Source organism: Flavobacterium gelidilacus DSM 15343 (assembly GCF_000422685.1).
GTDB classification, from domain to species: Bacteria; Bacteroidota; Bacteroidia; order Flavobacteriales; family Flavobacteriaceae; genus Flavobacterium; species Flavobacterium gelidilacus.
In genome coordinates this window covers 115,343-156,761 of record NZ_AUGN01000011.1, presented here as the reverse complement: position 1 = coordinate 156,761, position 41,419 = coordinate 115,343, and the positions used below count along the sequence as shown (strand labels likewise).

Genomic DNA, 41,419 nt, shown 5'->3' with positions numbered 1-41,419 from the left:
AATTGTATCTCCAGTGATAGAAGCCGTTGGTAAAGGAATTACTGTAATAGTAACACAATCCGTAAAAGCTTGAGTACAAACTGGTGTCGAATTTGAAGCAGCACCCACTAAACAATACGTTGATGTTGCAGTAGAACTTACCGAAGCATTTCCTGATCCATCTAATACAATCGTACTAGAAACTCCATCAATCGTGTAAGTAATCGTAGCATTTGCCGTTCCTGCAAAATCTATAGTAGCAGAGGTACCTGAACATATAGAAGGTGTAGTAGTCGAAATTGAAACCGTTGGTAATGGATTAATTGTTACGGTGGCTGTTCCGTTTACAGCTCGTGTACAATTTTCAACTGAAGTTACGTCAACTAAAGAGTAAGTAGCATTTGAAGTTAAAACAGGTGTAGTAACTGTTGCCGAACCTGAACTGTTTAAAACAACAGTTTGTGTAGCTCCTAAATAATCTAAATAACTAACAGTAGCCCCAGGTGTTCCACTAATTGTTACAGTAGCAGTTTGACCAGAGCAAATTGTACTTGCACCAATAGCTGCTGTCGGTAATGCATTTACTATTAAATTAAATGAAGTAGTGCTATATTGGGCAGGATTTGCATTGCTTTCCATGCGGACATAAATCACTTGATTTGGTCCTCCTACGTAGGCTGTAGCTGGCAAAGCTAAATTATTATTTGCATCAGCTCCAGCTTGATCTAAATGATAAGTTATTGTAAAATCAGACGCAGTTAAACCTCCCAAAACTGCTGCATTTTGAGTTGTCAAATTAAACGTTTCAGTTCCATTATTAGTAATATCGTCACAGACAATCATGTCTGGTGGTGAACTAGCTTGACATGGAGAAACTACAGCATCAAATTGAGTAATTTGAGCACAAGTATTTCCAAAGGTCTCAACTCTTACATAAAAAGTTGTTACTGTTGCTGTAGTAGTTTGGAGTGCTGGAATTTGGCTTATATTATCGATGGCATTTTGCATAGTTGCATAAAACAAAACATCATAAGTAAAAGGATCTAAACCATTTAAAATAGTTACAGAATTTTCGCTTAAATCAAAATTGTTGTCACAACTAAACAAATTGTTTGGATTGTTATTAATTACAAAGCCAGGTTGATACTCAACTGTAATACAATCTATTTGAGAACAATTCCCGCCACTTCCAACATTACTAGCATTAACACAATAAACACCTGGGCTGCTAACTGAAAGTGTTGGACCTGTTTCTGAAGTAAGGACATTTCCATCAAGAGTCCATTCAAAGTTATAACTAGCTGGATTTAAACCTGTATCTAACACTCTTATATCTCCAGGACAAGGAGCTAAACCATTGGCAATAGTCATGTCAGAAGTTTCAATGCCAACTCCAACAGGATAAGATAAATTTGCAGTACCAACATTAAAACTACCCGCTTCTATAAAAACAGCTGAATCCCAACCACTATCAGGAAACGTTGGACCATAATCTCCGATTGCTAATTTAATACTATATGAATTATTTGGAATTACATTTGCAAAAGCTGTCATTTCAACAGTATAACCTTTCATATTCATAACTGTCGAAGCTGCAGGAAGACCTACGTTGTAAGTGTCAAAAAAAGTTGGATTAACAGACGGACAAGTTGTATTAAAAGCTGTATCACACACATTAGTAACAGACACAGGTGTAGTAGTACCAGGTATTAATGCAAGATTTGTTGAAATTCCAGTTGTTAAATCTGTAAGTATAAAAGCAAATACATCAGAATAATCGCATTGATATGTACCATATTCATTTGAAGCAAAAATAAAATTAAAACTAAAACTATCTGTTAATGGAGTAAAATTAAATTTAATAAAAGAAACATCCGTAAGGACACCTGTATTACCATTTGCTTGACTAATTGCTAACAATTCTGCATCACCTAAGTTTGAACAGACAGATGAAATATTGTTGCCTGAATATTGACCTGATGAGAAATTAACATTTCCGTTTCTCAAAATCATTCCACCGGCAAAACCAAAGTTTGACCCTGTGTAACCAAAGCTACCAACACCACAAAGACCTTGTGTTTGAAAATTAGATACTTGAGCACAAGGAGAGTTAATTAATATATTTTGAACTATATCTTGAACTGAACCTGCACCACTACCAGCAGCAGCAGGATTTACAGTTATAGCTTGTGAAAAACCAACAAAAGCAGAAAATAATATAAATAATAACGTAATTTTTTTCATCATAAAATGGAATTATACCAGAAAAATTGTTTGTTTTAAAAATCAAATATAAACAAAGAATGCAAATAAGTTTAGTAAATTTGCAAAAAAAACAACTTAATCATGTTAAACATAACTATAAAAGCAACCTCTAATAAAGAAATAATCAAATTTGAATTTGAAGATTTTATTACTAAAAATAAAAGTTTTGAATACAAAAATATTGATGAAACAAAAGACTCTCCTTTAGCTAAACAATTGTTTTATCTGCCTTTTGTAAAGACAATTTACATTTCTGGCAATTTTATTGCTATTGAAAAATACTCTATTGTAGAATGGAAAGATGTGCAAGATGAAGTAGCTGAACAAATACAAACCTATATCACAAATGGTGGGGAAATTGTTATAATTAATCCAGATGACAACAAGAAAATTCCTGTTAGCATTTATGCAGAAACAACTCCAAACCCAAATGTATTAAAATTTGTCAGCAATACCATGTTAACAAAAACTGCATTAGAGTGTAAAAACATTGACGAAACTAAAGCATCTCCATTAGCTAAAGAATTATTTAATTTTCCATTTGTAAAGGAAGTTTTCTTTGACGAAAATTACATTTCTATTTCTAAATATGGCGTAAAAGAATGGGAAGAAATTACTTTAGAAATTCGAACCTTTATAAAAGAATATATTGAATCTGGCAAAACAGTTATTGACGAAAGTTTAATTACAAAAACAGAAACACATCAAAAAAGTCAAGAAGCATATTTTGACAAACTTGATATCACTTCACAACAGATAATTAATATTCTTGAAGAATATGTAAAACCAGCCGTTCAAGCAGATGGAGGAAACATTATGTTTGATTCTTATGATGAAAATGAGAAACGCGTAAAAGTGATTTTACAAGGTGCTTGTAGTGGATGTCCTTCTTCAACATTTACTTTGAAAAATGGAATTGAGAATATGTTGAAAGATATGCTAAAAGATGAAGCTATAATTGTTGAAGCTATAAACGCATAAATCTAAATTAAATTCAAAAAAAAGAGCCAATTTTCATTGGCTCTTTTTTTTATTTAGGTTTATTTGCATGCTCATTAAATTCTTTAAATAGCTCTAATAAATTCATAGTCGCTTTTACTAAGTCATTTGTTTCTAAAAGCAATCCGAAATACAATTTACTATTTTTAGGACTATTTTCTGTAGTTCTAATTCTAGCTATTTGTTTCTGGATAAGTAAAGAAATAGCGTCTAATAGTGTATTTTTTTCGTTTAAAATAGCATCTAAACTTGTAAAATCTTCTTTGCTAAAACTTATTTCTAATCTTTCAAATAAGTTCTTCAAGTCAATATCAATAGATTTTAAATCTCTAACTTGATTAAACTTCAAACTCTTATGGTTATTGTTTATATGCGAATAACTATTCGAAGTGATGTATCCAATTGATTGAACCATATCTTGTAAATATCCCAAAATAAGAATATAGAATTTACTAGCTTCAACTGAAGTTTCATCTAGATTTTTAATAAAATAATAAACGTTGTTCTTTAATTCGTCAACTTCTTTTTCTAGTTTTTTAAGTTTCTTTTTATTCTCTTTCAACTTAGCTAAATCTTGAAGTCCAAGATTATCAACAACATCAGAATAAAGACCATTAGTTTTCTTTATTACTCTAGCAATTTGAGATGAACTTTCAGAAATAATTTCTTGAATAGTTACAATATCCTCTTTATTTAATTGCGTTTCATCTTCTTCTTTTTCTTTTGATTTTTTTGAATGATTTCTAGCACTCTTATACATCAAAATAGTAACCAAAATCATTAAAGCAAAAAAGGCAAAAACTTTACCAAATTGCAAAACAATTGTAATTAAACCAGCTGTTAAAAATGCAGCAAAAGCAGTTATAAACCAACCTCCTATAACGTTAATCACTCCCGCTACTCTAAATACTGCACTTTCTCTATCCCAAGCTCTATCGGCAAAAGACGTACCCATTGCTACCATAAAAGTAACATACGTAGTAGATAAAGGTAGTTTTAATGAAGTACCAATAGCAATAAGAATACTTGCAACCATTAAATTAACAGATGCACGAACCATATCAAATGCAGGAGCATCATTCTTATTGATTTTTACATTTGGTTTTTCAAAACGCTTGTCAATATTTAATTGTATTGTTTTAGGCAAAACATAATTTAATCCTTGACCAACATACATAACACCTCTAACAACGACTCTTGATAAATTATTGGCATCGAATTTCTCAGTTCCCTCACTTTGTCTCGACAAATCCACTCCAGTTGCAATAACATCTTTCGCTTTTTTAGATGTCCAAATAGTGTAAACCATAATTAAGCCTCCTAATAAAAGAAGCCAAAAATTAGCTTTTATTTCGCTTGACGCTAAAGCTCCCATCATCATATTTGCATCACTACCGTTGGCAACATAAATGTGATATGATTCTAAGGCAGCCATTGGCACACCTATAAAGTTAACTAAATCATTTCCTGCAAAAGCTAAAGCCAAAGCAAACGTACCAATAATAATTATAATTTTAAAAATATTGACTTTAAGTGTGATTAAGACTTGAGATAGAATAGTCCAAAAAACGAAACTAACTGCAATAATCATTAATTGGTGATCTGTCATGAATTCTTTCAAGTCTTTTGTCATAAAAGAAGAACTCTTAAGTCCTTTGAAAAGAATAAAAAAAGTAATTGCTGTAATTCCAATTCCTCCAAAAATAGCTCCAAAATATTTAACTTTCTTCTCATATTCAAATGAAAATAATATTCTAGATATATATTGTACAAATCCTCCAATAGAAAAAGATAGCACTACAGATAACAAAATACTTGTAATAATCTCTGTTGCTTTTTCTTGATTAATAAATTGCAATAAAGAACCATCAGCATCACCTGAAACTAGTTTATAAGTACCTAAACAAACTGCTCCTCCAAGTAAAGAGAAAACAATAGAAACGGTTGTAGAAGTTGGCAATCCTAATGAATTGAATATATCAAGTAATAATACATCAGTAACCATAACGGCCAAAAATATTATCATTACATCGTTAAATGTAAACATGGATGGTGTGAATATTCCACTTCTAGCAATCTCCATCATTCCACTAGAGAACAAAGCTCCTAACGCTATTCCAATACTTGCAACAATCATTAATGTTTTAAAAGAAACTGCTTTAGAACCAATACCTGAATTCAAAAAATTTACGGCATCATTTGCAACTCCGACCATTAAATCTACTGAAGCCAAAATTGCTAAAGCAACCAACATTACAATATAAATTTGTTCCATTTAATCTTTAATTTTTAATGTTGCAAAATTCCCCTAACTATTCTGGATTAATGTTAAGCCAATGTTATCAATTTGAAAAAATGCAAAATAATAATTTGTGAATTTAGTTATAAATTGTTATATTTAACCTTCAAGTTTATTTTTTAATTTAAATAAAAAGCAAAATGGCAGTATTAAAAGTAATAGAAATTTTATCAAGCTCAGAAAAAAGCTGGGAAGATGCTACTAAAAAAGCAGTTGCACATGCAGGAAAATCTTTAAAACATATCCGCTCGGTTTATGTTCAAGATCAAAGTGCAGCCGTTAAAAATAATGAAGTTACTGAATTTAGAGTAAACTTGAAAATAACATTTGAAATTGAATAACAATCACTTTCAAATTTAAAAAATGCTCTTATTACTGTAAGGGCATTTTTTTTGTAAAATGTTAAACTATTATTAATATAATCACATTCAACACTTCTTAATTTGACAATTTTATCTTAAAGTATATCTTTGTTAAAATTAAAAAATATTATGCCAGAAAAAGAAATTACCACCTATTTTGATTACATTAAAAATTACGTATTAGAATATTCCCCAAAATTAATTTCCGCTTTAATTATTTTATTTGTTGGACTATGGGCAACGAGTATGATAACAAAACTTATTAAGAAATTAATGAGAAAAAGAGAAATTGAACCTACTCTAGTATTATTTATTGGAAACCTTGTGTTTTGGATATTGAGAATTTTAGTTTTAATTACAGTAATTACTCAATTAGGAATAGGGACAAGTTCATTTGTTGCCATACTTGGTGCTGCTGGTTTAGCTGTTGGTTTAGCCTTGCAAGGTTCATTATCTAATTTTGCTGGTGGTGTTCTAATTATTTTACTAAAACCATTTAGAGTTGGCGATGTAATTGAAGCACAAGGCATAATAGGTACCGTAAAAGAAATTAAAATGTTTTCTACATATATAACTTTACCAGAAAACAAACTAGCTATTATTCCTAATGCAAATTTATCTAACGATAAGATTGTTAACTTTACAGTGAACGGAAATTTACGTGTAGATCTTGAGATTGGTGTTGATTATGGTTCAAACTTCAAACAGGTAAAAGAAGTCGTCTTTAATATATTAGAATCTCATCCATTAATATTAAAAGATCCAAAACCTGCTGTTTTTGTAAAAACACTAAACAATAGTTCAGTCGATTTCGCAATTAGACCTTGGTCAAAATCGGAAGATTATTGGACGGTTCGTGCTGAAGTTTTAGAGGCCTGTAAATTAGCCTTTGATGACGCAGGAATTGAAATTCCATATCCACATCAAGTTGAAATTAAGAAAATTGTAAAATAGATTATTTATTTATTAAAAAATCTTTTAAATAATAAGGTTCAAAATAAGCGACATCTACAAAGTCGCTTTTTTTGTACTTTTCAAACGACAAGAAACTCATTTCATTTGCTGATGGATAAACTTTATCATTATGGTAAACAAATTTATTATCTGTTAGTACATCTTTAAACTTTGCAATTCCATCACCAACCAAATGAATTGTTTCATTTATTTCTGAATATGAATACTCATCAATAATTTCCGCTTCTACTGCTCTTGTTTTTATATAATCTACATTGAAAATAGCCGAATATACTTCCATTCGTCTTGCATCTATCATTGGAATAATTAATCCATTTGTAATAGAAATTTTTCTTGCTAATAACTCAAGTGTGTCAATTGCAATCATTGGAATACTTAAAGCATAACACAATCCTTTAGCAGACGAAACTCCGATTCGCAAACCTGTATAGGACCCTGGCCCTTGACTAACAGCGACTGCTTTTAAAACATTAAATTTTAAATTATTCTCTTTTAATAATTCCTCTATAAAAACATGTAATTTTTCCGCATGAGAAAAGTTTTGCTCTGCAATTTCTTTACATGCAATCGTTTTTCCATCTTTTGCAATGGAAACCGAACAGTTTTTTGTAGCTGTTTCTATATTTAAAATTAAGGCCATAGTTGTTTGTTTCGGTACAAAAATACAACCTTTATATTTAGTTCTAAAAATTTCTAAAAACAAAAAAGCATTTCAAGTTAATGAAATGCTTTTTTGTTTTTTATTGAAATTAGAATTTTTTATTTATCCTTTGCTTTCGCTTTTTTATCATCTGCGTTTTCCAATCGAACTTTATCATTAGATGTTAATTCTTTTGAAACTGTTGTATAAGGACCAACGATAATTTCTTCTCCTGGTTTTAATCCTGAAATAATTTCGATATTTGTATCGTCTTGGATTCCTGTTTTAATAACTCTCAGTTTAGCTACATCTCCAACTTTTACAAAAACACATTCAAATTTTTGATCCGATTTTGGAGCTGTTCCTTTTTTCTCTTGATCTTCTTTTTCTAATTCAGCTAAAATATCTTTTTTAACAGAAGTTGTATCGTCTTTTATAACAACTGCACTAATTGGAACAGCAACAATATCAACTTTAGTTTTTGTTATAATATCAACTGTTGCGGTCATTCCTGGTCTAAAAGGAGAATAATTTACAGCTTTTCCTTCCAATAAATCTTGATATGAATCTTTTTCGATTCTAATTTTAACTTTAAAGTTAGTTACCTGATCAGCTGTTAAAGCTGTACTTGCAGAGTTTGAAATACTTGTAACTGTACCTTTGAATTTTCTTTTCAAATAAGCATCAACTTCAATATCTGCTTCATCACCAATACTTACTTTAACAATATCATTTTCATTTACATCAACTTCCACTTCCATATTGTTTAAATTAGCAATACGAAGAATTTCTGTACCAGCCATTTGTTGTGTTCCTAGAACTCGCTCTCCTAATTCTACAGAAAGTAAAGAAACTGTTCCGTCAGCTGGAGCATAAATTGTTGTTCTCCCTAGGTTATCTCTAGCTTCTGTTAAAGTAGCACTTGCACTTTGTACGTTATAATAGGCAGATTGTTTACCGGCAACAGCCACTTCATAGGCAGAAACAATTCTATCCCATTCTGATTTAGAAATCACTCCTTTATCGAATAACGTTTTATTTCTGTCATAATTAGCTTTAGCTTCTTTAACTTGAGCTTCGGCTTGAGTCAAACCAGCTCTTGTATTAGATACAGAAGCAGCTGTTCTGTTTACTCCAGAAACATATATGTCTGGATTAATTTTTACCAACAAATCTCCTTTTTTAACTTGTTGACCTTCTTTTATTGGCAAAGCAATTACTTCTCCAGAAACTTCAGACGAAATTTTAACTTCAACTTCTGGTTGAATTTTTCCTGTAGCGGAAACAGTTTCAACTATTGTCATCTTATTTGCTTTTGCAACTTCAACAATTTTAGTATCATCGTTTCCTCCTTTTCCAAAGATCATAATTCCTGCAACAACGGCTACAATTATTCCTAATACTATAAAAATGGTTTTTTTTGACATGATTTATTGTTTATTTATTAATGGTATTCCAAAATAGAACTCTAAAATTTTAGTTCTAAAAATGTAATCGTATTTTGTTCTTAATAATTCTGATTGCGCATTGTCAAATGCTATTGATGATTGAGAAAAATCAAAAGTATTTAACAATCCTACTTCATATCTTTCTTTTGAGAATTTAAAAGCCTGACTACGTGCGTTTAATGTCTTTTGAGCAGCTTCGTAACTCTTTTTGGCATTAATTACATCATTATAAGCTTGATAAACGCTAGTTTCTAGATCTAATTCTGCTTGTTGTAACAGATATTCTGAACGTTCTTGATTTATTTTTGCTCTTTGAACTCTTCCTCTTGTGGCTAACCCATTAAGAATTGGAACATTTAACTGTAATCCAATCGCTGTTCCATCAAACAATGATAACTGATCGGCAAAATTAAACGGAGTGCTTTCAGACCAACGTGTGTTATAACCAACAAATGCTGACAATGTAGGCAAATAAGAAGATCTTGAAATAGAAACATCTTTTTTAGCAATATCTACATTTGAAAGGGCAATTTTAATATCATTTACAGATTCTTTTGCTTTGGTTAAAATAGTTTGCTGTGTTTCATTACTCAAATCTGTAATAGGTAAATCTATCTCTTCATCAGAAACATCAAAAGTTGCATAATTCTCAATTAATAACATTTGACTTAGGGCAATTTTAGAAATCAAAAGGGTGTTTTCTGCACTAATAATTTGTTGTAGTTGAGTCGCGTCTGTTGCCTGAAGTTCAAAAATATCTCCAGCTGGTAATGAACCTGCATCAATTAATTGTTGTGTTCTAATTAAATTATCTTTAGTGATAGAATTTTGATTAATTAAAACTTTTAATTGCTCTTTATTAAATAAAATTTGCAGATAAGAATTTGCAACAGAAAGTGCAATATCATCTTTCATTTTATCTAAACGATAAGTATTTGCTATTTGATTTAACTTTGAACGCTGTAGTGTTTTCCAGTTAGCTAAACCATTAAACAAAACAACTCCTGAATTAGCTGAAGCTGAAAATGATTTGAAGGTTTGATTTTGAAACTGGTTTGTCACAGGGTTAATACTTGCTCCAGTATTCATACTGTAAGAAGCATTTGCATTCAAAGTTGGCAAAAATCCTCCAATAGCTTCCATTTTTTCAACATCTGAAGTTTTTAAATCCAACTCCGATTGTTTGATGGAAATATTGTTTTTAATGGCATAATCCACACATTCTTCAAGTGTCCATTTTTTATCTTGAGCGGAAACTTGGATTCCAACCAACAAGAGAAAAAGTATAATTTTTTTTGTTATCATTTTGTATTAATTACATTCTGAATTCTCTTATAAGACCAAATTTTCAATAAAATGTTACAGGAAACAATTAAAATTTTAATTTTACATCAAATTATTCTTTTAATATGAAACATTTCGTGTGCTTATTAGCTGTGTTTTTTGTAATTACATTATTTAATTCTTGTGCAACCACTAAGAAGATTGAAGCTTTAAAACCTTTACCTTCAGACGACAGTCCAATGGTTTACAAAAACAAGACTTCTTTTATTGCTATGCCTGTTGAGATTTCTGTAAATGAAATTGAAAATCAACTTAACAAAAATTTATCGGGTTTAATTTATGAAGACGATAATTTAGAAGACGACAATACGCAAATGAAAATTTGGAAGACAGGAAAAATCAAGTTAACTGAGAAAAATGGAGTTATCACTTCTGAAATTCCTTTAAAAATTTGGTCACAATTTAAATATGGAACAGAGTATTTTGGATTGAATGACACGCGTCAAATTAGTTTAGACGGAACAATCACTTTAGAAAGCAAAGCTCATTTAAACAATTGGAAACTAACCACAACATCAAAACTTAAAGATTTTAACTGGAATGAAAGCCCTAGTATTTTAGTAGCTGGAAAGAAAATTCCGATAACATATATCATTAATCCAACCTTATCGATTTTTAAATCAAAAGTTTCTAAAATGATCGATGATGCTATTGATAAATCTTGCGACTTTAAACCCCAAGTTTTGGAAACTTTAGGAGTTATTAGCAAACCTTTTTTGAGTAGTGATGCTTATGAAACTTGGTTTAAGTTAATTCCGATTGAACTTTACGTAACAGATGCAGCATTAAAAAACGGAAAAATAACCATGGATATGGGTTTAAAATGCGACATGCAAACCATGGTTGGAATGGAACCAAGAAATAATTATGACGCAAGCAAAATAATTTTAAAGCCCGTTGCAAAAATGCCAGATAAAGTTACAGTTTCTGTTGCTGCAGTTTCAACTTATCAAAGTGCTTCAAAGATTATTACTAAGAATTTTAAAGGTCAAGAATTTGCTTCGGGAAGTCGAAAAGTAACCGTTCAACATGTTGAAATTTGGCAAAAAGACAAAAAAATAATTATTGCTTTAGACTTAACAGGAAGTTTGAATGGAACTATTTATTTATCGGGTTATCCTAACTTCAATGCATTATCAAAAGAAATTTATTTTGATGAGTTAAATTATGTTTTAAATACAAAAAGCGTTTTGTTAAAATCTGCAAATTGGTTGTTACAAGGCACCATATTAAATAAGATAAAAGAAAGTTGTCGTTATTCTATTCAAGAAAACTTAGACGAAGGAAAAAAGAACATGGAACCTTATTTGAATAATTATTCCCCAATGAAAGGTGTTTTTGTAAATGGTTCTTTGGATGATTTTAATTTTGAAAAAGTAGAATTAACCAATAAAGCCATCATTGCATTCATTACAACTTCTGGTAAAATGAATATTAAAATTGATGGATTGGAATAAATTCAATGTGGTATAAATTACTTCTTAGCATACTTTAACTTATAAACTGCAAAACCAACTAATGCTACTAAAATATAGGGTATCACCATTAAAAAGACAATTCCGTCATTGACTGCTTCTGCTTGTACTGTGTTTTCGTTATTTTGTAGAGCTGCTCTGCACATGGCACATTGAGCTTGAGAAGCTAGAGGCAATAAGAAAGATGCAAGAAGCAAGAAGATTGGTGTTTTAAACCTAATTTCTTTTCTCTTTTCTCTTTTCTCTTTTCTCTTTTTTATTTTTTCTTTAACTAGCATAATATGGAGCAATCATTAAATAAACTACAACACCTGTTACAGCAACATATAACCAAATTGGAAACGTAATTTTTGCTATTTTTTTGTGTCTATCAAATCTTTGGGCTAAAGCTCTAACATAAGTTATCAAAACCAAAGGAATTATAATGACTGATAAAATAATATGAGATATTAATATTGGATAATATATAAAGCCTAAATCACCACCATATTTTGTAGAGTCTGATGTCATGTGATAAGCAACATACATTACTAAAAACAAAACTGAACAAAGTATGGCTAGCTTCATTAATCTTTCATGTAAAACCCTATTTCCATTTTTGATGGCAATTACTGCCGAAACCAGCAAAATTGCCGTAAATCCATTTATAGATGCATAAATTGGAGGCAAAAACGACAATGGCTCCACATCAAAACCCATTTTACGTAAGTTTACACCAAATAAAATAGCTACAGCTATTGGAATTATAATGGATAAAGCAATTATTAACTTGTTATATTTTGTCTCAATGTTATTTTTTTCCATTCGAAATTTGTTATTGTTATTGAGCTTGGAAATTTATTCTTCCAATAGTTTTTTAATATCTTCTTTTATTGCTTTAATTCCAGCTGGTTCTAATCCGTCATAAAAATAAATTGGATTATTAAAACTGTCTTTTCTACTTCTGATCATTCCTTTTTTGTCGATTAAGGCAAACATACCTGAATGATATAATCCTCCTGGTTCTTTTTCATCTTCACCAGCATTTAATTTGAATCTTTTTTCGGCTAAATCAAAAACATATTTTTTATCACCTCTTAATAAATGCCAATTGTAATGTTTAACACCTAATTCTTTGGCATGTTCTTTCAAAACTTCAACAGTATCGTTATCTGGATCGATGGTAATTGACGCTATTCCGAAATCAGGTTTACCATAAAACTCTTTTTGTAGCTCAAGCATGTTTTGATTCATTATAGGGCAAATTGTTGGACAGGTTGTAAAGAAAAATTCCACAACGTATACTTTACCTAAATAATCTTTGTTAGTAATTGTCTTATTATCTTGATCGGTAAGAGAAAAATCGGGAACTGGTCCCATTTCCATTAAATCTGATTTTTGAAATTTAGCTATTATTTTTGGCACAGCCCAAATTCCGAAAATTAAAATAATGAATGAAATTCCGATATATGATTTATTCTTCATTAGATTTTGCGTTTATTGTTACGTTTTAAAGCCAAACGATATTCCGCAAGTATAACTTTTACATCGTCGCTCATGTTGTTATGCAAATCAGCAGCAGAAATTGTATTATACCCTTCTTTATATTCTTCCTCTCCTTTAAGATCTTTACCTTTTCTTCCTCTAAGATTTAAATCTTTATCAATGATATAGACATTTGAAGTTCCAATAGCTGGATTTAAAGTTTCGGTAAGTTTTAAACTCTTGTGAAAGTTAGCAATAGAATCGTGTGTAGTAAAAACAAAATTCCAACCTGACAAATCAGAAATAGAGCCAAGTTCTGCAATTATAGACTTTATATCATCTTGTGTTCCATCTGGAGCAATCATCACAATTTGAAAATCAGTAAACTCTTTGTTTTTATTATAAATTTTTTGATTTAAGTTGAATAGATTTCCTTTTTCAGTAAGGACATCGTCTCCCAAAAAACCGAGAATTGTAATTTTTTCTTTAAGTTGTACTTTTTGATTTGAAAGAGAATTCCAATTCGGAATTTCATTAACGTTTTTTGTTAATGTTGGAAGATTAACAAATTTGTTTACACCCGTTGCGAAAAACATATAAACAACTAAAGGCAATATGAAAAGGATGATTAATATTATTTTCTTTCCCATTTTAAATACTTATTTTTTGTATAGTACAAAGATAAAAAAATCCCGATGTTTATCGGGATTTAATTTTTATATTAAAATGTTAAAAATTCCATTTTATTGTTCCAGTTTTAAAGATATCGTAAATATAATCTCCTTCTATAAGCAGTATGAAACATAAATATAATATCAAAAAAACCAATGGAGCAACAATTGAAGTTCTTAAGCTTTTTTTCTCACCTTCTAAGTGCATAAATGCCCAAACGATGTAATATGCTTTTACAATTGTAAGAATTATGAACAACCAGTTCAATAAATTCATTTTTAAAAAGTCTGTTTTGAAAAGAAAATCTGGTCTTACAATACCAAATGCAACTTCTATAATTGTTATTACAGAAAGAAGTCCAAATACAAACCAAATTCTTTTAGTGTTAGATTCGTGTGCGTGTGCCATAATTACTATGCTTTATTTTTATTATACTAAATAGAAGAATGTGAATACAAATACCCAAACTAAATCTACAAAGTGCCAATATAATCCTACTTTTTCAACCATTTCATAACTTCCTCTTTTTTCATATGTTCCTAATAAAACATTGAAGAAGATTATAATATTGATTAATACTCCAGTAAATACGTGGAAACCGTGAAAACCTGTAATAAAGAAAAAGAAATTTGCGAATAATTTTTGACCGTATTCATTTCTAATCAAATTAGCTCCTTCGACAACATAATGAGCAGAAGCCATTCTTTTTAGAGACTCTTCTCTCGAAAGCACTACTTTATGCTTATCCACAATTTGTTCTGTTCTAACTAAGATATCTGGATGATTTTTAAAACCTTCCATAACCTCTTCTACAGAATAAGTAGGCAAAGGATCTTCAGAAATAAACCAGAAAGCTTTACTTTTTGTTAATTGCTCTCTTTCCTTAGGTAGATGTGCAGCGAAATCTGCCAATGCAACTCTTTCACCTTCCTTATCCACAAATTGAAGTATTGATCCTCCTTTTGTTTCTATTGCTCCAAATTCACCTTTGATAAAGTTTTTCCATTCCCAAGCTTGAGAACCCAAGAATATTAAACCACCAACAATTGTTAAAAGCATGTAAAATGCGACTTTACCTTTATTTAACTGATGACCTGCATCAACAGCTAATACCATTGTTACAGAAGAAAATATAAGAATAAAAGTCATTAAAGCCACGTAATACATTGGTGCTTCTACACCGTGCAAAAATGGAAAGTGAGTAAAAACCTCATCAGCAATAGGCCAAGTTTCTACAAATTTAAATCTTGAAAACCCGTAAGCAGCAAGAAATGCTGAAAATGTAAGTGCATCAGACACGATGAAAAACCACATCATCAATTTACCATAGGTTCCTCCCATTGGTCCTGGTCCTCCGTCTAAAGCGTGTTCATGTGAAGTAACTGTTGCTTCCATAAATTAATTTATTGTTAAAAAGTGCTCAAATTTATTGTTTTTTTTCTATTTGTAAAAGTAGAAAAATAAAAACAGATAAATCCATATAAAATCCATAAAGTGCCAATACATCGCACTAAGCTCAATACCAAGGGTTTGAGAGGGATTGTATTTTTGTTTAAAATGATTATAAATTACTATTAATAGTGAAATGATTCCTCCTAAAAGATGTGCGATGTGCACAATGACTGCAATATACAAAAATGAAGTGGTAACATTACTTTCACTTCCAGTAAAAAAATACCCATTTGCAACAACCTGTGAAAAACCTTCAAGTTGTAATAAAATGAATGCAATACCTAAAGACAACGTCGTTAACAAAAGAATTGTTGTTAGTTTTCGGTTATCTGATTTCATTGCTTTGTAAGCTCCATAAAAAGTAAAACTACTAATAAATATTACAATTGTACTGTAAATAAATGCACTTGGTAGTTGAAAATCATTTAACCAATCTGGTCTAGATTTGCTAACTACGTATGCACTAGATAATCCAGCAAAAATCATAAAAATACTAATCATTCCAAAAAGGAGTAGCATTTTGTACGTTTTTCCTTTTCTAGCTTCTTGTTCTTCTAATGTCATCATAATTTATTATTTTAAATAAACTTATCTATTACGTAAATAATTTGAAGCAATGTTATATAAGACACACTTACCAACATTAACTTTCTTGCCGCAGTTGCATCCATTTTGTTGTATAATTTGAAAGCGTAAAACAACATCCAAAGTCCTAACAAAAATATGATAACTGCTGCACCTATTGAAATACGAAATTTACCCGTAAATCCTAAAACCGGAATTAAAGACGCAATAATGGTCCAAATTGTGTATAATATAACCTGTAAAGCTGTTTTCTTATCCCTTTTACCTGTTGGTAACATAAAAAAACCTGCTTTTTTATAATCATCGAATAAAAACCAACCAATAGCCCAAAAATGTGGAAATTGCCAAAAGAATTGAATAATAAAAAGAGCTCCCGCTTCAATTCCAAAAGTCCCAGTAGCTGCAACCCATCCTAACATATAAGGAATTGCACCTGGAAAAGCTCCAACAAAAACAGACAAAGGAGTTATTGTTTTTAAAGGTGTGTATAAACTCACATACATGAATATAGAAATAGCTCCAAAAAGTGCTGTTTTTTGATTAACTGAATATAAAATTGCTAATCCTAAAACGGTCAAGATACAACCAAGTATAAAAGCATTGTTTTTTGAAATTGTTCCTGAAGGTAACGGTCGATTTTTAGTCCTATCCATTAAGGCATCTAAATCTTTTTCAATAATTTGGTTGAAAACATTTGAAGCTCCAACCATACAATAACCACCAATTGAAAGCAACAACAAAACTTTTAATGCACTACTATTCCAATGATCAACTCCAAGAGCATATCCTGCTAAGGTTGAAAACATTACACTAATGGTTAAACGGGCTTTTGTAATTGCCGTAAAAACACTGAATAGTGAAGGGTTAGTAAGTGGTTGATTTGATGAACTCAAAATAAAATAATTGTCTTTTTTTATCGAGTGCAAAGATAGTGATAAGATTTTTTATTTATAGCACAAAACACATTGATTTAACATCTGTTTTAATTGAAATAATAATTTCCTAAAAAAAATCGATTAATAATCAAAATACCAATTAAACAAATCTGTTTTTAATCCCGCAGAAAACCAAGTCGTTGTTGAGGATTTTGTAATTAAATCTTCTGTTGTTGGATTAAAATCTCTAAACATTAAATTGGCAAAAACTTTCATGTTTGAAGATGGATTTAGAATATATCCTGCTTGAAAATCTGCAATGATTAAGGTAGTTTTATTTCCTTGCCCTACTATTACTCCTCTATCAAAAGGTCTGTTGTCATCATAATTCAAATAAATATTTCCACCATAGTTGTTATTATTTATACCATCTGTATAATCTAAACCTTGAAAACCATAATTAATTTTAGCTTGCAAAAAATACCTCCCTTTATTATATCTAGCAATTGCGACCAACTCACTTGCATTTGCTCCCCAGTTATGGCCCATACTTTGATTATTGTGACCATAGTTGGTTATCACGTTACTGTGCGCATAAACATAAGGTCTAATTCTATTATATTCTAACTGTAAAGTAAGATTGTCAATTCCAAAAGCGTTATAGTACTTTGCTCCTATTTGATAGGCAAATTTGTTTTTCCAACTCTTATCTCTAGCTTTTACATCACCAATTGAAAATTCATCTAACAAAAATTGCGCGTAAAAATTAATACTGTTGTTAAACTTATATTTAGTTGTTAATCCTAATAAAGCATTTCCAGATCTTGAAGATGATGAAAATTCAACGGCTCTATAAAATATAATAGGATTGACAAAGTTGACGTCAAACCCTCTATCATTGTCATTTCCCCAAACTACACTTTCAAAGAAACCAATATTCATTCGTTTAGAAACATTCCAACTTAAATAATGATTCGCCATGAATTTGGTAGTGTACGTTCTATCAATTGTAGCTTCCGGACGAACATCTTTTAACCACATGTAAGTATTTGTATATTTAATTTTCCAGAACGAAGTATTGATTTTAAAAAATGGATAAGGACTTGTTCCATCACCTTGAAGTAATGAGCGATAACCATCCCCTATAAAATTTCTTCCATAGCCCAATTGCAAATCAACAAATTTACTTGGTGTATATTTTATATTTGCTTCGGCCAACGGAAAATCATATGCATTGTCTTTAAATTGTTTTGCAATTCCAATTCCAGGAATTATGGCAGGATTTCCACCTGAAGGCTTTATGTTATTAGCGTATTCATTATAATAATCTGCAAATAAACCTTGTGATTCATAAATCTGTGTAGAAAAACTTAATTGTTCCCCTAATTGCCCGTTTACAGAAACTCCTCTTGTATTTACGTATGTATAATTGTTATCGCTACCAAAATCTTTCCCTACGTTTAGGTTTAGAATTGGATTTATTGTAAACCAATAACCATCTCCTTGAATAGCTACAAGGTTTTCATTCCATAGCTTTCTACCCCACCATGATTTTTTATCTTTTTTGATTTTTTCGTACTCAGCATCAAAATCATAATATTTAGCAACTTCGGCATAAGAATAAGGTTTTGAAGCTGTATGATTATTACTGCCTACAAGATTTAAATTTTGATCGAAATAAGCGTAATTAGCATGTGTAAAAGGCAAATTATTGTTTCCTTTATAAATACTGTTTTTATATTCTTGAAGTTTTATATCTTCATATTCTGTTAATTCGGCAAACTTCTCCGTTTTTTTATTTTTTTCAATTACCTTATTTTGATTAGCCATACTTACAAAAGTAGAATCTAGTGGAATTGGGATAGTTATAGTATATTTTGCATAAGTTTTTCTTCCTTGATATGTTGCTGGTTTAACCTTTTCTAACAAATCAAAAACACGTTTTGTTTCATTTTTTAAATCTTCAGAATAGGCTTCTGTATAAAGAATTTTAAATTTCCCAATGGTATCGACTTCAAAAAGCGCATAAACCTTGCCATTGTAAGAATTAGCAGATTCAGGAATTTTAAAATTGGATAAGATATGTTTTTGAAGATTTTCGTAAAAACAATCTTTATTGCTTAAGACTTGATTGTCTTCACAACTTTTAAATTGCGGAAAAACTTCATTGTTGTTTTCTTGTGCTAATACAATTTGGCCAACCAACACTAGAAAAAATATAATTCTATATTTCATTTTAATTATTTTAATAACCATTTTTTGAATCTAAACCTTCTACAATTGCTTTTGCTGAAGATGTCCCAATACGTTTCACTCCTAATTTTATCATCTCAATTGCTTCTTCATAATTTCTAACTCCACCAGCAGCTTTTACCGGCAAAGGAAATGAGTTTTCAAGCATTATTTTGATGGCATGGATTGTTGCTCCGTTTGGCAGATTGTTTTGCGTTTGAAAAAATCCCGTAGAAGATTTTACAAAAACATTATCGTATTGATTTTCTTTGAAGTTTGAAATCACCGTATTTTTTATAAGCGTACATAATCCAATAATTTGTGAATCGTTTAAAGCAGCAACTTCAATAATCCACTTTACATTTTTATTGTTTTGCAAACCTAAGGCTGTGCATTTTGCAACTTGTTCTTTTACTAAGTCAATTTTACCTTTTTTGTAAGCTTCATAATTCACTACAAAATCTAAATCATCAGCACCATTATCAATTGCTTTTTGAGCTTCTTTGAGTTTGTACTCTAATGCATTTTGACCTAAAGGAAAATCAATAACCGTTCCGATGGTTACTTTTGAATTTGCTTCATAAATCATTTTTTTTGCCATAGAAACAATTTCGGGACGAATCATAATTAGTTTGAAATTATAATCTATTGCCTCTTGAATACTCTTTTTGTTAATTTCAATGGTTTCAGTTTCTGAAACCGAAGCTTGTTGTGCAGTTTTTAAATAGGTAGAGTCGAGAAATTGCTTAATATTCATGGTTGAAATTCTAATTGGCTATAAAAATAAAAAAATCCCTTTTAAAAAAGGGACTTTATAATCATTATTTACCAATCTTAAACGAGATAGGTATAGTGTAAATAACTTTTACATCTTTTTTACCTTGTTTAGCAGGAATAATCTTTGGTAATTTTTTTACTGCATTTTCTACAGCTATTCTCATGTCATTTGTTGCTCTGTTATTTTCTGCAGATTTTATTGAAGTAAAATTACCATTTTCATCTACAACAAACTGAACAAAAACAGTACCTTCTTTTTTATTATTTAAATCTCTTTCAGGATATTTCAGGTGTTTGAAAATCTCTTTTTTCAACTGTGCATCAAAACAAGATTTTTGATCTGCTTTAGAAACATTTTCACAACTTGGAAATCTTGGCAAAAACTCTACAACAACAAAGGCTTTTTCTTCTTTATTACCAACTCCTGAGTTTTCGTCTATTGGTTCTTCGTTTTTACCAACATCAGTTGAAACAGATGTATTTGAATCTTGATGAGAAGCATCTTTAATTACATCATCGTTAACATCATCTTTTGTTTTTACAAATTGATTGATAACTTTTGGCGGAGCAACAGGTTTTATAATTGTTTTTACGACAGTTTTTTTAACTGTCTCTACAGCCTTTGCTTCTTTTGCTGGACTATATATAAAAGGTTTTTCAAAATCTATTATTCTTTCTTTTTTAAGAGCAAAATTATTCTCTATTGTTTCAAAATTATATTCTAAAACAAATAACACGGATACCATCACAGCAATTAATCCTAATTGAAAATAAATAAAGCTGTTTTTAGATTTGTCTATCATTTTAACATTTGGTTTCATAATAATTTGTTTTAAAAGTTAATTACATAACAATAATCAAATTATGTGCCAAAAAAAATCCCAATCTAACAAGATTGGGATTAAATTAAAAATATATAAATTTTATCTATTTTCTAATTTAAATAAAATAGGTTGTGCATAACTTACACCAACTGCTTTACCTCTTTGTTTACCTGGAGTAAACTTTGGTAACTTTTTGATAATTCTTTCAGCTTCAGCCTCTAATAATTCACTATCTTTTTTACCTGTTCCTTTTAATCTAAGGTTAGTAACATTACCTGATTTATCAATTACGAACAAAACAGTAATACGACCTTGAACACTATTTTCTTTTGCTCTTGAAGGGTATTCAAAATATTTTTTAATATGCTTGTTCATTTGCTCCATAAAACATTCTTTTTGCTGACTTCTAGGCACTTTCTCACAACCTGGAAACAAAGGAACATCTTCTAAAACTGCAAAAGGCACATCAACATCTATATCCTCTACAGTACCAGTAACTTCACCAACATTTGATGCTTTTACGACAACAACTTCTTGTTTTTCGTTTGTTTCTGTAGTTTCAATTTTTTTATCTTCAATAACCACTTTGTCATCAACAATTTGAATTACTTCTGGTGCTGGTGGTGGTGGTGGTGGTGCTTTTTGCACTTGCATTGTTAATGGAATAATTTCATCATCGATAAAATTATCTACCATTTTTGGTTTTTCAACTATAATAACTGGATCTGGAGTTTTAACTTCTATAGCGATATATGTTAAAATAGTAATGGCTGCCAATCCAATTTGGAAATACAACAAACTATTTCGTTTCGCGTCAACGTTAGGATTCTTTTTAGGTTGCATGGTTATTTAATTTAGAGTACGAATATAAATAATAATTTAAACTTTTTAAACTTTAGTAGAAGAAAACTTTTCTAGGATGAAATAATTTAACAAAGCGGCACAAATTATACCTGTTAAATTTGCAATTGCATCATAAATATCACCACTTCTACTTACAGTAAAATACTTCTGAATAACTTCAATAATTATGCCATAAAAAAAAGATAAAGCAATAACTATCAAATATTTAAACCTCATATTTCTTTTAACACTTCTTAATAAAAGAAATGTTAACATAAAATAAAATGAGAAATGAACTAACTTATCAGTATTTTGAATGGTTGTAATTGTATTTTTTTCAAAACTAACTAGACTAAGAATTGTTATCATTACAATCCAAATTAAGGTTAGCCAAATATAATACTTACGCTCCAACTAATACTTTGTATGCATTACTATCTAATAATTGGTCTAATTGAGAAGCATCAGATATCTTAATCTTCACCATCCAACCGTCTCCATAAGGATCACTATTTACTTTTTCTGGTTCACTTTCTAGAGAATCATTAAATTCTATAATTTCACCTGAAACTGGTAAAAACAAGTCAGAAACCGTTTTAACAGCTTCAACTGTACCAAACACTTCATCTTTATCTAAAGTTTGATCTAAAGTTTCAACTTCAACATAAACGATATCACCTAATTCTTTTTGTGCAAATTCTGTAATACCAACTGTTACTACATCACCATCAACACTAACCCATTCGTGGTCTTTTGTGTATTTTAAATTTTCTGGAAAGTTCATTTGTTTTAAATTTTAAGCAAAATTAAATTTTTATAAGTAATAATGTCAATTTTTTTTAATTAATTTCCAAAATTATATCTCAAAGTAAATCCTGCTCTAACTGTTGTGAGTGGAAATGCTGTAGAAATAACTGCTTTTGAAAACTGGTGATCATAATAAAATATGGCTGTAAAGTTTCTAGAGAATGAATAATCCGCAGTGAATTTAATTGACATTAAGTTTTGTCCACCTGATAATTGATTGTTATCATAATCTAAATACCTTACTATTGTTTCATTTCTTCTGATAGAGAAATCGGCCTTTAAGTTTACATCACTTTTAATTACTCCTGTTGGTGTATCGGCTAAAGTTGAACTTATTGTAACATCTTTTATTCTATATCCAACCCCAAAAGTATATTCATTTCCTTTTACTTCAGTTAAAAGGTTATTATCAAAACTCATATTTAAAGTCCTGTCTTTTTTCATTTCAGCCAAGAACTTTAAAGAACCTTTAGTTTCAAAATCAAAACGAACTAAAGGATTAAATTGTTCCGCTAAATTTACATTTGAAATAATTCTTTTAGCATAAATATTTCCATTTTGGTCATTTACTTCTGGATTCAAATTAGATCTAAATTGGTTAATACCATAACTAGCTCTATAACCATGTTGAATTGAGAAACGTTTGAATTTATCCTTAAAGAACTTATAATTCATTAAACCAGTATACTTTACATTCCAATTTGGCAATGGTATTGATTTAAAATCATTAGTTGAAACCTTACTAGCACTTTGACCAGAATAAGCGGCCAAGAAAGAAGGTAATAATACTTGTTGACTATTTTTACCAAATCCTGTTGGATAACCTTCAGCATCATAACTCGGAATTCCGCCTGCTCCATAGTACGCTTCTGCTAAACGTGTTGCAACAACTAAACGGTTGTCTCTAAAGTCTTGAAAAGCTTGAGAAAAAACATCTGTACTTTCACTAAAAGCTGTTTTTATTAAAATAGTTGAAATGTTGTAATTACCAAAGTCATAAGGTGATCTTGGATTATATGTTCCATCAGCTGAAACATCATATTGTTCAGAGAAATTTTCTGCTAAAGTTCTATCAGCGTTTAAATCTATTTTAAAGTCTTTGAATACTTCCATTTGAGCGGTAAGATTCAATTGTTTGTTTTTTACTTGCGTAAAGTTTTGATTGAAATCAGGAAAATTAGTCAAATATCCATTTTTTGCTGCTTCATATCTAATATCTGATTGGCTTCCTAAAACAAATCCAACCGTTGGTCTAGTTGTTCCAAAGAATCCAACTCCAGGTAAAAATCCTGGTAAAACTGTTCCGTTATTTTCAGTATAGTTAACTTGAATGTTTTTTACACTTGTTAAAACCCCAATTAACCCTTTAACAAAGATATTTTGATCATTTGACGCACCAACTTTAGGTTTAGCTACAATTTTTTCACCTGGTTTTGGTGGTGCGGCAGCTTTAGTTTTAGGTGCTTTTTTAACTCCAATTCCAAGCATTTTATAGAAAGAAGCCATGTCAAAAGTTGTATTTAACTTATGAGAATTAGCATTTTGAATTGTATTACCTAATTGATAAATATCTCCTGCCTGAGTTTCGATACTTGCAAAAGCACTAGATGAACGTGTCCAGTTATAATCAGAAGTATATGAATAATTTGATTTAACAAATCCTAAAAATGGTAGTTTATTAATTGGTAATTCATAATTAACTACTAATTGTTGATTGTGTTGATTTGGTGTTCCAGGATTCCAAAAATCATCCCAAATTGAGAATGAATCAATTGGTGCATTATTAGAATCTAAATAATTTTTTACAATGTTATTTGAGTTAGCATTATAAACAAATGAAAGCGATTTTGTCAATTTGTAATTAAACCCGTAGTTGTAATTAAAGAAGAAGTTTCTTCTATACAAAGGGTCTAATTCAATTCCTTGTACATCAACCTGTCTAAATTGTTGCTTATTGTATTGTCTTAAAATGTTTGAACTAAATGCAATACTTGTTGGTAAGAAATTAAAGTTAAAATCTTGTAATGCTTTATAATAATTTCCCTTAGAAAACACTTTTGATTTCTTGAAAGGTTCAATTGCTGAAGGTTTAAATGCATAAGCATAATCAACCGTTGTTTTAACTTGCTTATCGGTTAAACTTTCAATTTCAAAATCATGATGTTGAGTTTCATTATAAGAATAAGAAAGTGTTAAGTTTTCAGGATCATATATGCGTTGTTTTTGATCTGGAGCTCTATCTTTTCTTACACCAATAAAGTTAATACTCTGTCTTTTGGTATAATCAATTGCTCTTTCTTCAATATTATCTCTTTCCGCTTTATCTGGAGTTATATCAAGTAATTGTTGCAATTCAATATCTTGATAAAATGGATCGTATTTTGGTGTGATTTTTTCTTCACCAACCGCATAATTAAATGGCAAATTAATCCCCCATTTGTTAGGCAATAATTTTCCTAAATTGAAATTGGTTACTAAATCATATTGTTTTACATCTTCTCTACTTCTTTCATTTGGACCTTGTTCTAGAGAACCAAAACCAATTGTGCTTAATCTACCTGTAGCAGAAACAGTTGCAAAGTCTGCCATATTTGTATCTAAATTTGCTACAGCAGCATATCCACCTTTATTGTCCATTTCAGACATACGCAATTCATTGAACCAAACTTCACCTCTAATTGGTTGCGAACCATTTTTATTTTTAACACCAATCATTAAGGTTCTTACTAAACCAAAATTAGGATTTCCTTTTATACCTAAAGTTAATTTACTATCAGAAGAACCAATTGCTTCTTCTTCTACATATCCTATTCCGTTGACGTCATAAATAATTGTAGGATCATTTGACAAAGCCAATATTTTTAACTTGGTTAATAATGATAATGGAATATTAATCTCATTATCTGACAACCATACATCTTCTGCAGACCTTGCACTTTGAGAAGACACTTTTAGAGGCATCTCAACTTGATAGAAATTTTGTGTAAAGTCATTTCCAAAACGGATAAACGCTACCATTTCATCATCCTGTAAAGGAGTAGATTCTGGATTTGGCAAAGCTTCAGCGTGTAAAAACATACGCATTTTCTTAAACTGACGCATATCCACATTTACATTTTTGAAAACTGCTCTTGAATCATTTGGTTGTAATCCGTCAACATAATTACCCGAATTAGGATCATAAACTCTTAAGGAAAGAGATTGTTCGTTTTGATTAATGATAGTGTTATTGTTGTACAATTGCTCTCTTTCAACACCTGGAGGAGCCACATAAGGAATAGGTGAACGATTTGCATTTTCTTGTATGTTAATAGCAACAACGTCAAATCCTGTATTATCATCCGTTGGATCAGGATCTGTTTCATCTAAAGTATTTGTATATCTTCTCCATTCGCCTCTTACTAGGTCTAGAGCTCCAAAACGCAAAGTCACATCATCGTTAAATCCAGTTAAGAACATTCTCATAAATCGAATAGAGCGAAAATCTGAAATTGAACCCACAGCATTTGCAGCAGCAGCTTCTAAAATAGGAATTTTATACTGAATCCATCTTGATTTTGCTTGCGTTCCGTCAGGTAATTCGATGTTATCAACTAAACGAGTATCAACTACATAATTTTGTCCTACTTGAGGATTAGAATTAATATCTATTTCAAATTTATAATACGCATTTATGGTATTCATGGTATTATCTCTATTAATATCTTCTACATCAGGAAAAGTTGTGCTTCCTCTATTTGTATCTGTTACATTAACAGGTGAATTACCTTGTGTTCCATTGTAATTTTTATATCTTTCTAAAACACTACCAGTCGCATTTAAATAAAATTGATAATTATCTGCAGCTGGGTCAGGATTTCCTGCAAAAGCTGAAAACTGTGCCGCTTCTTCAGCATCTGATAATCCGTTTAGACCTACATCTTGTACTTGTCTATTACCATCATTTGTATCAAAAGCATAAATTAAAGATTGTGAGGCTGGAGTTTTTCCCCAAGCTGAAGCATTTGTTGCGGTTACTACACCGGCTTCTGGCAATCCGTTTTCATATAATTTTCTTCCGTCTTTTAGAACATCTTCTGATATTTCTCCTAAATTGAATACCAGTTTTCCTTCATTAGTACCTGAATTATCAATTACACCTTGCTCATTATAATATGGATCTAATATCCAAAACTGAATATATTCTACATTCGATTGCTCAAAGTTTGTAGAATTTATGCTTCTCATAATTCCACCCCAATTGTCTTGCTCTGTTCCTCCTGGAAAAGTATTACTTGTAGCCGTAGGATTAAAATTATAAGGACCACGTTCTTTTGGAAAATAGGTTAAATCTAAAGTAGAAACAACTTGTGTTTGACCTTGAGCAATATCAGTTTGAGGATATAATTCTCGACTAAAAATCCTTCTAGTTCTGTTTGTTGATAAATCTTGATTTGAAATTCCTGCTGGTGCTTGTGTATAAAAAACAGGATCAATAGAATACCAAGACATTTTTGCTCTTTTGTATCCATAGGCTAAATCACCTTCGGTTAATTCTCCTCCAAAATCTATTGGTGTACTGGCTAAACTCCAAGCAGAAGCAGAACGCATATCTATTGTTGTTTGTGATCCTTCAAAATCATCTATATATACAGTAGATTCACCATTAAAATTTGAGGTTTTTGAAGCTCCAGGTTTTAAATAGGCTATTTCACCTCTAAAGGATAAATTAGAAGGTACATCTGTATCAATATTTGGTAATTTATTTGCCAATCTTGTTAAGAAAGGCACTTCTGTAGAGAAATTACCGTTTAATCCAAAAATTGTATTATTTACCGAATCTTGATTGTAATCTGTTTTTTGTGTGAAAGGTCTTTCAGACATGTGTAAGATTGTACCTCCAAGTAAGAAGTTTTCATTGAATTTATGCTCTACATTCATTCCCCAAAAACGTCTAGTTTGTTGACCAAAAACAGCGTTGTTTTCTAATGATACTTGAATAGGTGTATTTGAAGCTAGCAAAGAAGTATCTGTAATATAAACTCTTCCTAATTGATAGTTTACTGTGTAATCTATTCCTTCCACAAGAACTCTTCCACCAGCTGTAACTACTACAGAACCTTGAGGCACATTGAATGCTCCAATTGGAATTCCATCTCCAGAAGTTGATTTATATCTACCTCTTAATTGAAATTTATTTTTTTCGCTTTCTTGCAAAGCAGCCGCTTGTGTTTGCTTATATAAATTTCTAAAAACGTATTTATCTTGGTTTTCATTATAAGTCAAATCAACATCATAATCTTCCGTACCTACTTTTAATTTATCAAAAAGTAATTTTCCAAAAGGTTCCACATTGGTGAAAATAATTCTACCATATTGAGCGTCTATTGTTATTCCCGGAATAAAATCGAAGAAACCATCACCTCCTTGTTGAGGGTCATTTGTGTAATTTAATTTATCTAAATTAAGAACTTTTATTAAAGGAGTTTCAGCTACACCAGCAGGCAAAGCTGTTGTACCTACTTGAGTTATATAATTTAAAGGAGAAGGATCTGTATATAAGATGTTGAATTTAAAATCTTCACTTTCTAATTGATAACCACCTGGAATTTGATAAATATTTTTCATCATCAAGTCCCATACTGGTTTATTTACATTCACTAAAGTTCCTTTTAACATTTTTAAAATCAAACTTTGCGTTGAAGGAGTTGCAACACCTGAAGTATTATCTACTTGAGTTGCATCAACACCGTCTGTTCCAAATTCTCCTACTTGATATACATCATCACCAATTGTATATTGATACGAAACGGCCAAAACTTCATCATTTGAAAGTCTTTGGTTTAAAGAAACATATCCTAGTTGAGGGTGAAACGTAAATTCATTAGCACTTAATTTTCTAGCATTTTCTAGTTTGACATAATCTTGTCCTTCAAGCACACCAGACACATTAAAACCAGTTCCTGCAGTAGCAATATCTCTAATTCCGTTATTTAATAAAGAACCAGGTTGTCCGATTTGATTAGGGTTAAATTTATTGTTTTTATTGTCTGTTGGGGTTTGAATAGCTACATTAAAAAAACCAGCAGGAATAGGATTTAATCCTATAATATCAGCATCTGCAATATTATTTAACTGAGCCTCTCCTAAATCTTGAAGTCCAATAATATTTCTTAAATTATTATCTTGCGTATTAACTCTGTTTTGTCTGTTTGTTATCCAAACTTCAATACGAGTAATTTGAATTCTACTATCTACATATGGGTAATTTCTTAATGCATTATCATAGTTGTTTCTAAAATATTGTGATAAGAAATAATGTCTATCATTGTCATATTCTTGAGCAAATAAACTAAAATCTTGGATAGTTGCTCCACCTTCAGCATTTACAGTTTTTGTTTGTGATTTTTGTTCAGAGAAAACTCCAGTTACAGTAGTTTTTCCAAATTGCAATTGTGCTTTAACCCCAAATAAACTTTGAGCACCACGAATAAGGGTACTATTTATTGGCAAACTAACATTACCAACTTCGATTTTCTGAATAATATCGTCTTCTGTTGGGGTATATTCTAATTTTATTAAATTTTGAAAAGCAAAAGTGGATTGTGTATCGTAGTTGACATTTACATTTAAACGTGTTCCTACTTTTCCTTGCAATCCCATACTAATTCTTTGATTGAAATCGAAAGTAAAGTTTTTTCTATTTCTAGGAGAAAGTGCTGGATTATCTTGTTTAGTGAAACGCATTCCTAAGTCCATCTCGACAGAACCTGTAGGTTTTACATCAATTGTATTTCCTCCAAAAATGGTTTCAAATAATTTTGAATTGACATAATATCTTGGCAATAAATCTCTTTTAGCTTCTTCAGAACCTTCTTTTTTTCCATCAACAGCACTCAACTTTTGTTTATAATATTCACGCATTGATTCTCTTAAAACCAATTCTTCATATTGAGCAGGAGTAAGTATTATTGGGTAATTAATATTGAATCCTTCAAAAGTATTAGAATAAATATACCTATCCGTTACAGAATCATAAGTGTAAGCTTCAAGAATACTACTAGGGTTTGATATACCTAAACTACCTTGGCTATAGCCCATTTTAGTTGAATCAATTTCAACTTCTTGTGCAAATGCAAACGGAGCAATCAGTAGTAAAAAAACTGCTGCAACAAACTTAAATAAGTTGTTCAATAAGTTATTCTTTTCCAAGTAATTATAAGTTTTTTAATGCTTGTTTAATGATGTTTTCAACAGTTGCGTTAGGATTTTCATTGATAATTTTATCAATCACTTTTTCTGCATTTTTTCTAATAAACCCTAAAACTTCCAAAGCAGATAACGCTTCTTCTTTATTTGTATTGTAATTAGATGTTGAAACTTCGTCTAAACTGTATGTTTTTAACACTTTATCTTTTAAATCTAAAATAACTCTTTGTGCCGTTTTGGCTCCGATACCTTTAATTGACTGAATTGTTGCCACATCATTTGAGGCAATTGCTTGAATAATATTTGTTGGAGAAAGAGAAGACAACATTGTTCTTGCAATGTTAGCGCCAATTCCTGAAACAGAAATCAACAATTTAAACAATTCTCTTTCTTGCTTTTCAATAAAGCCATATAAACTATGAGAATCTTCTTTTACTTGTAAAAAAGTATAGAGTTTTAAATTTTCGGAATCTGGAAGTAAAGAAAAAGTATGCAAAGAAATATTAATATGATAGCCAACACCGTTGCAATCAATAACAACTTCTGTTGGCGTTTTTTCAACTAATTTTCCTTGAATATGTGTAATCATATAAAACTATTTAACGTTTTGTTTAATTCTTCTTGATTTTTCTTCCTTTTTCTTGAGCGTCTACAACAGCAACTGCTGCCATATTGACCATTTCTTCAACACTTGCCCCTAATTGAAAAATATGAACAGGCTTATCTAAACCCATCATGATTGGACCTATTGAATCTGCTTTGTTTAATTCTTTCAGCATCTTATAAGTAATATTCGCTGCGTCTAAGTTGGGATAAATTAACGTATTTACTTTCTTATTTACTAATTTAGAAAAAGGAAATTTACTTTTCAGCAATTCAGAATTCAGAGCAAAATCAGTTTGAATTTCTCCATCTACTATTAAATCTGGATAATACTTATGTAGGTAAGCAACTGCTTCTCTAATTTTTTTAGAACTTTCATTCTGTGAAGAACCAAAATTTGAGAAAGAAACCATAGCAATAACTGGTTCCATACCAAACATTCTTACTGTTTTGGCTGTCATTAATGCAATTTTAGCTAAATCTTCTGCTGAAGGATTTACATTTATTGCTGTGTCAGATAAAAACATTGGCCCACGAGAAGTCATCATCATGTTGGTAGTGGCAATTCTTGTTACTCCTGGCCCTTTATCAATTAGCTCCATGATAGGTTTAACAACAGAAGGATAACTTCTTGAATAACCCGTAACCATTGCATCAGCTTCACCTTCGTTAACCATCATTGCAGCAAAATAATTGCGCTCGCGCATCCATTTTTCAGCATCTAAAAGCGTAATTCCTCTTCTTTTGCGCGTTTTCCAAAAGGCTTTAGCATATTTATTTCTTCTATCGTTTTCTTCCTTAGTTTTGGGATCAATGATAGTCACATCACCTTCAAAACCAATTTCCTCCATTAATTCTTGGATAATTTCTTTATTTCCAAGTAAAATCGGTATTCCAATTCCTTCTTCAAGGACAATTTGAGCTGCTTTTAACACATCTAGATGATCTGCTTCTGCAAAAATTATTCTTTTTGGATTTGTTTTCGCTCTGTTTATTAGCAGTCGAATCATTTTATTATCAGAACCTAAACGTTCTAATAATTCTTCTTCATACTTTTCCCAATCCGTAATTTCAATTTGAGCAACACCTGAATCCATAGCTGCTTTTGCAACTGCTGGAGCTACAACTGTTATCAATCTTGGATCGAAAGGTTTTGGAATAATATAATCTTTCCCAAAGTTTAATTTAGTTTCACCATAAGCAATATTTACTTGCTCTGGAACTGGTGTTTTTGCTAATTCTGCCAAAGCTTTAACAGCTGCCATTTTCATAGCTTCGTTAATTTTTGTAGCTCTAACATCTAAAGCTCCTCTAAAAATATAAGGAAAACCAAGTACATTGTTAACTTGATTAGGATGATCAGAACGACCAGTTGCCATAATTATATCTTCACGAGCATTTATTGCTACGTTATAATCAATTTCAGGAACTGGATTTGCCATTGCAAAAACAATAGGATTATCATTCATTGTCAACAACATTTCTGCTGTTAATATGTTTCCGGCAGAAAGTCCTAAAAAGACATCTGCGCCATTTAGTGCTTCAGCTAAGTTTATTCCTTTTTTACCGTAAGAATATTTTTTTTGTAATTCCGATAAATCAGCTCTGTCTTTAGACAGCACACCATCTTTATCAAACATAATAATGTTTTCTAGTTTTACACCAAGTAAAACATATAAATTGGCACATGCTAAGGCAGCAGAACCAGCACCAGAAATAACGACTTTTACTTTGCAAATTTCTTTTTCTGCCAATTCAAGTGCATTAAGTAAAGCCGCTGATGAAATAATTGCAGTACCATGTTGATCATCATGCATAACTGGGATTTTTAGTTCTTCAACTAAACGTCTTTCAATTTCAAATGATTCTGGAGCTTTAATGTCTTCCAAATTTATTCCTCCAAAAGTTGGAGCAATATTTTTTACAGTTGCTATAAACTCTTCAATGTCTTTTGTTCCGATTTCAATATCAAATACATCAATATCAGAAAATATTTTGAACAACAAGGCTTTTCCTTCCATCACTGGCTTAGATGCTTCTGGACCAATATCCCCAAGTCCTAAAACAGCTGTTCCGTTTGTAATAACTGCAACTAAATTTCCTTTAGCTGTATATTTATATACATTATTAACATCTTTAGCAATTTCTAAACAAGGTTCTGCTACTCCAGGGGAATAGGCTAATGACAAATCACGCTGTGACGCATACTTTTTTGTTGGTACAACCTGAATTTTACCAGGAGTAGGTTTTGCGTGATATAATAAGGCTTCTCTTCGTTTTGTATCTTTGTGCATATAACAGATTATATATGAACCTACAAAGGTAAAATAAGGATTGAAAGAAAAAAATTTTAATGAAGTTCTTTTAGTTAAAAAAACTTATCTCAATAATGAAAAATGTCCTTTAACAATCCTTCCATTATTTAACTCAATTGTGTACCAATAATCATCTGCTGGTAGTGTTTGTTTATTGTAAGTTCCGTCCCAACCTAAACTTAAGGGATTAATCTGGGTCAATAATTTTCCATAGCGATCAAAAATTCTAATTATGGTCTTTGCATTTAGTTTTGCATCAACACCTTTGATGTTCCAATAATCGTTGTAACTATCTCCGTTTGGGGTGAAGAATTTTGGAGCACCTAACACATTTATTTCTTTATTTTTAATTCCACAGCCTCTTTCATCTTTTACAAAAACAGTATAAATTCCGGGTAAAACATCATTAAATAAATTTGACTCTTGGTAATTAATATTATCTAAACTGTATAAATATTCTCCAATCCCAGAAGCAACTATAACTAATGTATTATTATCGGTTAAATCATAAACTTCTATGTTATCAATTTTTGCAATATTAGATTCATTAACGATAATTGTTCTTGTGTTTTCACAGTTGTTTGAATTTGCGACAGTCACTGAATAATTTCCAGCCTGATTTACTTGTAAAGTATAATCAGTTTCTCCTGGAATAATAGAATTATTTAGATTCCACTGGTAAGTAAAATTAGAAATCTGATTTGCATTGTTTAAACCAGCGTCTAAATTCACAAAGTAATTTGGCAAATTATTACAAACAAATACTTCTTGTCCATTTAATTCAATATTAGGCAACGAAAGTATCTGAAGCGAAATAACACCCGTCGTAAAACAATTTAAATCATTTGAATTAATAACTTTTACAGTAATATTCTGAGTTGAAGACGTGAAAGGATTGGGCAATGGGCTTGAAAGCAACACATTATTTTGATCGTAATACTCAACTAAAACACCTGTTTGGCTTCCTACAATTGTAGCTTGAAATAATGAAGTATCAAAATCGGCAAATTCTGTTGTTTGACTAGGATCATTTTGATTACACAAAGTTGTTAAGCTAGAAGGCACTGCAAAAAACTGAGGCTTATTATTGATAATGAATGCAATAGTTGTGTCAAACGTACATGGATTACCCGTATTACTTGTGAGCGTAACATTTATAGTTTGAGAACTTGTAATAAATGGATTTGGCAATGGACTTGACAGAGAATTATTATTTTCATCGGTATATGATAAATCAAACCCAGTAAGTCCATTTAATAAATCTACTTCTAAATTTGATGTATCAAAATTATAAATCCCATCAGGTGTTTCATCACAACCTAAAATCTGCAACGGCTGCATGCTGTTAAAAACAACCTCAATTGGTTTTATAATAAAACAAGAAGAGGTTATATGATCAATTCTGGCAAAATAAGTTCCTTGAGAAACATTTATTGTTCCTGTTATTTCATTTATATTTAAAGAAGCATCTTGGTTTGAAGCAAAATAAGAAACTGTATATCCTGTGATACTTCCTAAAAATGGAGCAGATAAAGCTAAAAAATCATATGGTTCTAGATTATCAGCACCATCATCACATAAAATAACATCCTCAAAATCATCAAAACTTTGAGTCGAAAAAGGATTCGCAATTGTAGCAGTACCAGACCAATTTAAAGTAAATGGCGAACTTCCAACAGGCCTATCAATCACTATAAAATAACTTTCACCGGCTAAAACATCTAATTGCTTTACAAAGCTATTCCCATCAGCACCTGGACCTTCAGAAATATCAGTAGAACTAGCATTCATTCCTGTATAATTGTTATGCTGATTTGCTGCTTCGGGATTTGTAGTTGAACATCTTATAGGCAATCCTAAATTATTACAATCAGAAACAGGCCCAAAAACCCAAAAATCATAATCTTCAATAATATTAGCACTGTCAGGAATTAAAGTAAATCCTAAAGTCCCAGCTTGAGCTATTGTAACTCTAAGCCATAATGAATTGTTTTCCTGACTTTCACACGACTGTGGAATAATTTCTTGAACACCTGCACCAGAGACATTGTACGAAACACTTTGGTTGTCACAAGCCTGAATATAATTTTGACAATCATTTGGAAGGTTTTGACCAAAAATTGTAAAACTTAACAACGAAAATATGAATATGTAAAATATATTTTTCATAAATTTTAATAATAGTAAGCATCAAATATAAGAAAAATCTAACACAGAATTTTGGGAAAAACTTAAAATCTATTTTTAAATTCTAAAATTGCATTAAAAGGTTTCAATGTAATTAATGGTTTTATTTGGATAGGCTCTCTCTTTTCAATAATTTCAAACTGTTCAACTAATGCAATTATTGAAAGAATCATTTCATACATAGCAAAATTATTCCCAATACACATTCTAGGCCCAGCGCCAAAAGGAAAATAATTATTTGAAAACTTAATTTTTTCATCTAGAAAACGTTCTGGAATAAATTCTAGGGGGTTATTCCAAAAATCTGGATGACGATGAATTTCATAAACTGAAAATAATAAATTAGATCCTTTTGGCAAAGTCAATCCATTAAAGTTTTCCTCTTCTATGTTAACTCTATCGATAAAATAGGCTGGTGGATAAAGTCGCATGGATTCTTCAATTACTAATTTAGTGTAATTAGCATTTTTTATCCAATACATAATTTCATTAGATTCAGATTTTACATTTTGGATTTCTTCGAGAATTTTTAATTGTGAATCAGGATTTCTAGCCAATAATTCGCAAATAAAAGTTAAGGCATTTGAAGTTGTTTCATGACCAGCAGCAAATAAAATTAAAATTTCATCTACCAATTTATTTTCATCCATGCTTGAGCCGTCTTCATATCTTGCATTTAACAACATTTCTAATAAATCGTCGTGTTTGGCTTTACTTTGCTTCCTTTCTTCAACTAACCTTTTAAGAATTGATCTTGAGTTTTGGGTTAAATCTAAGTGTTTTTTAGTTTTTCCAGATAAATTAAACCACCAAACTAAAAAAGGTTGTCTTAACTCTTGAACCAACATATTTTGAGTAGCTTCAGTAGTATTTTGAAGGGAAGTGATATCTGAATTAGATATGTCAATGTTAAAAATAGACTTTACAACAGTTTGAAAGGCTAAATCATTAAAAACTGGAAATATATCTATTGGCTTTCCTGTTTTAATGTTTTTTAATTCTGTTAAAATTGTTTGTTGAATTGTATCTAATAAAAGTATTAATTGACTTTTATGAAAAGCTGGTTGAATTAATTTTCGTTGTTTTTTCCAATGTTCACCTTCAGCAGTTAATAACCCTTTTCCAACATATTTAGCTAAATCTTTAGTTTGAATATCCGATTTAGTATAGTTTTTTTGATTTTTTTGAAGAGCGTGTTGTAAAAGACTTGCATCTCGACAAAAAAGAACAGAATTACCTAAACCAATGTTTAAACGGAAAATATCTCCTAATTTATTAAAATTCACAGCATGAAAAGGCAAAGGATTTTTTAAAATGTTATTTGCATGATTGAGAAATCTAAAAAAAGAAACTTCAGGAATTTTATTGGGTAAACTCATTTAATTATTTTGAATATTTAAAACAATCCTCCTTGTATATTATTTCTAATTTTACCTAAGTGTTTGTATGCTTTGTCTGTAACTTCCCTTCCTCTTGGAGTTCGCATTATAAATCCTTCTTGAATAAGAAAAGGTTCATACACTTCTTCAACAGTTTCACTACTTTCTGAAACAGCAGTAGCTAGAGTTGATAATCCAACGGGGCCACCTTTAAATTTATCAATAATTGTTGACAGAATTTTATTATCCATTTCGTCTAAGCCATGTGCATCTACGTGAAGTGCTTTTAGAGCAAACTGAGCAATTTCAATATCTATGCTTCCGTTACCTTTTATTTGAGCAAAATCTCTTACTCTTCGTAATAAAGCATTTGCTATTCTAGGCGTTCCTCTACTTCTTCCTGCAATTTCAATAGCAGCTTCCATGGTAATTGGCATATTTAAAATTGAAGAACTTCTTTGAACGATTGTGGTTAAAAGTTCCGTATTATAATATTGTAAACGACTTTGAATTCCAAAACGCGCTCTCATTGGTGCTGTTAATAATCCCGAACGAGTTGTTGCACCTACAAGAGTAAATGGATTTAAATTTAATTGAACTGATCTTGCATTAGGTCCGGACTCAATCATTATATCTATTCTAAAGTCTTCCATTGCTGAATACAAATATTCTTCTACAATTGGACTTAAACGATGAATTTCATCAATAAAAAGCACATCTCTTTCTTCGAGGTTTGTAAGCAAGCCTGCTAAATCTCCTGGTTTATCTAAAACTGGACCAGAAGTTATCTTTATACCAACACCCAATTCGTTTGCTAAAATATTAGCCAAAGTTGTTTTTCCTAAACCAGGTGGTCCATGAAACAAAGTGTGATCTAAAGCTTCATCCCTGAGATTTGCAGCTTCAACAAAAATTTTAAGATTTTCTAAAACTTGTTCTTGACCTGTAAAATCATCAAATGAAAGAGGTCTCAACTTTTTTTCAAGGTCAAGTTCTTCTGGTTTAAAATTTAGGTTTGTTGGATCAAGGTTCTCGTTCATTTAGCAAATATAATTAAAGTAAAACAAAAAAACCTTTCCGGTTGGAAAGGTTTTAATTTATAGTATAAAATCTTAATGATGTAATTGTTCTTCTCCTTCTTTCATAGGAATGTTTTGAGGGACAAAATCTTCATCATGACCTGGTTTGCTATAATCATAAGGCCAACGATGTACTTCTGGAATTTCTCCTGGCCAGTTACCATGTATGTGTTCAACTGGTGCAGTCCACTCTAATGTATTCGCTTTCCATGGATTCATTGGTGCTTTTTTACCTTTGAAAATACTGTAAAAGAAGTTCCAAAAGAAAGGAATTTGAAATGCTGCTCCAACTATTGCGAAAACAGTTATAAGTATATTAACATCTGCTAATTCGTCAAATAAAGGAAAAGCTGTGTTTGTATAGTAACGTCTTGGTAAACCTGCCATTCCGATAAAGTGCATTGGAAAGAAAACTCCATAAGCACAAACTGCAGTTACCCAAAAGTGAACGTAACCTAAATTTTTATCCATCATTCTACCAAACATTCTTGGGAACCAATGATAAACTCCAGCAAAGAAACCATATAATGCAGATATACCCATTACTAAGTGAAAGTGAGCAATTACGAAATATGTATCATGAACATTTATATCTAATGTACTATCTCCAAGAATAATTCCTGTTAAACCACCTGTAATAAATGTTGACACAAAACCAATTGAGAATAACATCGCAGGGTTTAACTGTAAATTTCCTTTCCATAAAGTAGTTATCCAGTTGAAAGCTTTAACAGCAGATGGAATTGCAATTAATAATGTTGTAAAAGTAAACACTGAACCTAAGAATGGATTCATTCCTGAGATAAACATGTGATGACCCCAAACAATTGTTGATAAAAATGCAATTGCAATAATAGATGTAATCATAGCCCTGTATCCGAAAATAGGTTTACGAGCGTTTGTTGCAATAATTTCAGAAACAAGTCCCATTGCTGGTAAAATAACAATATAAACTTCTGGATGTCCTAAAAACCAAAACAAGTGTTCGAACAAAACAGGTGAACCACCTTGATAATGTAAAACCTCACCACTTATAAATATATCGGAAAGGAAGAATGATGTTCCAAAACTTCTATCAAAAATTAATAATAAGGCAGCTGAGAATAATACCGGGAATGAAACTACACCAATAATTGCAGTAAGAAAGAAAGCCCAAATAGTAAGAGGCAATCTTGTCATAGACATCCCTTTTGTTCTTAAATTAATTACTGTAACGATATAATTTAAAGACCCCATTAATGAAGATGCAATAAAAATAGCCATTGAAATTAACCATAAAGTCATTCCTAAACCAGAACCTGGTATGGCTTGTGGTAAAGCACTTAATGGTGGGTATATTGTCCAGCCCGCTGAAGCAGGTCCAGTTTCAATAAATAACGAGCTTAACATGATTATACAAGAAACAAAGAACATCCAATATGAAAGCATGTTCATGAATCCTGATGCCATGTCTCTAGCTCCAATCTGTAATGGAATTAGTAAATTACTAAACGTTCCACTTAAACCTGCAGTTAATACAAAGAATACCATTATAGTACCGTGAATTGTAACTAAGGCAAGATAGATATCATTTCTCATCACTCCACCTGGAGCAAAGTTTTCACCTAGGAAAATTTTAAAAATTTCAAAAGATTCTTCTGGCCAAGCTATTTGCATACGGAAAAATAGTGATAAAACTACCCCTACAATTCCCATTAATAAACCTGTAATTAGATATTGCTTAGCAATCATCTTGTGATCTATACTAAAAATATATTTAGTAATAAAAGTTTCTTTATGATGACCGTGTTCGTGTGACATAATTATATTTTTTGAAATCTTCTATATTATTTTATAACTTGAGCTATAACTTTTGTAGAATCTACAATCGTTTCTGTTGCTTTTTCTTTAACTTCTTCAACTTTAGGTGCATTTGCTTCTTTCCATTGAGAAGAAAGCGTAGGTTGTTCAGCTAACCATTTTTTATAATCACTTGGTGAGTCTACCACAATTTTCATTTGCATATTATAATGAGAAGCTCCACAAATTTTGTTACATAACAACAAGTAATCAAAAGTATAAGGATCAAGTGCTGCTTGACCATTTGCAACTAAATCAATACTTTTGTTAGCTCTAATTTTGTTTATTTTATTCACTTTAAAAATGATTGCTTCATTTTGTCTCATTTCTGCAGTTGTAATTGTTGGAACAAAAGCAAACTGAGTTACCATTCCAGGAACACAATTCATTTGTGCTCTAAAGTGTGGCATAAAAGCTGAGTGAAGAACATCTTGGGAACGTATTTTAAATACTACTTTTTTTCCTTTTGGCAAATGTAATTCAGACACAACTTTATCATCTTGTGCATTAGGGTCTTCCAAATCAACACCTACAGTATTTATACCTTCAATATATCTTACATTAGCCTTTCCTAAAGTATTATCATCACCAGCATAACGTGCCTGCCAACCGAATTGTTTAGCATATAATTCAACATACATTACATCTTCCTCATCATCGTAATACATGATTTGATTCCAAGTATATAATCCATATAAAATTAATACAGCTAAAACTATAACAGGTATTATTGTCCAAGCAGCTTCTAATTTATTGTTATCCGCAAAATATAATGCCTTTTGACCTTCTTTACCTCTATATTTAAATGTGTAGTAATGTAATAAAAACTGTGTAACTGTTTGTACAAAGAAAATTAACCACATTGATATTTCCATCAAGTTGTCAACTTCTACTCCATGTTCTGATGCTGGAGTACCTAATACAAATTCACCCCAAGCAATTAAGGAATAGATTGTAAATAAGTAAATGAATCCCAAAAATCCAAACATTAAATAACCATTCACACTATTATCCCTGTCGTTAGCAACTCCAGAATCATCTGTAATTTCACCAACCTGAGTTAAATCAAATATTTTAGTTAACTGCCATACAGCAATTCCAATTAAAACTAAAACAAAAATCACCAATAAACTCGTCATTTGTTTATCTCTTTAAATATTAATAATGAAAATGTTTACTTTCTTCCATAAATGGATATCTTTTAGCAATAAGTGGTGCTTTTGTTAAAGCTGTAAACACTACTAAAATAAATAAACCTGCGAAGAAAAGTATTGATCCTATTTCTGAAGCTCCAATAAACCATTTATCTCCAACAGTAGCTGGCATAATCATATTGAAGAAATCTAAATAATGACCAAATAATATTACTGCACCTGCTCCGATAACAATCCAAGTTAAACGCTTAAAGTCAGCATTCATTAGAATTAGTATTGGGAAAATGAAGTTTAAAGCTAACATACCGAAAAATGGCAAGTTATAATGTTCGATTCTTGTTACATAATACGTCACTTCTTCTGGTATATCTGCATACCAAATTAACATAAATTGCGAGAACCATAAGTAAGTCCAAAAGATACTAAATGCGAACATAAATTTTGCTAAATCTTGTATGTGGCTTTTGTTTACTTCTGGCAAATACCCTTTAGATTTTAAATAGATAGTTATCATTGTTAAAACAGTAATTCCACTTACGAAGAAACTTGCAAAAACATACCATCCAAATAATGTACTGTACCAATGTGGATCAACAGACATGATCCAATCCCATGACATTATAGATTCTGATACTATAAAGAATACTAAAAAAGCAGCAGAAGCTTTGAATAATTTTTTATAATTTGAATCATCAGTAGATTCGTCTTGCGCTAAAGTAAATTTTCTTGCGAAGTGTCTATATAAATTCCATACACCAATAAAGATAATTGCTCTTATCAAGAAGAAAGGAACATTTAAAAAAGCAGTTTTCCCTTGGATTAACTTATCTTCCTTAACCACTTCTGGATCCATCCAAGTGAACATACCATTATGACCAATATGAAAAGAAGCAGCCAATAACAAAACGAAAAATATAATTGAACCCGGTAATAAATATGCCGTTATACCTTCCATAACTCTAAACAAAACTGGAGACCAACCTGCTTGAGAAGCAATTTGTATAGCATAAAATGCTAAAACACCCATTGTTAAAAGGAAAAAGAAAATACCTGCAACATATAGAGCAGACCATGGTTTGTTTTGTAACTGATGATAAACATGTTCAACATGTTCTTTGTGTTCAGCATCAGCATGAACATCTTTTGCATCATGAGCAACAGGTGCGTCGTGAGTTGCATGAGCATCTGAAGAAGCTTCACCGTGTCCACCATGATGGCTTTCGGTCAACATCTTTTCTACTTCTTCAATAGAGCTAGGAGTAGAAATATATCCATACCCAATCCCTATTATTCCTAAAACAATAAGAATAAGTGAAAAAGTTTTTAATTTACTTGAAAAAGTGTACATATCTTTTATT

At 30.8% G+C, this 41,419-nt stretch carries 32 protein-coding genes; 4 read left to right on the top strand and 28 right to left on the bottom strand.

Annotated features, from left to right (window positions below; all coding sequences use genetic code 11):
• The coding region (locus G507_RS0107105; protein WP_026716856.1) for a choice-of-anchor L domain-containing protein at positions 1–2,226 on the bottom strand (2,226 nt) is incomplete at its 3' end.
• A 99-nt stretch (positions 2,227–2,325) separates the two neighbouring features.
• On the opposite strand from G507_RS0107105, the gene G507_RS0107100 reads away from it, so the two are divergent.
• Complete coding sequence (locus G507_RS0107100; RefSeq protein WP_026716855.1) at positions 2,326–3,225, top strand: NifU family protein; 900 nt, start codon at positions 2,326–2,328, stop codon at positions 3,223–3,225.
• Positions 3,226–3,274: 49 nt separating this feature from the next.
• On the opposite strand, the gene G507_RS0107095 is transcribed toward G507_RS0107100, so the two are convergent.
• On the bottom strand, positions 3,275–5,518 hold the full coding sequence (locus G507_RS0107095; protein WP_026716854.1) for an inorganic phosphate transporter: 2,244 nt from the start codon (positions 5,516–5,518) through the stop codon (positions 3,275–3,277).
• Between the two features lie 164 nt (positions 5,519–5,682).
• Here G507_RS0107095 and G507_RS0107090 point away from each other — a divergent pair, with 164 nt between their 5' ends.
• The gene (locus tag G507_RS0107090; protein ID WP_026716853.1) at positions 5,683–5,883 is read left to right on the top strand and encodes a dodecin family protein; all 201 of its coding nucleotides are present in this window, start codon (positions 5,683–5,685) and stop codon (positions 5,881–5,883) included.
• Between the two features lie 150 nt (positions 5,884–6,033).
• Positions 6,034–6,858, top strand: coding sequence for a mechanosensitive ion channel family protein (locus G507_RS0107085; protein ID WP_026716852.1), 825 nt, complete (start codon positions 6,034–6,036; stop codon positions 6,856–6,858).
• A 1-nt stretch (position 6,859) separates the two neighbouring features.
• Here G507_RS0107085 and tsaB read toward each other — a convergent pair whose 3' ends face one another.
• The 3 genes from tsaB to G507_RS0107070 all read right to left on the bottom strand — a co-directional run bounded on the left by tsaB (position 6,860) and on the right by G507_RS0107070 (position 10,272).
• A complete protein-coding gene (gene tsaB, locus G507_RS0107080) occupies positions 6,860–7,519 on the bottom strand; it encodes a tRNA (adenosine(37)-N6)-threonylcarbamoyltransferase complex dimerization subunit type 1 TsaB (RefSeq protein WP_026716851.1) in 660 nt (219 codons plus the stop codon).
• 119 nt (positions 7,520–7,638) lie between these two features.
• Entirely contained in the window at positions 7,639–8,946 is a 1,308-nt protein-coding gene (locus G507_RS0107075) for an efflux RND transporter periplasmic adaptor subunit (RefSeq protein ID WP_026716850.1), read from the bottom strand.
• A 3-nt stretch (positions 8,947–8,949) separates the two neighbouring features.
• A complete protein-coding gene (locus G507_RS0107070) occupies positions 8,950–10,272 on the bottom strand; it encodes a TolC family protein (protein ID WP_051191515.1) in 1,323 nt (440 codons plus the stop codon).
• Positions 10,273–10,376: 104 nt separating this feature from the next.
• Between G507_RS0107070 and G507_RS0107065 the strand changes: the two genes are divergently transcribed.
• Positions 10,377–11,768, top strand: coding sequence for a DUF4403 family protein (locus G507_RS0107065; RefSeq protein WP_026716848.1), 1,392 nt, complete (start codon positions 10,377–10,379; stop codon positions 11,766–11,768).
• 17 nt (positions 11,769–11,785) lie between these two features.
• Here the strand turns inward: G507_RS0107065 and G507_RS0107060 are convergent, their stop codons facing one another.
• The 23 genes from G507_RS0107060 to G507_RS0106950 form a co-directional block, all read right to left on the bottom strand.
• Positions 11,786–12,064, bottom strand: a complete 279-nt coding sequence (locus tag G507_RS0107060) for a hypothetical protein (protein ID WP_026716847.1) — start codon at positions 12,062–12,064, stop codon at positions 11,786–11,788.
• Positions 12,054–12,590: a DUF420 domain-containing protein gene (locus G507_RS0107055; protein ID WP_026716846.1), complete on the bottom strand. Its 537-nt coding sequence runs from the start codon at positions 12,588–12,590 to the stop codon at positions 12,054–12,056. The genes G507_RS0107060 and G507_RS0107055 overlap by 11 nt, the downstream gene beginning before the upstream one ends.
• 33 nt (positions 12,591–12,623) lie before the next feature.
• Positions 12,624–13,250, bottom strand: a complete 627-nt coding sequence (locus G507_RS0107050) for an SCO family protein (protein WP_026716845.1) — start codon at positions 13,248–13,250, stop codon at positions 12,624–12,626.
• On the bottom strand, positions 13,250–13,900 hold the full coding sequence (locus G507_RS0107045) for a hypothetical protein (protein ID WP_026716844.1): 651 nt from the start codon (positions 13,898–13,900) through the stop codon (positions 13,250–13,252). The genes G507_RS0107050 and G507_RS0107045 overlap by 1 nt, the downstream gene beginning before the upstream one ends.
• Before the next feature lie 79 nt (positions 13,901–13,979).
• Positions 13,980–14,330, bottom strand: a complete 351-nt coding sequence (locus G507_RS0107040; protein ID WP_026716843.1) for a cytochrome C oxidase subunit IV family protein — start codon at positions 14,328–14,330, stop codon at positions 13,980–13,982.
• A 21-nt stretch (positions 14,331–14,351) separates the two neighbouring features.
• A complete protein-coding gene (locus G507_RS0107035) occupies positions 14,352–15,317 on the bottom strand; it encodes a cytochrome c oxidase subunit 3 (RefSeq protein WP_026716842.1) in 966 nt (321 codons plus the stop codon).
• Between the two features lie 45 nt (positions 15,318–15,362).
• The gene (locus tag G507_RS0107030) at positions 15,363–15,941 is read right to left on the bottom strand and encodes a cytochrome c oxidase subunit 3 (protein WP_157496504.1); all 579 of its coding nucleotides are present in this window, start codon (positions 15,939–15,941) and stop codon (positions 15,363–15,365) included.
• Between the two features lie 11 nt (positions 15,942–15,952).
• Positions 15,953–16,852, bottom strand: a complete 900-nt coding sequence (gene cyoE, locus G507_RS0107025) for a heme o synthase (protein ID WP_026716840.1) — start codon at positions 16,850–16,852, stop codon at positions 15,953–15,955.
• 123 nt (positions 16,853–16,975) lie between these two features.
• On the bottom strand, positions 16,976–19,069 hold the full coding sequence (locus tag G507_RS0107020; RefSeq protein ID WP_026716839.1) for a hypothetical protein: 2,094 nt from the start codon (positions 19,067–19,069) through the stop codon (positions 16,976–16,978).
• A 10-nt stretch (positions 19,070–19,079) separates the two neighbouring features.
• Entirely contained in the window at positions 19,080–19,823 is a 744-nt protein-coding gene (deoC, locus tag G507_RS0107015) for a deoxyribose-phosphate aldolase (protein WP_026716838.1), read from the bottom strand.
• Between the two features lie 64 nt (positions 19,824–19,887).
• The gene (locus tag G507_RS0107010; RefSeq protein WP_026716837.1) at positions 19,888–20,664 is read right to left on the bottom strand and encodes an energy transducer TonB; all 777 of its coding nucleotides are present in this window, start codon (positions 20,662–20,664) and stop codon (positions 19,888–19,890) included.
• 102 nt (positions 20,665–20,766) lie between these two features.
• Positions 20,767–21,510 carry an energy transducer TonB gene (locus G507_RS0107005; RefSeq protein ID WP_026716836.1) on the bottom strand — a complete coding sequence of 248 codons (744 nt, stop codon included), beginning with the start codon at positions 21,508–21,510 and terminating at the stop codon, positions 20,767–20,769.
• 45 nt (positions 21,511–21,555) lie between these two features.
• Positions 21,556–21,879: a VanZ family protein gene (locus tag G507_RS0107000; RefSeq protein ID WP_051191514.1), complete on the bottom strand. Its 324-nt coding sequence runs from the start codon at positions 21,877–21,879 to the stop codon at positions 21,556–21,558.
• 34 nt (positions 21,880–21,913) lie between these two features.
• Complete coding sequence (gene gcvH / locus G507_RS0106995) at positions 21,914–22,294, bottom strand: glycine cleavage system protein GcvH (RefSeq protein ID WP_026716834.1); 381 nt, start codon at positions 22,292–22,294, stop codon at positions 21,914–21,916.
• Positions 22,295–22,353: 59 nt separating this feature from the next.
• The gene (gene sov, locus G507_RS0106990; RefSeq protein ID WP_051191513.1) at positions 22,354–29,508 is read right to left on the bottom strand and encodes a T9SS outer membrane translocon Sov/SprA; all 7,155 of its coding nucleotides are present in this window, start codon (positions 29,506–29,508) and stop codon (positions 22,354–22,356) included.
• Between the two features lie 4 nt (positions 29,509–29,512).
• The gene (gene ruvA, locus G507_RS0106985; protein WP_026716832.1) at positions 29,513–30,094 is read right to left on the bottom strand and encodes a Holliday junction branch migration protein RuvA; all 582 of its coding nucleotides are present in this window, start codon (positions 30,092–30,094) and stop codon (positions 29,513–29,515) included.
• A 22-nt stretch (positions 30,095–30,116) separates the two neighbouring features.
• Positions 30,117–32,402, bottom strand: a complete 2,286-nt coding sequence (locus G507_RS0106980; protein ID WP_026716831.1) for an NADP-dependent malic enzyme — start codon at positions 32,400–32,402, stop codon at positions 30,117–30,119.
• An 84-nt stretch (positions 32,403–32,486) separates the two neighbouring features.
• Positions 32,487–34,592, bottom strand: a complete 2,106-nt coding sequence (locus G507_RS0106975) for a T9SS type B sorting domain-containing protein (RefSeq protein WP_084518943.1) — start codon at positions 34,590–34,592, stop codon at positions 32,487–32,489.
• A 62-nt stretch (positions 34,593–34,654) separates the two neighbouring features.
• Positions 34,655–35,989 carry a cytochrome P450 gene (locus G507_RS0106970; RefSeq protein WP_026716829.1) on the bottom strand — a complete coding sequence of 445 codons (1,335 nt, stop codon included), beginning with the start codon at positions 35,987–35,989 and terminating at the stop codon, positions 34,655–34,657.
• Between the two features lie 17 nt (positions 35,990–36,006).
• Entirely contained in the window at positions 36,007–37,029 is a 1,023-nt protein-coding gene (ruvB, locus tag G507_RS0106965; RefSeq protein ID WP_026716828.1) for a Holliday junction branch migration DNA helicase RuvB, read from the bottom strand.
• A gap of 72 nt (positions 37,030–37,101) precedes the next feature.
• Positions 37,102–38,868, bottom strand: a complete 1,767-nt coding sequence (locus G507_RS0106960) for a cytochrome c oxidase subunit I (protein WP_026716827.1) — start codon at positions 38,866–38,868, stop codon at positions 37,102–37,104.
• Positions 38,869–38,894: 26 nt separating this feature from the next.
• Positions 38,895–40,046, bottom strand: a complete 1,152-nt coding sequence (locus tag G507_RS0106955) for a cytochrome c oxidase subunit II (RefSeq protein ID WP_026716826.1) — start codon at positions 40,044–40,046, stop codon at positions 38,895–38,897.
• A 19-nt stretch (positions 40,047–40,065) separates the two neighbouring features.
• Complete coding sequence (locus tag G507_RS0106950) at positions 40,066–41,409, bottom strand: cation-translocating P-type ATPase (RefSeq protein WP_026716825.1); 1,344 nt, start codon at positions 41,407–41,409, stop codon at positions 40,066–40,068.
• Positions 41,410–41,419 lie beyond the last annotated feature (10 nt).

What these genes read in the sequence shown, in the direction of transcription:
- G507_RS0107005 (WP_026716836.1), bottom strand. Translation starts at nt 21,510, where the DNA reads ATGCAACCTAAAAAGAATCCTAACGTTGACGCGAAACGAAATAGTTTG.
- gcvH (WP_026716834.1), bottom strand. Translation starts at nt 22,294, where the DNA reads ATGAACTTTCCAGAAAATTTAAAATACACAAAAGACCACGAATGGGTT.
- G507_RS0106950 (WP_026716825.1), bottom strand. Translation starts at nt 41,409, where the DNA reads ATGTACACTTTTTCAAGTAAATTAAAAACTTTTTCACTTATTCTTATT.
- G507_RS0107060 (WP_026716847.1), bottom strand. Translation starts at nt 12,064, where the DNA reads ATGCTAGTTAAAGAAAAAATAAAAAAGAGAAAAGAGAAAAGAGAAAAG.
- G507_RS0106970 (WP_026716829.1), bottom strand. Translation starts at nt 35,989, where the DNA reads ATGAGTTTACCCAATAAAATTCCTGAAGTTTCTTTTTTTAGATTTCTC.
- G507_RS0106975 (WP_084518943.1), bottom strand. Translation starts at nt 34,592, where the DNA reads ATGAAAAATATATTTTACATATTCATATTTTCGTTGTTAAGTTTTACA.
- G507_RS0107075 (WP_026716850.1), bottom strand. Translation starts at nt 8,946, where the DNA reads ATGTCAAAAAAAACCATTTTTATAGTATTAGGAATAATTGTAGCCGTT.
- G507_RS0107070 (WP_051191515.1), bottom strand. Translation starts at nt 10,272, where the DNA reads ATGATAACAAAAAAAATTATACTTTTTCTCTTGTTGGTTGGAATCCAA.
- G507_RS0107085 (WP_026716852.1), top strand. Translation starts at nt 6,034, where the DNA reads ATGCCAGAAAAAGAAATTACCACCTATTTTGATTACATTAAAAATTAC.
- tsaB (WP_026716851.1), bottom strand. Translation starts at nt 7,519, where the DNA reads ATGGCCTTAATTTTAAATATAGAAACAGCTACAAAAAACTGTTCGGTT.
- G507_RS0106960 (WP_026716827.1), bottom strand. Translation starts at nt 38,868, where the DNA reads ATGTCACACGAACACGGTCATCATAAAGAAACTTTTATTACTAAATAT.
- G507_RS0107050 (WP_026716845.1), bottom strand. Translation starts at nt 13,250, where the DNA reads ATGAAGAATAAATCATATATCGGAATTTCATTCATTATTTTAATTTTC.
- G507_RS0107095 (WP_026716854.1), bottom strand. Translation starts at nt 5,518, where the DNA reads ATGGAACAAATTTATATTGTAATGTTGGTTGCTTTAGCAATTTTGGCT.
- deoC (WP_026716838.1), bottom strand. Translation starts at nt 19,823, where the DNA reads ATGAATATTAAGCAATTTCTCGACTCTACCTATTTAAAAACTGCACAA.
- G507_RS0107035 (WP_026716842.1), bottom strand. Translation starts at nt 15,317, where the DNA reads ATGGAAGCAACAGTTACTTCACATGAACACGCTTTAGACGGAGGACCA.
- G507_RS0107040 (WP_026716843.1), bottom strand. Translation starts at nt 14,330, where the DNA reads ATGGCACACGCACACGAATCTAACACTAAAAGAATTTGGTTTGTATTT.
- G507_RS0107020 (WP_026716839.1), bottom strand. Translation starts at nt 19,069, where the DNA reads ATGAAATATAGAATTATATTTTTTCTAGTGTTGGTTGGCCAAATTGTA.
- G507_RS0107090 (WP_026716853.1), top strand. Translation starts at nt 5,683, where the DNA reads ATGGCAGTATTAAAAGTAATAGAAATTTTATCAAGCTCAGAAAAAAGC.
- G507_RS0107045 (WP_026716844.1), bottom strand. Translation starts at nt 13,900, where the DNA reads ATGGGAAAGAAAATAATATTAATCATCCTTTTCATATTGCCTTTAGTT.
- G507_RS0107100 (WP_026716855.1), top strand. Translation starts at nt 2,326, where the DNA reads ATGTTAAACATAACTATAAAAGCAACCTCTAATAAAGAAATAATCAAA.
- G507_RS0107010 (WP_026716837.1), bottom strand. Translation starts at nt 20,664, where the DNA reads ATGAAACCAAATGTTAAAATGATAGACAAATCTAAAAACAGCTTTATT.
- ruvA (WP_026716832.1), bottom strand. Translation starts at nt 30,094, where the DNA reads ATGATTACACATATTCAAGGAAAATTAGTTGAAAAAACGCCAACAGAA.
- G507_RS0107055 (WP_026716846.1), bottom strand. Translation starts at nt 12,590, where the DNA reads ATGGAAAAAAATAACATTGAGACAAAATATAACAAGTTAATAATTGCT.
- G507_RS0107000 (WP_051191514.1), bottom strand. Translation starts at nt 21,879, where the DNA reads ATGATAACAATTCTTAGTCTAGTTAGTTTTGAAAAAAATACAATTACA.
- G507_RS0106980 (WP_026716831.1), bottom strand. Translation starts at nt 32,402, where the DNA reads ATGCACAAAGATACAAAACGAAGAGAAGCCTTATTATATCACGCAAAA.
- ruvB (WP_026716828.1), bottom strand. Translation starts at nt 37,029, where the DNA reads ATGAACGAGAACCTTGATCCAACAAACCTAAATTTTAAACCAGAAGAA.
- G507_RS0106955 (WP_026716826.1), bottom strand. Translation starts at nt 40,046, where the DNA reads ATGACGAGTTTATTGGTGATTTTTGTTTTAGTTTTAATTGGAATTGCT.
- G507_RS0107065 (WP_026716848.1), top strand. Translation starts at nt 10,377, where the DNA reads ATGAAACATTTCGTGTGCTTATTAGCTGTGTTTTTTGTAATTACATTA.
- G507_RS0107030 (WP_157496504.1), bottom strand. Translation starts at nt 15,941, where the DNA reads ATGATGACATTAGAAGAACAAGAAGCTAGAAAAGGAAAAACGTACAAA.